This is a genomic window from Cupriavidus sp. FW216-B1, from assembly GCF_058789195.1.
In genome coordinates this window covers 210343-266017 of record NZ_JBYTEL010000007.1, presented here as the reverse complement: position 1 = coordinate 266017, position 55675 = coordinate 210343, and the positions used below count along the sequence as shown (strand labels likewise).

Sequence of the window (55675 nt, the reverse complement as noted above, 5' to 3'; positions counted from 1 at the left end):
GAACTTCGACCTGGCCCCGCTCAAGCCGACCGCCATCGACCTCGAAGGCGGCAAGCCGACCGTGCAGGGCGTGCACCTGATCTCCGAGGCGGAACGCCTGGCCTATGCCGACCGCGACAAGTACGTGGCCGACACCGACTTCGTGCCGCTGCCGGGCGGCACCTGGGACACCATGCTGAACAAGCCCTACCTGCAAAGCCGCGCCGCCCTGATCAGCCCGACGCTGAGCATGGGCGTGACCACGGCGGGCAATCTCGGCGCGGTGCCGCTGGGCGTGGACGCCAACCTCATCGAGCACGGCACCAACCAGTTCACCATCGTCGACGGCAAGGGCAACGTGCTGACCGCCACCACCACGGTGGAGTCGAGCATGGGGTCGTTCCACATGACCAACGGCTTCCTGCTGAACAATCAGTTGACCGACTTCTCGGCCAATCCGCTCGACGGCGGCGGCAACCCGATCGCCAACCGCGTGGCGCCGGGCAAGCGCCCGCGCAGCTCGATGGCGCCGACGCTGGTGTTCAGGAAGGCGGCCGACGGTTCCATCGGCGAGTTCTTCATGGCGACCGGCTCGCCGGGCGGCGGCACCATTCCGCAATACGTGGTGAAGACGCTGGTGGGCGTGCTGGACTGGGGCCTCGACGCGCAGCAGTCGTCCGGGCTGGTGGACTTCGGCGCCAGCAACAGCGCCACCACCACGGTCGGCGGCGAGCATCCCAACGTCAACACCGCCAACAGCGGCAACGACGACCCGCTGATCGCGGGCCTGCGGGCGCTCGGCCACACCGTCTCGACCGGTTCGCAGGCGAGCGGCATCAACTCCATCATCCGCACCCAGCTCAACGGCGCGGCGGTACTGATGGGCGGCACCGACCCGCGCCGCGAAGGCGTGGTGCTGGGCGACACCTTCAACCCGTAAGCGGGAGCGGCAAGCGGTGGAACGCCGGGCGTTCCACCGCGGCGCCGGGGCACGGCGACGCCCCGGCGCCGCACCATGCCCGCGCCATGTCTTCAGGACATCGACAGCCACTGCGCCAGCTGGCCGGCCAGCCAGCCGCAGCCGACGCACACCGCCAGCCATCCGCCCACGATGGCCGCGCAACTCTTCAGATCCATTTCCTCGCTCCGGTAAACCGGCCGCCAGCGCGGCGGCCCAGGGAATCTCCGCGGCGCCTAGTCGGCGCGGCTGGCCACGGCGCCGTCCGGCGCCGGCGGCGCGGCGGCCAGCGCCGGCGCCGCGTCCTCTTCCTCGTAGGCCGGCAGCGGGTCCGCGCCGTCGCGCAGCAGGTAGTGGCGGCGCTGCAGGTAGGCGTCGCGCACGAAGGTGTACTTGTCGAGCGCCGCCAGCGACAGCAGGTCGGTGGCGCCCAGCAGGTTGGCGCGCCCGTTGACGATGCCCGCGCCGGTCATCGCGTTGCGCCAGGCGGGATCGAGATAAGTGACCGGCGCCAGCCAGTGGTCGGCCAGCAGGCCCACGCCGTCGCGCGCGGTGCTGGGGCCGAACAGCGGCAGCACCACGTAGGGGCCGGCGGGCACGCCCCAGGTGCCGAGCGTCAGGCCGAAGTCCTGCGAGTGCTTCTGCAGCCCGGCCGGCGTGGCGATGTCGATCAGCCCGCCGATGCCGAGCACCGAATTGATGGCCACGCGCATCAGGCTCTCCGCGGCCTCCACGCCCTTGCCCTGCAGCAGGTTGTTGGCGAAGTTGCCGACGTCGGAGAGATTGCCGTAGACATTGCTGACCGCGGTGCGCACCGGGCTGGGCGTCACAGCCTCGTAGCCCTTGGCGACCGGCTCGGCCACGTATTTGTCGACCTGCTCGTTGACGGCGAAGACCGCGCGGTTGACGGACTCCAGCGGATCGGCCGGGCTGGCCACCGGGCTGCTCGCGCAGCCGGCCAGCGCCGCCGCCGCAAGCAGGGAGACGGCGTGCGGCGAGAACCGCCGGAAGGAGGGGAAGCTGGAGAACATGGGAACTCTTCGGGTCGGGTTGGAAAGCCGTCCCGCGCGGCGGCAGCGGTGAAACCGTCCGCGCGAGCGTCTTCCGTTTGTTCTTGAGCCGGTGCCGCGGCAACGGCGCGGCACCGGCGCGATGGCGCAGCCGGCCCCTCTGCGGGGGCCCTCGGCAGGCCGGTGACGCGATTATCGTTGTCGACGCGCCGCCGATAAATGGCGAAAGCAGGGATTCTTTATCTACGTATCGCCAACAATCGCCGCAATCACCGGCGGCGGCGTGGCGGGGGCCGGTGCGGTTGTCGCCGCCGGTTGTTGTCGCCGGTTGTCGTCACCCGTTGTTGTCGCCACGTGAAGAGTGTGTTCGCGCAAACCCCATTTATCCGCGCGCCGCGGCTTGCTATTGTTCGTCGCGGGACCCGGATACCTCCTCCCGGGGCCCTGGCGCCTGACACAGGCGCCCTGTTCTGTCTTTCAGGAAGCAGCCAGCTTGTTGTTCGCCTCCTCTCCGTGGCAACATTGCGGTTCTGCTTCGAGCGCAGCGTTTGCTGCGCTTTTTTTTGCGCGCGGGGTGCCGGGCCGAAGGTGGAGGCCCGGCCTGCGCCTATGCGTTCGGCCGCACCGCGGCGCCGCCGGCATCCGCGTCCCGCCGCGGCGGGCGCGACAGGAAACCGAACACCGCCACGGCGGACAGCACCGTGACCGCGGTCAGCACGTGCAGCAGCATGCGGAACGCCTCGCCGTAGCCGGCCACCAGCAACTGGCGGCTGACCTGCGGCAGCGCCTGCGCGGCATGGGCGAGGTCGCCGGTGGCCAGGCGCTGCGCCGCCTCGGCCAGCCTGCCGGCGGCGCCGGCGCCGGATTCGGCCAGCACCGCGCCCAGGCTGACGTTGGCGATGGCGGCCAGGATGGCGCCGACGATGGCCAGCGCGATGCCCTCGCCCGCCACGCGCGTGGTATTGAAGATGCCGGTCGCCATGCCGGCGCGCTCCTTCGGCACCACGCTCACCGCGAGTCCGTCCATCAGGCCCCACGGCATGCCCGCGCCGATGCCGATCAGCAGCATCGGCGGCACCACGGCAAAACCGGCGCTGCCGACCTCGACCAGGCTGAACCAGTGCAGGCCCGCCGCCGCGACCAGGAAGCCGATGCCGGACAGCACGCCGGCCGGGACCCAGCGCGTGAGCGACGCCACCACCACCGGCACCACCAGCATCGGCGCCGACAAGGCGATCATCAGGATGCCGGCGTCGATCTCGCTCAGCCCTTCGATGCCGATGAAGCGCAGCGGCAGCATCACCACCAGCACGATGTAGCTGTAGCAGGTGCCGATCGGCAGCATCTGCACGCCGACGAAGCGCGGGATGCGGAACAGGCTCAGGTCCAGCATCGGGCGCGCCACGCGCGACTCCACCGCGACGAAGACCGCCAGCATCAGCGCCGCGCCGGCCAGCGAGCCGGCCACCGCGGCGCTCGACCAGCCGCGCTCGGGCGCCGCGATCACGCCGAAGGTAAACAGCGCCAGCGTGGCGGTGAAGGCGATGGTGCCGGGCCAGTCCAGCCCCTGCGCGCCGGGGTCGCGGGTCTCGCGCATGCGCGGCAGGCCGAACAGCATGGCCGCCGCGCCGATGAGGCCGGTGGACAGGAACACCGAGCGCCAGCCGAAGACATCGATCAGCACGCCGGCCAGCAGCGGGCCGAACGCCAGGCCGATGCCGAAGCTGGTGCCCAGCATGCTGAACGCGCGCGTGCGGGCGTGGCCCTCGAACTCCTGCGCCAGCGCGGCCGAGCCGCCCGCCAGCGCGGCGGCGGCGGCGATGCCCTGCACCGCGCGCAGGATGTCGATCCACGCCACCGTCGGCGCCGCGGCCAGCGCGAACGAGGTCAGGATGAAGAAGCCGATGCCGATGCCGAACAGGCGCTTGCGCCCGTACACGTCGGCCAGCGCGCCGGCGGCCATCAGCAGGCTGCCGAAGGTCAGCATGAAGGCATTGGTGATCCACGTCAGCGACACGGCGCTGCCGCCGAGCTCGCGGCCGATGGCGGGCGTGGATACCGCGCCGCCGGAGAAACTCAGCGGCAGGACCACGGCGGCCAGGCATACCGCGAGCAGGATCAGTGGCTTGCCACGCTCGGGGGCGTGGGGGTCGGGTTGGGTCATGGAAAAGGCCGGTGATGGAAAGAAGAGGAAGAGAAGGGGCTGGCTGCCGGGATGCCGGGAAAGATGGATGACGGAACGCGGGCGTCGCGGCACCGGCGGTTTGCTCCCCTCTCCCATGCAATGGGAGAGGGGAGCAAACCGCGGGCAATCTCGGCCTTGTCAGCAGCGCGGCATGCTTCGTGGCGCGCTCAATTGCTCGCCACGCTGCCCGCCACCACGTCGCCCCAGCCACCGCCGAGCGCGCGGATCAGGTTGACCGTGGCGGCGGCCTGCACGCTTTGCAGTTGCACCGCGGCGCGCCGGGTCTGCAACGCGGTGCGCTCCGCGTCGATCACGTCGAGGAAGTTGATCGCGCCTTCGCGGTATTGCGTGCGCGAGATGTCGGCGGCTCGCGTGGCGGACTGCACGGCGTCGGCCTGCGTCTGCGTCTGGGCTTCCAGGATGCGCAGGTCGGACAGGCCGTCCTCCACCTCGCGGAAGGCGGTCAGCACCTGCTGGCGGTACTTGGCGACGTCTTCTTCATAGACCGCGCGCGCATTCGCCAGGCTGGCGCTGCGCCGGCCGCCGTCGAAAAGCGGGATGTTCAGCGCGGTGCCGGCCAGCGGCCCCAGCAGGAACGCGCGGCTGCTCCACTTGAACAGGTCGCCCAGCGTGGCCGACTCGAAGCCGCCGGTGCCGGTCAGCGTGAGCGACGGGAAGAAGGCCGCGCGGGCGATGCCGATGCGCGCATTGGCCGCGGCCATCGCGCGCTCGGCCGCCGCGATGTCCGGGCGGCGCTCCAGCAGCGACGACGGCAGCCCGGCCGGGATGCGCAGGCTGACCGCCTTGAGCGGCGCGGGCGGCATCGAGAACTCGGCCGGCGCCTTGCCCAGCAGCACGGCCAGACCGTGCTCCGAGGCCGCGCGCAGGCGCTGCACGCTCATCGCGTCGGCGCGCGCCGTGGCCAGCTCGGCGCGGGCGCGGGCCACGTCGAGCTCGCTGATGTCGCCTTCGTCGAAGCGGCTCTGCACCAGCTTGAGCGCCTGCTCGCGCAGGCTCACCGTGTTGGCGAACACCTCGGTCTCGGCGTCGAGCCCGCGCAGCGTGAAATAGGCCTGCGCCACGTCGGCCTGCAGCGCGAGCTGCACCGAGCGGAACAGCGCCTCGCCGCGCTGCGTGTCGGCGCGCGCGGCGTCCACCGAGGACGCCACGCGGCCGAACAGGTCGACCTCATAGGAGGCGCTGGCCTGCGCGCGCCACAGCGTCTGCTGCGGGATACTGGTGCCGTCCGGCTGCAGCTGCGACGCCGCCGAGAGCTTCTCGCGGGTCGGGCCGAAGCCCGCGTCCAGCGTGGGGAACAGCCCGGCGCGCGCGGCCTGGTTGAGCGCCCGCGCTTCCTTCAGGCGCGCGGCAGCGGCGGCCAGGTCCTGGTTGGCTTCGAGCGCCTGCCGTTCCAGCGCGTCGAGCTTGTCGTCGCCGAACACGGTCCACCATGCGCCGCGCGCCACCTCTTCCGACGGCCTGGCGGGCTGCCAGGTGCCGGCTTCGGCGGGCTTGAGCTGCGTCTGGGTCCAATCGGCCGAGGCTTCCTTGAACGCGGCCGTGGGCACCACCGGCTTTTCGTAGGTCGGGGCCAGCGAGCAGCCGGCCAGCACCAGCAGCGACGCCAGCAGCACCGAGCCCTTGGCGAGCCACCGGCTCGACGGCTTGAATGAAGATGTCTTCATGATGATCTCCCTGATCCTTACTCGGCTGAAGCCACGGGCACCGCCGGCGCGTGCCCGGCGTGCAGCGGTTGCGTGTGGGCGTGATGCTTGTCCACCAGCGGCCTGCCGCCGGCCATCTTGCGCAGCGCCACGTAGAACACCGGCGTGAGCATCAGCCCGAACAGCGTCACGCCGAGCATGCCGAAGAACACCGCGATGCCCATCGCCCGGCGCATTTCCGAACCCGCGCCGGTCGACGTCACCAGGGGAATCACGCCCATGATGAACGCGAACGAGGTCATCAGGATCGGGCGCAGGCGCAGGCGGCTGGCTTCGATCGCGGCCTGCACGATGGTGCGGCCCTGCATCTCCAGCTCGCGCGCGAACTCCACGATCAGGATCGCGTTCTTGGCCGACAGCCCGACCAGCACCATCAGGCCGATCTGCGTGAAGATGTTGTTGTCGCCCCTGGTCAGCCACACGCCCAGCAGCGCCGACAGGATGCTCATCGGCACGATCAGCAGGATGGCCAGCGGCAGCGTCAGGCTTTCGTACATCGCGGCCAGCACCAGGAACACCAGCAGCACGCTGATCGGGAACACCCACAGCGCGGCGTTGCCGGTCAGGATCTGCTGGTAGGTCAGGTCGGTCCATTCCAGCTTGATGCCGCGCGGCAGCACCTCGGCCGCGATGCGCTCGACCGCCGCCTTGGCCTGCCCCGACGAATAGCCGGGCGCGGGACCGCCGTTGATGTCGGCGGCGGTGAAGCCGTTGTAGCGCACCACCATTTCCGGGCCGTAGGTGGGCGTCACCTTGACCAGCGACGACAGCGGCACCATCTCGCCGGCGGCGTTGCGGGTCTTGAGCTGCAGCACGTCCGCCGCGGTGGCGCGGAACTGCTGGTCGGCCTGGGCGCGCACCTGGTAGACGCGGCCGAACTTGTTGAAGTCGTTCACGTACAGCGAGCCGAGGTAGATCTGCATGGTGTCGAACACGTCGGTGATCGACACGCCGAGCTGCTTGGCCTTGACCCGGTCCAGGTCCACGTCCAGCTGCGGCACGTTGATCTGGAAGCTGGTGAAGGCCGGGCCCAGCTCGGGCGCCCTGGCGGCGGCGGCCAGGAACTTCTGCGTGGCGTCGTTGAGCGCTTCGTAGCCGAGCGCGCCGCGGTCCTCGAGCTGGAACTTGAAGCCGCCCAGCGTGCCGAGGCCCTGCACCGGCGGCGGCGGGAAGGTGCCGATCTGCGCGCCCTTGATGTGCGCATACCTGGCGTTCAGCGCGGCGGCGATGTCCGCCGCGGATTCGCCCTTGCCGCGCTCCTTCGACGGCTTGAGCACCGGAAACACCAGCCCGCTGCTCGACGAGTTGGTCAGGCCATTGACCGACAGGCCCGGGAACTGCGGCAGGTGGACCACGCCGGGCTGCTTCAGGGCGATGTCGCCCATCTGGCGCACCACCGCGTCGGTGCGGTCGAGCGAGGCGCCCGGCGGCAGCTGCGCGATGCTGACCAGGTAGTCCTTGTCCTGCGCCGGGATGAAGCCGCCGGGCACGACCTTGCCCATCAGCACGGCGCCGCCGAGCAGCAGGCCGTAGACCACGAACATCATCATCTTGCGGTTGATGACGCCGCCCACGCCGCGGCCATACGATGCCGAGCCGCGCTGGAAGACCTTGTTGAAGGCGGCGAAGAACTTGCCGAATGCCGCGTCCATGATGCGCGTCAGGCGGTCCTTGGGCGCGTGGTGGTCCTTGAGCAGCAGCGCGGCCAGCGCCGGGCTCAGCGTCAGCGAGTTGAAGGCCGAGATCACCGTCGAGATGGCGATGGTCATGGCGAACTGCTGGTAGAACTGGCCGGTCAGGCCGCTCATGAAGGCCAGCGGCACGAACACCGCGATCAGCGTCAGCGCGATGGCGATGATGGGGCCGCTCACCTCCTGCATGGCCTTGTAGGTCGCGTCGCGCGGCGACAGCCCCTCGGCGATGTTGCGCTCGACGTTCTCCACCACCACGATGGCGTCGTCCACCACGATGCCGATCGCCAGCACCATGCCGAACAGCGACAGCGCGTTGATGGTGTAGCCGAAGGCCAGCATCAGCGAGAACGTGCCGACGATCGACACCGGCACCGCCAGCAGCGGGATCAGCGAGGCGCGCCAGGTCTGCAGGAACAGGATCACCACCAGCACCACCAGGGCGATGGCCTCGAACAGCGTGTGCACCACCGCGTCGATGCTCTCGCGCACGAAGCGGGTCGGGTCGTAGACGATCTCGGACCTGACGCCGTCGGGCATGTCCTTCTGCAGCTCGTCCATGATCTTGCGCACGTCGTCGGAGATCTGCAGCGAGTTGGCGCCGGGCTGCTGGAAGATGATGAGCTGCACCGCCTGCTGGTTGTCCATCAGCCCGCGCAGCGCGAACTCGGAGGCGGACAGCTCGACGCGCGCCACGTCCGACAGGCGCGTGACGGCGCCGTCGGCCGAGGTCTTGAGGATGATGTCGCGAAACTCTTCTTCCGTCTTCAGGCGGCCGCGCGCGTTGATGCTCAGCTGCGTCGGCACGCCCGCGTCCATCGGCGAGGCGCCGACGATGCCGGCGGCGACCTGCACGTTCTGCTCGCGGATGGCCTTGACCACGTCGGTGGCGGTCATGTTCTGGCGCGCCACCTTCTGCGGGTCCAGCCAGACCCGCATCGAGTAGTCGCCCGAGCCCCACATCACCACCTCGCCCACGCCGGGCACCTGCGCCAGGCGGTCCTTGACGTTGATCAGCGCGTAGTTGCGCAGGTAGGTCAGGTCATAGCGGCCGTTGGGCGAGGCGATGTTCACGCCCATCGTCAGCGTCGGCGAGGACTTGACCGTGGTCACGCCCAGGCGCTGCACGTCCTCGGGCAGGCGCGGCAGCGCCTGCGCCACGCGCGTCTGCACGAACTGCTGCGCCTTGTCCGGGTCGGTGCCCAGCTTGAACGTGACCGTGGTGGTCATCTTGCCGTCGCTGTTGGCCTGCGACTGCATGTACAGCATGCTTTCCACGCCGTTGATCTGCTCCTCGATCGGCGCGGCCACGGTTTCGGCGATCACCTTCGGGTTGGCGCCGGGATACTGCGCCCGCACCACCACCGACGGCGGCACCACCTCGGGATATTCGGCCGTGGGCAGCTTGGTCAGGGCGATCAGCCCCGCCAGCAGGATGACCATCGACAGCACGCCCGCGAAGATGGGGCGGTCGATGAAGAATTTGGAGATGTTCATGATGCGCTCTCGACGTAGGCCGACGGATCAGGCCGCCGGCCCGGTGGCGCGCGTGGCGTCGACCATCCTGACCGGATTGGCCTTGACGGGGTCGTTGGGGCGCACGCGCTGCACCCCGTTGACGACGATCTTCTCGTCGGGCTTCAGGCCCGAGGCCACCACGCGCAGGCCGTCGTGCATGGCGCCGAGCCGGATCTCGCGGTACTGCACGCGGCTGTCCTTGTCGACCACCAGCACGAACTTGCGGGCCTGGTCGGTGCCGACCGCGCCGTCGTCGATCATCACCGCCGGGTGCGGCTCGCCGCCGCCGACCCTGACGCGCGCATAGAGGCCCGGCACCAGCGAGCCGTCCTCGTTGTCGATGCGGGCGCGCACGCGGATGGTGCCGGACGAGGTGTCCAGGCGGTTGTCCACCGAGACCACGGTGCCGCGGCGCGAGTAGCCGCTCTCGTCGGCCAGGCCCAGCTCCACCGGCACGGCCTGCCTGCCGGTGTTGCGCATGTAGCGCAGGTAGGTCTGCTCGTCGACGTCGAAGGCGGCGTAGATCGGCGCCACCGAGACCAGCGTGGTCAGCAGCGGCGCGCTCGCGCCGGTGGAGACGATGTTGCCCACGGTCAGCTCGGCGCGCGACACGCGGCCCGCCACCGGCGCGGTGACTTCGGTGTACGACAGGTTGACGCGGGCGGCTTCGAGCGCGGCGCGCGCCGCCTTGAGCGTAGCGCCGGCCTCGCGCGCGGCGTTCTGCTTCTCGTCGTAGTCGCGCCGCGCGATGGCGTTGCTGCCGATCAGGCGGTCGGCGCGCGCCGCGTCGCTGCTGGCGTAGCTGGCGCGCGCCTCGGCGGCGGCCACCTGCGCGGCGGCGCGGTCGACCTCGGCCACGTAGGGGCGCGGGTCGATGGTGAAAAGCGCGTCGCCCTTCTTCACCAGCTGGCCGTCCCTGAAATACACGGCCACGATCTTGCCCGGCACCAGCGGGCGGATGTCCACCTTGTCGATGGCCTCGAGGCGGCCCGAGTAGTTTTGCCACTCGACGATCGAGTCGCTGACGACGGTGGCCACGTCGACCTCGGCGGCCGGCGCGGGCGCGTCCGCCTGGGCGGACGCGACGGGTTCGAAGCCCCGGGTGGCGGCCAGGCTGGCGACGCCGAGCGCGAACACCGTGCCCAGCGCGACGGACAGCCTCTTGCGGTTGGCGGTCATGGTTGAAACTCCTTTTCCTTTGGAATCGAGCGATCAGTTGGGTCCGAGCGGGTCCTGGCGAATCCGGCGCTGCCTGCGGGCATGCCCCCCAGGGCGGACCGATGGAACCCAGTATGGCTACCGCCAGCGGGCGGATAAAGATGGCTTTCTTGCGAACTTTGTATCCGTCAAGGAGACAATTTGCGCGTGCGAAGCCACGGTTTTCGTGCGTGTCGCCACCCCGGCGTCAGCCGACGCAGCCGGCGTCAGCGCGCGGCGGCCGGCGCCTCACGCCGCAGGGCCGCGGCGAGGGCCTCGATGTAGCCGTCCGCCAGCGCGCACTCGGACAGCGCGCGTTCGAGCGCGAGCACGTAGTCCGCGTTGGAGCCGAACGCCCCCGAGGCGGCGGCGATGATCGAGGCCACCGTGGCGACGCTAGCGTCCGGCTCGTACTGCGGCCGCGCGGGGTTGGCGACGAAGGCGATGGCGGCGGTGCCGGTGCCGTCGGCCAGCGTCAGCGGCGCCCAGGTCGGCAGGTAGGAGCCCGTGACCATCTCGCGGATCCACAGCACGCGCAGTTCTTCCTCGAGCGTGGCGGCGGCCAGCCGCAGGGCCATGCCGTGCGTGCTGCCGCCGGCTTCCAGCGCCAGCATGCGGCCCGGCACCTCGGGCGAGCCGCGCCCGGCGGTCATGCGCAGGCAGAAGCTGCGGCGCCAGCCGTGCAAGGTGGCGATCTCGCGCCGGTCGAAATCCAGCAGCGGGTTCCACATCAGCGAGCCATAGGCGAAGACCCAGACGTCCGCGCCGGCGGGCCGCGCCCGCATGGTTTCGGCCAGCGAGGCCTCGATCTGGTCCTGGGTCCAGGCGACCTCCCGCGGCAGGCCGAAGCTGCCGAGGTAAGCGCCGGAATTGATGGTTTCTCTGGTGAGCATGCGTTTTTCCTGTACTGCCGTACCATGCGCGCGCGCCGGCAATCCGGCCGCGAATTCGTGGCGAATCCGCAGCGAGCCCGCCGCGGGACAGGCAGGCGGGCCCGCCCGTTTCGCGGCGTCCGGCAGCGCGCAGGCAGGCATCGGCGAGGGCATTGTGGCTGTCCGCCCACGCTCGATAAACATGCTAGAGTGCGATTCTTTGTCTCCGGAGCGGAAACAATGTCCGAGCGCATCGATGCCTCCGTCGCCGACATAGAAGCGTTCGTCGCGGTCGCGCACAGCGGCAGCTTCACGCGCGCCGCCGAGGGTCTGGGAACCAGCAAGTCGAATGTCGGCAAGTCCGTGCAGCGGCTGGAGGCCACGCTTGGCACGCGCCTGTTCCAGCGCACCACGCGCGCGGTGCGGCTGACCGAGGACGGCGAGACCTACCTGATGGCCGCCGAGTCCGCGCTGGAGGGACTGCGCGAAGCCGGACAGGCGCTGGCGGCGCGCCGCGCCGAGCCGATCGGCAAGGTCCGCCTGGACCTGCCGGCGGGCTTCGGCCGGCTGCTGTTCCCGGCGCTGGCGGCACTGCGCCGGCACCATCCCAGGCTCACCTTCGAGCTGGCGCTCAACGACCGCATGTCAGACCCGGTGGCCGAAGGCTGGGACATCGTGGTGCGCATCGGCGAGCTGCCCGCCGACAGCGAGATGACGGTGCGCAAGCTATGCGACCTGCGCCAGGGCCTGTACGCCTCGCCCGACTACCTCGCGCGGCACGGCGAGATCCGCTCGGTGGCGGACCTGTCGGGGCACGATGCCATCGTCTTCCGCGGCCCGTCGGGCCGGCTGCGGCCGTGGCGCGTGGCGGACGGCGCGCACGTGCGCGAGATTTCCCCCAACCCGGTGCTGGCGCTGGCGGACGGCCAGGCACTGGTGGACGCCGCGATCAACGGCTTCGGCCTGACCCAGATCCACGACCGCGTGGCCCGGCCCCACGTCGACGCGGGCCGGCTGCGCCACGTGCTGCCGGACGCGGACGTGCCCGGCCCGCCCGTGCACGCGATGATCCCGCTCGGCCTGCGCATGCCGGCCAAGACGCGCGCGGTGCTCAACCATCTCGTGGACTACCTGCGGCAGCCGCAATAGGCCGCGCCGGCGCGCGGCGCTGCCGGTCGCGCCGGCGGCAATCAGGAAGCGGCCTGCGAATCCTGCGCGCGCCACTCCTTGCGCCGCTGCCGCATCAGGTCCAGCGCGCGGCGCGCGACCTTCCACCACGCGAACGGCCGCGGGTCGGCCAGCATGCTGAGCGCGCGCGCGTAGTCGAGCGTGAGCCCCGGCGTCCACGCCATCGTGACCGCGCGCTTGCGGATCTGCGCGGCCACCCACAGCTCGGGCGTGGCCAGGATGCGGAAGAAGCTCGCCCAGCCGGCGCGGCCGCCGCGCAAGCGGGCCGCGGCGCCTTCGAGCGCGGCCTCGAGCGCGTTCGACACCGTGCTGGAGCAGTTGCGGTGCGTGAGGTTGTAGGTGGTGTCGGCGCGGTAGCGCTCCCAGAACGCGCTCAGCTTGCCCGGGTCGTAGTTGCGGATGCGCACGCGCACCGTCGACGGGCACCAGGCGCGCGACTCGGTGGCGTAGTCAGGCTGGAACTCGCCCGGCACGTCGTTCTCTTGCGTGGCCCGCAGGATGCGGCCGAACTCGTCCGGCGAGCGGTCGATCTCCACGCCCGGATAGAGGCTGATGTAGATGCCCTCGGGCGACTCCAGCGCGGCGTGGCCGGTCGAGATGACGCCGTTCACGTCGACCGCCGCGATGTAGCGGCCGATGATCGGGTGGCGCAGCACCGGCGCCTTGGACGAGCCGGCCGGCGTCCAGACATGGACCGTCAGCGCGTGCTCCTCGTCGCCGGGCGGGCCGTCCCAGCCGGCCTCGGCGAACACCGGCCCGGCGCCGGGCTCGGCCCGGTCGGGCTCGACGGCGGGATGCCTGGCGCGGTTCAGCGCCGGGTTGCGCGCCAGCCGGCGCACGCGCGTGGCCAGCGTGACCAGGTTCAGCCCGCCGAAGAACAGGAACAGCCCGAGGCAGTACGGCAGCGTGCCGACGTAGTGGGTCGGGAACGGCTGGTAGAAGAAGATCGCCAGCAGGATCTCCGCGCAGCCCCACGAGAACGCGGCCTTCCAGCGCCGGTAGCGCACCACCCACGCCGAGATGCACTGGAGCAGGCCGTCGACCAGGAACAGCGTGCCGAAAATCATCGACAGCAGGAAGTTGCCGTGGTGATGGCCGGCCAGGATCAGGATCGCCGCGCCGACCACGGCGAAGCCCTTGACGTAGCGCAGCACGCGCTGGCCGCCCACGCCGGTCCACGCCACCGCCAGCGTGGCCAGCCCCTCGGCGAGGAACAGCCAGGCGAAGACATCGATCGGGAAATAGGCGGCGCCGTCGAGCGCGTCGATGAACACCACGATGCCCGCGATCAGCCACAGAATGCCGATCGCCAGGATCGCGCGGGCGCGCTTGCGCAGATAATCGACGCCAAGCAGCAGCAGCATCAGCCGGACCATGATTCCCCTTTTCTGTGTTTGTCGTTTTTCGTATCTGTCGCCGTCCCGGCGCCGTTGCCGTTGCCGTTGCCGTTGCCGCGCGCCGCGCAGCCTCGAAAATACCATCAATCGGCACGCCCGCGGCGCGGCCCGATTGGGCGGATATTCTGGATAATCCATCCAGGCCGGGACGGTTTATCCGCCGCCGCCGGGCGCTTAAGCTGGATGCCCTGTCAACCCATGAAGGAGACGTGCATGGCAGACCATTCCATCAAGGGCAAGGTCGCGCTGATCGCCGGCGGCGCCAAGAACCTCGGCGGCCTGATTGCCCGCGACCTCGCCGCGCAGGGCGCCAGGGCGGTGGCCATCCACTACAACAGCGCCGCCTCGAAGGCCGACGCCGACCAGACCGTGGCCGCCATCCGGGCCGCCGGCGCGCAGGCCGTGGCGCTGCAGGCCGACCTGACCACCGCCGCGGCCACGGGCAAGCTGTTCGCCGACGCCATTGCCGCCGTGGGCAGGCCGGACATCGCCATCAACACGGTCGGCAAGGTGCTCAAGAAACCGCTGGTGGAGATCACCGAGGCCGAGTACGACGAGATGGCGGCGGTCAACGCCAAGGCCGCCTTCCTGTTCCTGCAGGAAGCGGGCCGGCACCTCAACGACAACGGCAAGATCGTGACGCTGGTGACTTCGCTGCTGGGCGCGTTCACGCCATACTATGCTTCCTATGCCGGCACCAAGGCGCCGGTGGAGCATTTCACGCGCGCGGCGGCCAAGGAATTCGGCGCGCGCGGGATCTCGGTCACGGCGGTGGGGCCCGGCCCGATGGATACGCCGTTCTTCTATCCGGCCGAGGGCGAGGACGCGGTGGCCTACCACAAGACGGCCGCGGCGCTGTCGCCGTTCTCCAGGACCGGCCTGACCGACATCGCGGACGTGGTGCCGTTCATCCGCCATCTGGTCAGCGACGGCTGGTGGATCACCGGGCAGACCATCCTGATCAACGGCGGCTACACGACCAAGTAAGCCACCAAGTAAGCCGCCAGGCGGACGCACCCGCCGCCGGGCCGGCACGGCGGCGGTTGCAACAGATGGCAGGGAGAGGCAGTCGATGGCAGCGAGCCGGCCACATGGATAGATTCGACCAGTACCGCGTGTTCGCCCAGGTGGCGGAGATGGGCAGCTTCATCAAGGCCGCGCATGCGCTGGAGCTGCCGCGCGCGTCGGTATCCGCGGCGATCCAGCAACTGGAGGCGCAGGTCGGCGTGCGGCTGCTGCACCGGACCACGCGCCACGTGCGGCTGACCACCGACGGCGAGCAACTGCTCGAGCGCCTGCGCCCGCTGATGGCCGAGGTGGAGAGCATCGACCAGTTGTTCCACGCCGGCGGGCGGCAGTTGTCGGGCCGGCTCAGCATCGACGCGCCCAGCCGCATCGCCCGCCGCCTGATCGCGCCCGCGCTGCCCGGCCTGCTGCGCCGCCATCCCCGGCTGCAGCTGTCGCTGGGCTCGAGCGACCGCGCCATCGACCTGGCGCAGGAAGGCGTGGACTGCGCGGTGCGCTTCGGCACGCCGCACGACAGCAGCCTGGTGGTGCGGCCGCTCGGCCACGTCGCCCTGGTCAACTGCGCCAGCCCGGCCTACCTGCGCGAGCACGGCGAGCCCGCCCAGCCCGGCGACCTCGCGCACGGCCACTGGGCGGTGGGCTACGCCTCGCCGCGGACCGGGCGCGAACTGCCGTGGGAATACGCCGCGCGCGACGGCGCCACCCACACCATCGAGGTGCCCAGCCGCGTGATCGCGAACAACGTCGAGAGCTATATCGCCTGCTGCCTGGCCGGGCTGGGCCTGATCCAGATCCCGCGCTTCGACGTGCAGTACCTGCTCGACGCCGGCGAACTGGCCGAGGTCATGCCCGGCCACCGCGCCGCCGCCATGCCGGTGTCGCTGCTCTATCCGCACCGGCGCCAGCGCTCGCGGCGGCTGGACATGTTCGCGCAGTGGTTCGAGGAACTGATCCGCCCGCACCTGGACGACTGAATCGGGCGCCGCACGCGCCTATGCCGTCAGCGGCGCCTCGTATTCCTCGCGGAACTGATGCAGCGAACTCTCCACGACCGTCACGGCGCCGTCGATCAGGCCGCAGCGCCCGCTGCCCGGCAGGATGCTGCACAGGTTCTCCAGCGCCTCCAGGTCGGCATGCACGCCCCGGCCGGTATCGATCCGGTTGAGCAGCCGCATCAGCTGGAAGGTGCCGCCCTTGCATGGCGGGCACTGGCCGCACGAGCCCTGGGCGAAGAAGCTCACGTACTCGGCCACCTTGCGCACGATGCTGGTGCCTTCCGACACCACGATCATGGCGCCGGTGCCCAGCCGCGAGCGCCGCAGCCTGACCGAGTCGAAATCGAGCGCGACGTCGAGATCGCGTTTCGTCAGCAGCGTGTTCGAGGGGCCGCCGGTGAACACCGCCTTGAACTCCTTGCCCTGCAGCATGCCGCCGCCATGCTCGAACACGAGCGACTCGAGGCTCGTGCCCATCGGCAGCTCGTACAGGCCGGGGCGCAGCACGTCCCCCGAGAGCGAAAAGAGCTTGGTTCCCGCGGCATTGCCGACGCCGAGGTCCCGGTACCACTGCGCGCCGTGGCGCAGGATGCCGGGAACGTGCGCCAGCGTTTCCGCGTTGTTGACCACGGTCGGCGCGCCGCGCACGCCGTGCTCGGCCGGAAAGGGCGGCTTGCGGCGCGGGAACGGGAAGCCCCCCTCGACGCTGGCGATCACCGCGGTCTCCTCGCCCCCGATGTAGAGCCCCGAGCTGGGCACCACCTCGAGCGACACGGGCCCGCCCACCAGCCGCTCCAGTTCCGCGAAGCGGGGATGCCGCAGCCATTGCCCGACCGCCGCGCGCGTCGCCGCGAGGGATGCCGGCTGGTGCGGGTTGACGTACAGCACGACATGGTTGGCGCGGCACGCCGCGGCGGCGATGAGCGCGCCCTCGATGACCTGGTGCGGCGTGTGCTCCAGAAGGAAGCGGTCCTTGAACGTGCCCGGCTCGTCTTCGTTGCCGTTGCAGATGATGTACTTGTCGCCGTCCGGGGCGGCTGCGACCGGCGCCCACTTGCGATGCGTCGCGAAGCCGGCGCCGCCCATGCCGCGCAGGTCGGCCTGCCCGATCTCGCCGATGATGGCCGCCGGCTCGCGCAGCGCCCGCGCGAGCCCCTCCGCGCCGCCGACCGCGAGCCATGCGTCCAGGTCGGCGCCGACCCGGTTGTCTTCCTTCAGGAGAACCTGGTTCGGTTGTGTCATCGCGCTCCCCCCGCTCCGCTCACCGGACCCCGCGGACCACGCGGCCCCGCGCGCCGGAATGCAGCCCCGCATCGACGCGCAGGTCGAAATTCGCGTAGCCCGGAAACAGCATCGGCGCCTTGACGTGAAGCGGCAGCCCCGCGAGCGTCAGTTCGCGCTGCCAGGCATGCACGTGGCCGATGCCCGCGCGGCTGGCCATCGCGCCGTGCCACGACCCGGCCGCGCTGGCGCCCGCGCGCCGCCCCATGCTCAGGATGTCGAGCAGCGCGTTGCCCATCAGCCGGTTGCGCCCGTGGATGCCGCCCGCCACCTCGCCGACGCAGTACAGGCCACCCACGTTCGTGGCGCCGTCCTTGCCGACCGCCACGCCGCCGTTCTGGTAATGGAGCGTCGGATAGACCAGAAAGGGCTCCCTGGCCGCGTCCTGGCCGCACCGGCGCGCGAGGTGGCTCAGCGTGACGAGGCGCTCGGCCAGGATGCCGGGATGCGCCATTTCCAGCGTCGGCGTGTCGAGGAAGACGCCCACCTGCTGGCCGCGCACGATGCCGCGCCCCTGCGCGCACTCGCGCAGGATCGACGAGGCCACGACGTCGCGCGGCTTGAGCTCGTCGACGAAGCGCTCGCCCTCGCCGTTGATCAGCTTCGCCCCGGCGGAACGCGCCGCCTCCGAGATGAGCCCGCCGGCGAGATGCTCGGGGTAGGCGATGCCGGTGGGATGGTACTGGAACGAATCGAGTTCGCGCAGCCGCGCGCCCATGCGGTAGGCCAGCACCAGGCCATCGGCCGTGGCGCCGTAGTGGTTCGACGTCGGGAACACATTCAGGTGCAGGCGTCCCGCGCCGCCGGTGGCGACGATCACGGCGCGCGCGCGCACCAGCACGAAGGTGCGCCATTCGAGGTTGTAGATCACCGCGCCGGCGCAGTTGCCGCGCTCGTCGGACAGCAGCTCGACCGCCGGGCACCGGTTCCACACCTCGATGCCGGGGTCCAGGTCCACCGCCTCGCGCAGCACCCGCATCAGTTCGAGCCCGGTGTAGTCGCGGTAGGAGAGAATGCGCGCGGCCGACGCCCCGCCCGGCTTCTTGCGCAGCAGGTTGCCGATGGGCCGGTCGTCCTCCTGGTCGAACGTCATGCCGAGCCGGATCAGCCAGCGGATGACGTCGGGGCCGTCCATCACCATCTGCGCGACGAGTTCGGGATCGCCGCGGAAGTGGCCGGCGCGCAGCGTGTCCTCGAAATGCAGCTGGGGGCTGTCGTCCTCGCCGACGGCCGCCTGGATGCCGCCTTCGGCCATCACGGTATTGCTGTCGCCGAGGCGCAGCTTGGTGGCGAGGATGACGCGCGCGCCCTCTTTCGCCGCCGTGAGCGCCGCCGCGCATCCGCCGCCGCCGCCGCCGATCACCAGCACGTCGGTGGTCACGAGCTGGGCCCCCGCGATGTCCACGTCGTCGATCAGCGCGTTGGCCTGCAGCTGGCGCGCCAGATCCGGCTGGCATGGCTCTCCCCGGTTCACGCCGATGGCGAGCGGCACGCGCGCGTCCGGGCCGTGGTCGGGATGAAAGCCTTTCAGGAGGGCGTCGGTGGGGTCGTTGCCGGGATCGTCATCGGGCGCCGCATTGGAGCCGCCGGCACCGCGCACCGCCGGCGTCATGCCGGGCCGGTAGCGCTGGCGGGCCTCGTCATAGGGAATGCCTGCAAGCATGGTATTTGTTGGTCCGGTCAGCGTGGCGGGCGCGCGCCCGGCGCGTCGAAATCGATCCGCATCTCGCCGCTTTCGATCTGCTGCAGCCGGTGCATCAGGTTCGCCGGGCGCAGCCACAGTGCCGCAGTCATGCGCCGCACGAACAGGCCGAGGTGGTTGGGCCGGATCAGCTCGGGACAGGCCAGCGTGCAGAGATTGCACATGACGCATTCGTCGAAGACGCGGCCGGACTCCGCCAGCTTGCCCTCGACGGCGAGGTTCACCCCGCGCTGCACGTCGAGCCCCTTCGGGCACGCGCGGTCGCAGCCGCCGCAGTGGCGGCAATGCGCGGCTTCGGGGAAAGTCTCGCCGATCGATTGCAGCAGATGCCAGCTGTCGCCCGCTTCTTCGGGGCGATAGACGTGGCGCACCGGCGCGGTGAAATACTCGAGCGAGGCCACCTGCATGCCTTCCTCGATCAGGGTCTCGCAGGCAAGCGCGGTGTTGACCTCGCGCTCGCCGCCGCGCCGCACCAGCACGCGGCAGGAGCCGCACACGCCCTGGCCCATGCAGCCGACGCCCTCCACGAGCGTCTGCCCCGCGTGCAGGAACGCCTGCAGGATGGAGCAGTTCGGCGGGGCATCGATCTGGTGGCCTTCGATGGTCAGACGTACCATCCTTCGCACCTTGTCATTTTGTCTGGCGGCGCCGGCGCCACGCTGGCGCACTTGCCTAAAAGATCATATAAACCATAGCACATGGCGGTTATGGCAAAGAGGCAAGCAAGAGGGGAATCGCGATGGCGCCATTCCGGGGGGCCGCTGCCACACGCGCGGCACTGATTTTCACCATCCTCACCCGCGCCGCGGAGCGCCCTGTCCGGCACATATGGCATCATTCCATCATTTTCGTCGGCCTGATCGTCCACATGATGCCGAAAGCCACCCAGGAAAAACGCACCAGACCGGTGCCATTGCCGCGGGCATCGCGGCGCGATTTCTTATTCTTTCCGTCGAAAAGATTCACTTCCGCTTGCGAAGTCCATCGATCAGGATTGCCTGAGCCTCGAACGCGCGCCATGCCGCCGGCAGGCACGGTTCGCGTCGACCGGCACGGGGACTTCGGCCGTCTTCATTCACTGTGTATCCCTCGAGGAGTTCGAAGATGCTCGCCAGGATAGTCGCGCTGTATCGCTACTTCATGTCCGTGGTGCCCTTCCGGCTGACGCCGGCCATCATCACCACGGTCGTGCTCATCACGCTGCTGCTCATCCCCACGCCAGCCGGCCTGAACGACAACGCGTGGGACCTGGTGGCCATCTTCCTGACCACCATCGTCGCCATCATTCTCAAGGTGATGCCGATCGGCGTGATGGCGATGATGGCCATCGTGATCGTGTCGCTGGCGCAAGTGACCTCGAACTCGTCCAAGGGCGCCATCGCCGATGCCCTGAGCAGCTTCTCCAATCCGCTGATCTGGCTGATCGTCGTGGCCGTGCTGATCTCGCGCGGGCTGAAGAAGACCGGGCTCGGCAACCGCATCGGCCTGATGTTCATCGCGCTGCTGGGCAAGCGCACCATCGGCATCGGCTACGGGCTGGCGATCTGCGAGCTGGTGCTGGCGCCGTTCACGCCCAGCAACACCGCGCGCGGCGGTGGCATCGTGCACCCGATCATGCGCTCCATCGCCGGCGCCTTCGACTCCGATCCGGCCAAGGGAACCCAGGGCAAGGTCGGCACCTATCTCGCGCTGGTCAACTACCACGCCAACCCGATCACCTCGGCCATGTTCGTGACGGCGACCGCGCCCAACCCGCTGGTGGTCGACTACGTGGCCAGGGCCACCGGCCAGGCGCTGCACCTGACCTGGACCACCTGGGCGCTGTGCATGCTGGTGCCCGGCCTGCTGTGCCTGCTGCTGATGCCGCTCATCATCTTCGTGCTCAACCCGCCCGAGCTGAAGGCGACCCCCAACGCCATCGACTACGCCAAGGGCGAGCTCGCGCGCATGGGCCCGCTCAGCGGCAAGGAGCGGGTCATGATGGGCGTCTTCGCCGTGATGCTGTTCCTGTGGGCCAACGTGCCGGCGATGATCTTCGGCCCGGCCTTCACCCTCGACCCGACCGTGGTCGCCTTCCTCGGCCTGTTCACGCTGATCATCACCGGCACGATCGACTGGGACGACGTGCTCTCGGAAAAGAGCGCCTGGGACACCCTGATCTGGTTCGGCGCGCTGGTCATGCTCGCGGAGCAGCTCAACAAGCTCGGCGTGATCGCGTGGTTCTCGGCGGACATGCGCGACGCCATCGCCGCCAGCGGCATGGGCTGGCTCGCGGTGGCCTCGGTGCTGGTGCTGGTGTTCGTGTTTTCCCACTACCTGTTCGCCAGCACCACCGCGCACGTCAGCGCGATGATGCTGGCCTTCCTCACCGTGGGCGCGCACCTGATCCCGCCGCCCTACGTGCCGCCCTTCATGCTGATGATGACGGCCGGCTCGGCGATCATGATGACGCTGACCCACTACGCCACCGGCACCTCGCCGATCATCTTCGGCAGCGGCTACGTGACGATGGGACAGTGGTGGCGGGCCGGCGCGGTGATGTGCGTGTTCGAGCTGATCGTCTTCGCCGTGATCGGCGGCGTCTGGTGGAAGATCCTCGGATTCTGGTGATCCGGCCAGCGGCCGGCCGGCGGCCGCCTACAGCAGCCGCAGTTCGGCCAGCGCCAGCGCGAAGGCATCGTTGGGGCGCGGCTTGCGCGACATCTTGACCAGCGTGTAGCGCGCCAGCGGCGGCAGCCGCCGCCACGCCTCGGCCGGGGCCGGCGCGAGGCCGGCCCAGGCGTACTGCGCCAGCACGGCGGCGGGCAGCGCGTCGAGCGCGCGCCACGACGCATCGGGCGCGGCGTCGAGCACGGCCGGCGCGCGGCCGATGTGCTGCCGCATGGCGGCGTCGAGCAATGCCCCGAAGCCGCCACCGTCATCGTCACCGTCATCTCCACCACCATCCTCGTCCCGCGCGCTGTCCAGGCTCGCCGCCACCAGCTGCCGGCGCGCGGGCAGCGGCAGCGCCTGCCACTCCGACAGCGCGATGGTCACGCCCGCGCGGTCGAGCGCGAAGCGCACGCTCATGGGAATGTAGCGCCAGGACTGCATGGCTTCGGCATCGGCCGGAAAGCCGAAGCAGGTGACGCCGGGTTGCGGTGCCGTGGGCATGGTGGTGGTCTCCTGGAGGCGCGTCAGCCGGCCGCGCGCGGCGCGGCGGTACGGTGCAGCAGCACCGGGATGGATTTCGAGGTCGGCGTGTTGCAGAGGTCGGCCACGCTGTCCAGCGGCACCAGCGGGTTGGTCTCGGGATAATACGCGCCGATGCAGCCGCGCGGGATATCGTACTCGACCAGCAGGAAACCGTCGGCGCGGCGCTCGATGCCGTCGTCCCAGACCGTGGTCATGTCCACCCAGTCGCCGGCCGCGAAGCCGAGCAGCGCCAGGTCGTCGCGGTTGATGAAGACCACGCGGCGCTGGCCGAACACGCCGCGGTAGCGGTCGTCCAGCGCGTAGACGGTGGTGTTGTACTGGTCGTGCGAGCGCGTGGTCATCAGCGTCATCAGGCGCTCGCCGTGCTGCGCGCGCGCCCGCGCGATGGGGGTGTCGGCGCTGAGCGGGTTGACCAGGAACACCGCCTTGCCCGAGGGCGTGTGCCATTCGCGCTCGCGCGCGGCCACGCGCAGGTGGAAGCCGCCCGGGTGGGCGATGCGCGCGTTGTAGTCCTCGAAGCCGTCCACCACCGCCGCGATCTTGTCGCGGATGCGCGCGTAGTCCTCGGCGTACCACAGCCACGGCACCAGCGCGTCGCCGAGCGTGGCGCGCGCCATGCGCGCGACGATGGCGGTCTCGGACATCAGGTTGGGCGAGGCCGGGCGGTTCATGCCGTAGGAGACGTGCACCATCGCCACCGAGTCCTCCACGGTGACGCCCTGCGCCACGCCGTTCTGCATGTCGATCTCGGTGCGGCCCAGCGTGGGCAGGATCAGCGCGGCCTTGCCGTGCACCAGGTGGCTGCGGTTGAGCTTGGTGGCGATGTGCACGGTGAGGTCGCACGAGCGCAGCGCGTCCCAGGTGCGCGGCGTGTCCGGCGTGGCCGCGGCGAAGTTGCCGCCCAGCCCGACGAACACCTTGACCTTGCCGGCGAGCATGGCCGCGATGGTCTCCACCACGTCGTAGCCGTGATGGCGCGGCGGCGAGAACGCGAACACCTCGCCGAGCTTGTCGAGGAACGCCGCGGCCGGCTTTTCCTCGATGCCCACGGTGCGGTTGCCCTGCACGTTGGAGTGGCCGCGCACCGGGCACAGGCCCGCGCCCTCGCGGCCGATGTTCCCGCGCAGCATCATCAGGTTGGTGAGCATCTGGATGGTCTGCACTGAATGCTTGTGCTGGGTCAGGCCCATGCCCCAGGTGCAGATCACGCGCTGGCCGCGCGCGTAGATCAGCGCCAGGCCCTCGATGTCCTCGCGCGGCACGCCGGACTCGCGCTCGATCACGCCCCACGGCTCGGCGCGCAGGTCGGCCGCGAACGCCTCGAAGCCGGTGGTGTGGGCGGCGATGAAGCCGGTGTCGAGCACGCGCGGCCGGCCGGCGGCCACGGCCTCGTGGTCGAGCTCCACCACGCGCTTGGCCACGCCCTTGATGAGCGCGTAGTCGCCGCCGATGCGAGGCTGTACGAACACCGAGCAGATCTGCGTGCTCGACATGGTCAGCATTTCCATCGGGTGCTGCGGGCTGGTGAAGCGCTCCAGGCCGCGCTCGCGCAGCGGGTTGATCGAAACCAGGGTAGCGCCGCGCCTGGCGCATTCGCGCAGCTCGCCGAGCATGCGCGGATGGTTCGTCGCCGGGTTCTGGCCGAAGATCAGGATGGTGTCGGCATGCTCGAAATCGTCCAGCGTGACGGTGCCCTTGCCCACGCCCACGGTCAGCGGCATGCCGCGGCTGGTGGCCTCGTGGCACATGTTGGAGCAGTCGGGGAAATTGTTGGTGCCGTAGACGCGCGCGAACAGCTGGTACAGGAAGGCGGCTTCGTTGCTGGCCCGCCCGGAGGTGTAGAACGCGGCCCGGTCGGCGTCGGGCAGCGCGCGCAGGTGGCTGCCGATCAGCGCGAAGGCGTCGTCCCAGGCGATTGCCCGGTAGGTGTCGCTCGACGGGTCGTAGACCACCGGATCGGTCAGGCGGCCGTGCTGCTCCAGCTCGTAGTCGGTCTGCTTCATCAGCGCCTCGACCGTGTGGCGCGCCAGGAACGCCGGCGTCGCGCGCTTGGAGGTGGCCTCGGCGGCCACCGCCTTGACGCCGTTCTCGCAGAACTCGAAGGTCGAGGCGTGCTCGCGGTCGGGCCACGCGCAGCCCGGGCAGTCGAAGCCGTCCGGCTGGTTCTGGCGGAACAGCGTGCGGTAGTTGCCGCCGGCCACCCGCTCCTTGAGCAGGTTGATCGCCACGTACTTGAGCGCGCCCCAGCCGGCGGCGGGGTGCGTATAGGGTTCGATGCGTGCTTTCGGCTTGCTGCTCATGGCGAGGCTCCGGGTTTCCATACAGCGCGGTTGCGTCAGTGGCGGCAGGTTAGTCCGCGCGGCGGCGGGCGGCTTTCGCGGCGGCCCGCCGATGTCGGATTCGCACGGCACCGCGCGGACGGCGGGCGGCCACCACGCGGCCACCGTGCGAATCGGAAGAACGCGCGGGCGGCGCGAATACAGCCGCGGCGCGGCGCGCTACGCTGCGGCCCTGTTCCGTCGCACCCGCCATTCCACCGTCCCCAAGGCCCGCACCGTGATCGTCCGCCCCCCGCAGAACTGGTTTCGCATGCTGTTCGTCTGGAACGGCTCGGTGCTCCAGGACATCATTCCGCAGCTGGTCTTCATGGCGCTGGTGAGCGGGCTCGCAGTGGCCACCGGCGGGCGCGTGCTGGGCGAGAAGATCCCGCTCAATGCCGTTCCCTTCACCCTGTGCGGCGTGGCGCTGACCATCTTCCTGGCGTTCCGCAACAACGCCAGCTACGACCGCTACTGGGAAGCGCGCAAGCTGTGGGGCCACCTGTTCATCGCCTCGCGCACGCTGGCGTCGCAGGCGCTGTGCTACGCCGCGCCGGTGGACGGCGCGTTCGACGGCGCGGCCTTCGCGCGCGGCATCGTCGCCTTCGCCTGCGCGCTGAAGCACCAGTTGCGCGGCACCAGCCCCGCCGCCGACCTGTGGCGCCTGCTGCCCGCGCACGCGGCGGCGGCGCTGGCCGCCAAGCAGTACAAGCCGGTGGCGCAGCTCAACGCGCTGCGCGCGGCGCTGGCAGCCTCGCACCGGCGCCTGGGCATCACCGGCACCCAGCTGTGGATGCTGGACCGCCAGCTCGACCGCCTTGGCGAGGTGGTGGGCGGCTGCGAGCGTATCGCCTCCACGCCGATCCCGTTCGCCTACGGCGTGCTGCTCCATCGCACGGTGTACGCCTACTGCATGCTGCTGCCGTTCGGGCTGGTCGACTCCATCGGCATGGCCACGCCGCTGATCGCCATCTTCGTGTCGTACACGCTGATCGCGCTGGAGGCGATCGCCAGCGACATCGCCGAGCCGTTCGGGCTGGCGCCGAACAACCTCGCGCTGGACGCCATCACGAACGGCATCGAACGCTCGCTGCTGGAACTGTGCGAGCTCGAACTGCCGCCCGCGGCCACGCCCGTGCGCGCCTACCACCTGACCTGAGGAAGCCCGCCATGCCCGAGACGACCAACCCGCCCGCCGCGCGCCGCGGCCCCGGCGGCCAGAACGACGAAGGCGGCGAGCGCGCCGGCAGCATCGCCTGCGCGGTGGTGCGCCACGGCCCCGGCTTCTCCCGCCCCGGCCGCGACCGCGTGGCCGAGGAATTCCCGGTGGCGCTGGTCTTCAACGGCATCTCGCACGCGGTGATGATGACCACCCCGCGCGACCTCGAGGCGTTCGCGGTGGGCTTCGCGCTGACCGAGGGCATCGTCGGGGCCGCCTCGGACATCTTCGACATCGAGCTCGCCATGCATGAGAACGGCGCCGAGGTGCGGCTCCGCATCGCGCAGGAAGCCTTCCTGCTGCTCAAGCAGCGCCGCCGCAGCCTGGCCGGGCGCACCGGCTGCGGCGTGTGCGGGCTGGAAAGCCTGGCGCTGCTCGATCTCGCGCCGGCGCCGCTGGCGCCGGTGCCGGGCCGCGCCGAGATCCTGCCCGAGGCGGTCTGGCGCGCCGCGCGCGACCTGCCGGCGCGCCAGCCGCTGATGCGCGAGACCGGCGGCATCCACGCCGCGGCGTGGTGCGCGCCGGACGGCGGCGTGCTGCGCGTGATGGAAGACGTGGGCCGCCACAACGCGCTGGACAAGCTGATCGGCCAGCTCGCGCTGGCGCGCGCCGACCTGCGCCAGGGTTTCGTCTTCATGTCCAGCCGCGCCAGCTACGAACTCGTGCGCAAGGCCGCGCGCATGCAGATTCCGGCGCTGGCCACGATCTCGGCGCCGACCTCGCTGGCGATCGGCATCGCGCGGCAGGCCGGCATGCGGCTGCTGAGCTTCTGCCGGCGCGACAGCCTCTCCGAGTTCGCCGGCGAGGCGCTCGCGCACTGCTGAGCGCCCCCACGCAACGACCGGGGTGGCGGGCGGCGGCGCTCACGCCGCGCCGAACAGCTCCCTGCACAGCGCCGTGCCGCCCTCGGTCAGCCAGACCGTGCCGGTGGCGCCGTCCGGCTCCATGCGCATGACCAGCAGGTTTCCTTCCTCGAGATCCACCAGCGTGCGCCGCAGCTCGCTCATCGGCAGGCCGGCGCGCTTGCGCAGGCGCGCCAGCGACATGGCGCGGCCGTCGCCGGCCTGGCCGGCCTCCCAGCACACCGCGAGGATGCTCAGCAGCGCGGTGTGCGCCTGGGGGTCCCAGTCCGGGTCCGGGTTGGCGTGCGGGTCCTGGCCGGTCATGGCGTCTCCGTGTGCGTGCGGGGTCGGTGGTCGATGCGAAGGCCGGTTCAGCGGTCGGGCATGGCGGGCACCGGCGTCTCGCGGCTGCGCGCGAGCGCGCTCTGCGCCTCGCGGTTCAGCAGCGCGTAGCTGAGCCGGCTTTCCCACGCCAGCGTGGCCGCGCCGGTCACCAGACAGCATACGCCCGTGTCAGCAGCACAGGCGCCCGCCGCGCCGCAAGCTAAACCTAGGTATGAATCGCGCAAACCATCCGACGCCGCCCGCAACCGTTCGTAGGGCTGGTGGCCCGCCCGGCGCTGCGATACCTTGAATCCATCGCGGACCGACGTCCCGCCCCCATCCAGAACCCACATCGAGGTCCATCATGTTCCATGCCCCGCTCGCGTGCCACCCCGCCCCGGAAGACCTCGCGCCGGCGCCGTCCCGCTGCCCCATCGACCAGGAAAGCGCCTGGCGCTCGCCCGGCGGCGCGGCGCATGGCGTGGTGCCGGTGTCGCGCTGGACGCGCCGCGCCGGCGCGCCGTGCGCGGTGGCCCATCCCGGCAACGACGCGCACCACTGCATCGCCATGAGCCTGAAATGCACCTCGCTGACGTTCACGCACGCCAGCCGCGTGGTGGTGTCCGGCCGCGTGACCGCGGGCGTGGTGCAAGTCACCGCGCCGCGCGTGGCGGTGCGCGCCACCTTCGACGCGCCCAGCGACGTGCTCCACCTGTACGCCTCGCAGGCGGTGCTGGCCGAGTGCTACCAGGACCTGTTCGGCCACGCGCATGCCGGCGACATCGTGCTCGGCGATCCGCGCCTGGTGCAGGACGGCGCGCTCGAGCGGCTGGGGCAGGCGCTGGCGGTGGCGCAGACGCGGGACGGCGGCGCGGGCCGCATCTTCACCGACAGCGTGAGCCTGGCCATCGTCTCGCGGCTGGTGGCGCGCCACTTCCAGCAGGCCGCGCCCAGGGGACGCAACATGACCGCGCTGCCCGCGTGGCGCCTGCGCCGCGCCACCGACTATATCGACGCCCATCTGTCGGAAGCCATCGGCCTGGCCGACATCGCCGACAGCGCCGGCCTCACGCGCATGCATTTCGCCGCGCAGTTCCGCCTCGCCACCGGGCTGCGCCCGCACGAATACCTGCTGCGCCGGCGCATCGAGCGGGCCCAGGTGCTGCTCGGCGCCAGCGGCCAGACCATGCTCGACGTGGCGCTGGGCTGCGGCTTCCGCTCGCAGTCGCACTTCACCACGGTGTTCAAGCGCTTCGTGGGCGAGACGCCCTACAACTGGAAGGTCAAGAGCGGCCTCGAGCGCAAGGCCGCCTGATCCGCATGATGCGCATCATGAGCCGCCGCCGCGCGGCGCGCGCCAGGCCATCCCGAACCGGAGGTGTCGACATGCCAGCCGACAGCAACGTCATCGACCGCGGCGCCCCCGCCCCGCGCGCCGCCGATCCCTGGCAGCAGGCCCTGCGCCTGCTGTCGGCCCGCGCGGAGGGCCTCGCGCCGCCGTGCGCGAACGCCGCGCCGCGCGCGGCGCGCGGCTACTACGGCGCGCTGATCAGCGTGATCGACCGGCCCGGCCCCGGCACCGCCACGCTGGCCTGGCGCGACGCCACCCACTGCCGCTACGGCGACCAGGAATGGGACGCCGCCACCGCGCGCGCGGCCGGCGTGTGCGCCATGAGCGGGCAGGCCATCGCGCCGGGCGACGCCATCTACAAGCCGCGCCCGTGCCGCCCGCGCCCGCGCAATGCCGATGCCATGATCCTGGCAACCGTGCTCGATGCCGCCGCGCAGTGACAGCGGCGGCGGCGCGGCGCGTGCCGCCGGCCTGCTGCGCTGGCCGCTCGCGCTGCTGGCCACCGGCGTGGCCGGCGGCGTGGTCGGCCTCGCCGTGGCCACCCTGCTCCACTTCGTGCAGCACCTCGCCTACGGCTACGGCGCGCTGGCTTCCGAGAGCTTCCTGCAAGGCGTGACGCAATCCTCCCCGCCGCGGCGCGTGGCGGTGCTGTGCCTGTGCGGCATCGTCGCCGGCGCGGGCTGGCGGGCCGTGTACCGCTGGTGCCAGCCGCTGCGCGGCATCGCGCGCGCGGTGCGGGCCGAAGCCTGGCTGCCGCCGTTCGCCACCACCTGCCACGCGCTGCTGCAGGTCATCACCGTGGCGCTGGGCTCGCCGCTCGGCCGCGAGGTGGCGCCGCGCGAGCTGGCCGCGATGCTGGCCGGCGTGCTGGCGCGCCGCCTCGCCCTGCCCGCCGCGCACGCGCGCCTGCTGGTGGCGTGCGGCGCGGGCGCCGGCCTGGCGGCGGTGTACAACGTGCCGCTGGCCGGCGCGGTGTTCGTGCTCGAAGCGCTGCTCGCCACGGCGGGCTGGCGCGCGGTGCTGGCCGCGCTCACTACCTCGTGCCTGGCCGCGCTGGTGGCGCGCGCGGGGCTCGGCAATCATCCGCAATACCTGGTGCCGCACTATCCGGTGACGCCCGCGCTGCTGGCGTGGGCCGCGCTGGCCGGGCCGCTGCTGGGCGCGCTCGGCACCGTGTTCGCGCGCTGGACCGCGGCGGCGCGGCGGCGGGCCGCGGCCGGCTGGTGGCTGCCGCTGCTGTGCGTGCTCAACTTCGCCTGCATCGGGCTGGTCGCCACGCGCTTTCCCGCGCTGCTGGGCAACGGCAAGGGGCCGGCGCAGGTGGGCTTCGACGGCGCCTTCGGCGCCACGGCCGCGCTGGCCCTGCTGGGCCTGCGCGCGCTCTTCACGCTGACCAGCCTGCGCGCGGGCGCGCAGGGCGGCCTGCTCACGCCGGCGCTGGCCATCGGCGCGCTGCTCTCCATCGTGCTGGGCGAGGGCTGGTCCCTCGCCTGGCCCGGCACCGCGCCCGGCGCCTTCGCGCTGGTCGGCGGCGCGGCCTTCCTCGGCGCCACGATGCGCGCGCCGCTCACCGCTGCGGTGCTGATCGCCGAGTTCACGCGGCCCGGCGGCGCCTTGCTGCTGCCGGTGGCGCTGGGCGTGTGCGGCGCGTGGCTCGGCGCCGCCGGCATGCGCCGCCTGCGGGCGGCCGCGGCCTAGCCGCGCGCAGCTTCGCGCGCATCTCCGGCTAAACCAAAGGATAGGGCTGCGCTACCAATGCGCTAGCCCGGCGCACCTCGCGTACGAAGGCGCCGGCGCAACGCGGCTTCTATGCTTTCAGCAAGGAGCCGGCATCGTGCGGTTCCCCCTCGACGGCACACCTGCCGACACCACGCCTCGACCCACCGGAGAACCACCATGACCACCATGACCATCCTGACCCGACGCCTGCTCGCCACCGCCCTGCTAGCCGCCAGCGCGCTCGGCGCCACGCTTGCCCACGCCGCCGACCCGCGCGCCAGCGCGCAGGCCGGCGACAGCCACGGCTACCGCTTCAACGTCGACAGGCCGCGCGACGTCTATACCGACGGCGCGCGCAACGACAAGCGCGACGTCTACCTGGACGGCGCGCACGGCCGCAAGTACGACGCCTTCACCGAGCAACCGCCGCGGCCGTTCGCGGGCCTGCAACTGGCCGGCCGCGACCAGAGCGGCGTGTCGGCATCGCCCGCCGACGAGCAGAACTCGCACGCCTGAACACCGCGACGGCACCGGCGGCGCCCGCGATGCCGGGCGCCATCCACCGTCAATATGCATGCCGCACGAAACCGTGCCCAGGCGCATCGGCTCGCACCGATGACCGGCATGCCTTGCATGGAACGGGGAAGAAGAAGAAGAACCGGGACGGATCGTCGAATCCCGCGCGCCGGGATCCATGAGGGATGTTCACGTACTTCGATACCGCCGATGCCTCGGGCACCGGCACATCACAACGCCGCCGCGCGCGAAACGCGCGCGCCAGGCACAACCAAAGCAAAGCAGCCCGCCCCGGCTGTTCCGGGGCGGGCTGCTGCCGGCGTGGTCTGCATTCAGGCCCCGGCGTAGAACGGGTTGCGCGGCAGGTCGATGCGCGGCACCGTGTCCATCGACGCCTGCATCGGCATGCCGGCCGTCTGCGCGGCAGCCGGCGCGGTCCCTGCCTTGTCGTTGCTGGCCATCTGTTCCTGCGCGGCGACCTTAGCTTCGGCGGCCTGGATGTCGGCCGGATAGGCTGCGTTGTCGATGTGCGGATCGTAGCCGGCCTTCTCGAGGCGGATCAGGTCGGCGCGCACTTCGGCGCGGGTCACGGGGCCTTGCGCGCTCTGTGCGCTCTGCGCGAACGACACCACGGGAGCGGCCATGACGCAGGCGACGAGTACGGTCTGGATCAGCGATTTCATGATGATTACCTCTTTCGGTTGGGTGGCCCGCCGGAGTGCGGTGCCTTGGTTCTTGCGTCAGGATGTGAGCAAGTTGTGATCATTGTTGGTCAGACGTGGTGACTCGCGGCTGACCATCTGATTACAAGGTTGTCACGTTGGCGCTGCGCCGGTCTCGCCCCTCCCGCAAGCCGCTCTTTCCTCTCTTTCCGGGCCGCTCCTGCGCTTCCCGCGCAACATGACGGCTTGGTCATGCGCCAGTCAGCGCCCGGTAAGCCCGCCGCGCCACACTGCATCCATGACCCGGCGCCGCGCGGAACCGGCCCCGCGGCGCCCCGCCACCCCTTGCCTGGAGGCTTCGATATGGATCGTCGGACCCGCCCCGCGGCGCCCCTGTGCCTTCAGCCGGCGCGCGCTCAGGAACAGCACCGGCGTGGCGTGGCTCGCGCGCAGCGCCTTGAGCACCGACCAGCCGTCCATCGCCGGCAGCGTCACGTCCAGCACGATCACGTCGTAGGGATATTCCTGCGCCAGGAACAGGCCGTCGGCGCCGTCGGCGGCCACGTCCACCTGGCAGCCGGATTCCTGCATGCCCTTCTTGAGATAGGCGCCCGCCTTGGGCTCGTCCTCGATCACCAGTACGCGCGTGTGCTTGTCCTCCGCGGCATTGGCGGCGGCCGGGAGCGGCCGCCGCGTCAGCTTGAAGGTAGTGCACGCGCGGCGGCGCGGACAGCCCTACGGTCGGTTGCGCGGCGCGCCCGTCGGGGTGAGGCGGCTATACCGGGGTATGGGCGGCGCGCGGCGCCGTCACGACAGCGCGCCGGACGTCATGCCGAGCGCCTCGGCCTTGAGCACGAAGTCCGCCAGCGAGCGCGAGCCCATCTTCTTCATGGCCTGGCCGCGGTGGATCTTCACGGTGATCTCGCTCAGGCCCATCTCGCCGGCGATCTGCTTGTTCATCAGGCCGCGCACCACCAGCGCCATCACTTCGCGCTCGCGCGGCGTGAGGGTGTCGTAGCGCCGGCGCAGGTCGGCGCTGGACTGGTCGGCCGCGCGCCGCGCGGCGTCGCGCTCGAGCGCGCTGGTCACGGCGTCGAGCATGTCCTGGTCGCGGAACGGCTTGGCGAGGAAGTCGGTGGCGCCCGCCTTCATGGCCTTGACCGACATGGCGATGTCGCCGTGCGCGGTCATGAAGACGATCGGGATCGGGATGCGCCCGGCCGCGATCTGCTCCTGCACGGCCAGGCCGCTCTGGCCCTTGAGGCGCACGTCCAGGATCAGGCAGCTCGGCGCGTCGCCGAGCTCGTGCGCGAGGAATTCCTGCGCCGAGGCGAACGCCTCGACGCGCAGCCCCACCGAGCGCAGCAGCATGCCGACGGCGACGCGCATCGACTCGTCGTCGTCCACCACGTAGACGACCCCCGTACCCCCGCTTGCGCCGGGCTCATTGCTCATGGCTGGCTCCCTTGTTATTGCCTTCGGCCACGCCGGCGGCATCGCCGTCGTCCGGCTCGTGCAGGGGCAGCAGCACCAGCAGCAGCGCGCCGCCCTCCGGCGGCGACTCGGCCCAGATGCGCCCGCCGTGCGCCTCGATGATGGAGCGGCAGATCGACAGCCCCATGCCCATGCCGTCGGCCTTGGTGGTGAAGAAGGCGTTGAACAGGCGCCCGGCGTCCTCGGGCGCGATGCCCTTGCCGGAGTCGCGCACCTCGACCCGCACGTGCCGCTCGTCGGCCGCGCGCGTGGCGACCCGCAGGCAGCGCCGTCCGCCGACCGAATCCATCGCCTGCACCGCGTTCATCAGCAGGTTGATGAGCACCTGCTGGAGCTGGATGCGGTCGCCGCAGATCAGCGCGGGCGGCTCGCCCAGGCGCAGCTCGGCCTCCACGTGGTGGTCCTGCAGCTCGCGCCGCACCAGCGCCAGCGATTCGTCGACCAGCGCGTTGAGGTCCATCTCCGCGTAGCTGGGATCGCGCTTCTGCGCCATCGAGCGGATCTGGCGGATGATCTCGCTGGAGCGCCGGGCGTCGCGGATCATCTGCCGGATCGACTCGGTGGCCTCGCCGACCTCGGGCTGCGGGCGGTTGAGCCAGCGCAGCGCGGAGTCGCCGCAGGTGACGATGGCGGCGATCGGCTGCGTCACCTCGTGCGCGATCGACGCCGCCAGCTCGCCCAGCGTGGTGACGCGCATCACGTGCGCCAGCTCGGACAAGGTGCGCTGCAGCGCCTGCTGCGTCAGCGTGGTGTCGGTGACGTCCATGAGCGCGCCCACGTACTCGTAGCGGCCGGCCGCAGCCACGGTCCGCCGCGCCACCAGGTGCACGTGCTTGACGGTGCCGTCCGGCAGCAGCAGGCGGTGCGCCACGTCGATCTGCGGCATGCCGGCACGCGCCTGCTCGCGCGCGGCCTGCACCAGCGCGAGGTCTTCCGGATGAGTGCGCTCGATCACCCGCTCCGCGCTCGGCTGCACGTCCCGGCCGTAGCCGAAGATGGAGTAGGCCTCGTCCGACCACGTCATGGCGCCCTCGGGCAGCCGCATGGCGATGCTGCCGGTCTTGCTCAGCTGCTGCGCCTCGGCCAGGAAGGCCTCGCTCTGCGCCAGCGCCGCCTCGGCGCGCTGGCGCTCGGTGATGTCGTTGTTGGTGGCGATGATGGCGACCGGCTTGCCGGCGCCGTCGCGCCACAGGGCCCAGCGGCTGGAGATGACCACGCGCGCGCCGTCGCGGCGGACGCGCTCCAGCTCGCCGTCCCAGCGCCCGTTGCGCAGCAGCTCCTCGTGGATCCGCTCCGGCGGGATCGGGAAGCGCGTCTGCGTCAGGCTGTGCATGGGCTGCCCGATGGCCTGCGCGGCGGTCCAGCCGTACACCTCCTCGGCGCCGTGGTTCCAGAAGGTGATGATGTCGTTGAGGTCGTAGACGACGATGGCGTCGTGCGTCATGTCGAGCATCTGCACCTGCTCGCGCAGGCGCGCGTTGCTGGCCAGGTTGCGCACCGCCAGCAGCGAGGTGATGCCGATCGCCAGCAGGCTGAACACGCAGCGCGCCAGCGAGCCGCCGCCCATGTGCGCGCCCTTGGACAGCAGGAAGCCGATCACGGTGAGGACGGCGCAGACCACCGCCACCGTCAGCGTGGCGCGGCGCGAGCCGGTCAGCGCGACCAGCAGCACCACCACCACGTAGAGGACCGCGATGGCGATGTCCAGCGGCGTCAGCGCGTCGATCAGGAAGACCGCGACGGCCAGCAGCGCGGCCGCGCCCAGCAGGATGCGCGAGTCCGACAGCGCGGGGTCGCCCGCCCGGAACGACTCATTCATCGCGGGGCTGCCGGCGCGCGGCGGGCGCGAAGGGAATGGGGGCGGCGCATCTGGGGGGCGGCTCATTTCGGACAAACCGATTCGATGGCATGGTTCCTCGGCGCTTCGTTTTCTGCGGTGGCCGGCGGCGGCCCGGCGAACGCGGCACGCCGGGCATGGCGCGGAAAATTATACCGTTGCGCGGCCTTTGTCCCCGTGCCGGAAACGACGAACCCGGCGGCCAATCCAGCGGCAAACCCATCGACAAGTCCACCGGCGCCGCTCAACGGCCCGGCGCCGCGTCGCCGCGCGCGATCCGGTCCAGGCATTCCTGCACGGAGGCGCCGTCGACCGGCTTGCAGAGAAACGACAGCGCCCCGCTCTCCATCGCCTGCCGGCGGATCGCCTCGGTGCAGAACGCGGTGATGAAGATCACCGGAATGCGGCAGCCGGCCTCCACCAGCTTGCGCTGCATCTCCAGGCCGGTCATGCCCGGCATCTGGATGTCGGAGATCACCCCGGCCACCTCAGCGGCGCGGCCCGAATCGAGAAAGGCGTGGGCCGAAGCGAACAAAAGCACCTTCCAGCCCAGCGAGCGCACCAGGCTTGACGTGGCGAGGCGAACGGAATCGTCGTCGTCAACGATGGCGATTATCTGGTTGTTATGCAAAGCGACTACCTCGACCAAGCTGAGCAATGGGTCCGGCGCGCCAGCGGCGGCGGCGGTCCGGCTACCCTCGACTGCATGATACGGGCGGCGTTTTGCGCGCGGAATCATATATAGGTATATGCGCCGGCGCGCGGAAACTGGTGGCCGTGCCGTCCTGGCGTCACTTCCGGCGGGAGGCAGGAAAAGAGGGGGAGCGGCGGCGCGCGCCACGCCACCGCCTCGTGCTGCCTAGGAAGGCACCCACCAGCGGTGCAGCCAGCGCGCCAGCGTATCGAGCGCGAAGCCCAGCACGCCGATCACCAGCACGGTGGCGAGCAGCTCGGAGTAGGCCAGGCGGTCGCGCGTGTCGAGGATGAAGTAGCCCAGCCCGGCGTTGACGCCGAGCATTTCCGCCGGCACCAGCACGATCCAGACGATGCCGATCGACAGCCGCAGCCCGGTCAGCATGCTGCTGACCGCGCCGGGCAGCACCACGCGCGTGAGCATCTCGGCGCGCGTGGCGGCCAGGCTGCGCGCCAGCAGGATCCAGCGCGCGTCGAGCTGGCGCACGCCGGCGGCGGTGCTGAGCAGGATCGGCCAGACGCCGGCGAAGGCCAGCAGGAACACCACCGAGCGGTCGCCCACGCCGAGCGCCATCACCACCACGGGCATCCACGACAGCGGCGAGATCATGCGCAGGAACTGGAAGGCCGGCGAGACCGCGGCATCGACGGCGCGGGCGCCGCCGACCAGCAGGCCCAGCGGCACGCCCGCCAGCAGCGCAATGGCCAGCCCAAGCAGCACGCGCTTCAGGCTGGCGGCGACGTGCATGGGCAGGTCCGGCTGGCGCAGCAGCTCCGCCAGGCTGGCCAGCGTGGCCGCCGGCGTGAAGCGCGCCGCCAGGCCCTCGGCCCGCCCCGCCCCGGTGGCGAGCCACCACAGCAGCACCAGGACCGCCAGCCCGGCCAGGCCGCGCCACAGGTCGGCGTGGAACGTGCGCTTTGCGGCGCCCTTTGCCGTGCCCGTTCCCGCGCCCTTCGCCGGCGCGTCCGTGGTTGCGTTCGCGGGCGCGACGATGGCTCCGCCCGCCAGCCCATTCACCGATCCATTCACCGAACCATCCCCCGGCCCCCGCGCCGGCACGTTCTCCCGCTGCGTCACGCCGCGATCTCCTCCTGCCGCGTGAAGCCCTCGGGGAAGCCGAAGGCCTTGAGGCCGCCGGCGTCGGCCAGCGCGCGCCGCACGAAGCGGTCGTCGACCAGCTCGCGCGCCGCGCGCTGCGGGTCGAGCGTGGCGAGGAACGCGCTGTTGCCTTCGATCAGCGTGCCCTTCAGGCGCCGCACCAGTTCCTCGGTGTAGCTCGGATACGGATAGGGCTGGAAGTCGATGCGGTTGTCCTTCCAGTCGGGATGGTGGATGGCGCCGCTGGCGAGATAGCGGCCGTGGTCGCCGGCATCGGGGGCGAGCACCTTGCGCAGCGCGTCGAGCGTGTGCGGCGTGTAGCGGTTGGCGCCGTCCTTGGACAGCAGCGCCGCGGCCTCGGCGCGGTGGTCCTGGGTCCAGCGCTGCGCCCTGACCACGGCGTTGACCACCTTCTGCGACCACTCGGGGCGGCGGTCCAGGTCCTGCTGGTGCATGAACACCACGCAGCAGGCGTGGTTGCGCCAGACATCGCCGGTGAAGCGCAGCACCTTGCCGATCTTGAGCGTCTCGGCGGCGGCGTTGAACGGCTCGGCGACGATGTAGCCTTCGATCTGGCGCGAGGCCAGCGCCGGCGGCATGTCGGACGGCGCCATCACCGCCAGGTTGACCTCGTTCGGCGCCAGCGCGCCGGTCTTCTTCGTCACCGGCACCAGGCCGTCCTTCCTCAGCAGCGTCTGCAGCACCACGTTGTGGATGGAGTACCAGAACGGGATCGCCACGGTCTTGCCGCCGAGGTCGCGCACCGACGACACCTGCGGCGCCACCGTCAGCGCGGAGCCGCCGACGTGGTTCCACGCCACCACCCTGGCCGGCACCTGGCTGCCGAAGCGCGCCCACACCGTCATCGGCGACAGCAGGTGGACCACGTTGACCTGGCCGGAGATGAACGCCTCCACCAGCTGGGCCCAGCTGCGCAGCAGGGTCGGCTTCTCGGCCTTGATGCCTTCCTGCTCGAAATAGCCGTTGTTGTGCGCCACCAGCAGCGGCGTGGCGTCGGTGATGGGCAGGTAGCCGATGCGCACCGGCGCATCGGGCTCCGCGGCCGCGCGCGCGTTCAGGGCATTGAGCAGCGGCAGCGCCCCGCCGGCGGTAAACAGCGTGGCGAGCTTGAGCAGCTCACGCCGGGACATCGGTACCTGGCACATCGTTCACCTCGTCGGTTGGGTTCGTGATTGGTCAAACGGAAGCCGGCCGCAGCAGCCGGCGCAGGTGCAGCACGATCTCGATGCGCAGCGCGCCGAGCGCCTCGACCTGCGACCCGCGCGGGTGCGGCAGGCCGATGCGCCATTCGTGCGCGACCGAGGCCGGCGCGCCGGGCGGGCCGCCGAGCAGCACGATGCGGTCGGACAGCAGCAGCGCTTCGTCGATGTCGTGCGTGATCAGCAAGGTGGCGGGCCGGTAGGCGCGCACGATGCCGAGCAGCAGCGCCTGCATGTCGACGCGCGTGATTTCGTCGAGCGCGCCGAACGGCTCGTCGAGCAGCAGCGCCCGCGGCTGGCGCGCCAGGCAGCGGGCCAGCGCCACGCGCTGCGCCATGCCGCCGGACAACTGCGCCGGGAACAGGTGGCGCGCGTCCAGCAGGCCGACCGCCGCCAGCGTCTGCGTCACGCGCCCGGCGCGCTCGCCGCGGCCGATGGCGGGCTGGCGGCGAAAGCCCAGGCCAAACCCGACGTTGTGCTCCACCGACAGCCACGGCAGCAGGCAGGCGTCCTGGAACGCCACCGCGATGCGCGGATGCGGCGCGGCCAGCGTCTCGCCCAGCATGCGCACGCTGCCGCGGGTCGGCTGCTGCAGGCCGGCGAGCAGGCGCAGCAGGCTGGACTTGCCGGCGCCGCTGGGGCCGATCACGGAGACGATCTCGCCCGGCGCCAGGCGCAGGTCGAGCCGGTCCAGCACGGTGCGCGCGCCGCCGCCGGCGCCATACGCCAGCGCGACGCCCGCGGCTTCGAGCAGCGCGCCGCTCATGCCGCCTCGCGCGGCGCCTGCCCGGGCTGCGGGCGCGCCAGCTCGGCTTTCAGCTGCACCAGGCTGGGCGTGACCACCGGCAGGAAGGCCGCCTCGCGCCAGCGCCGCGCGAAGCCGTCGTTGCGCGAGCGCAGGTAGGCCGCGCCGCCGCGCGCCTGCAGCTCGAGCTGCATCGCGGCCAGCGCCAGCTCGACCAGGCGGATGCGGATGGCGAACAGCGCGCGCGGCGCGGCGAGGAAATCGTCGCGGTCCGCGCTGCCGTCCACGTTACCGTCCGCGTTGCCGTCCACCCCGCCGGCCAGCCGCGCGGCCAGCGCTTCCAGCTCGCCGGCCAGCGCGTCGAGCTCGTCGTCGAGCACCGAGCGGCCGGCGCCGCTGCGCCCGCGCGCCGCCGCCAGGGCGCGCCGCGCCAGCCCGATCGACAGGCCGCATTGCAGGCCGAGAAAGGCCGGGCGCACGCGCGGCAGGAAATGGTGCGCGTCCTCGTGCAGCAGCCAGCCGGCATCCAGCGCCACGGCGTCGAAGCGCAGCGTCGCGGTGTGGCTGCTGCGCAGGCCGATCAGGTCGAGGTCGTCGCCGCGCGCCACGCCGGCCAGCGGATACGGGATGGCGTAGACGCCGGCGCGGCCGGTGGCGAGGTCGTCGGCCGCCACCGCGACCGCGAAGCCGTCCGGGTTCAGGTTGGTGACCCACGGCAGCGCGCCGTCGATCTGCCAGCCGGTGTCGGTGGCGCGCGCGCTGACCTGCAGCACCTCGATGCCGCCGAGGAACTTCATGGCGTTGGACAGCCCGGTGGCGCCGGCCAGCGTGCCTTCCAGCAGCGGCCCCAGCCAGCGCCCGGCCAGCGCGCGGTTGGGCGTCTGCAGCAGGTATTCGATGAAGGTGCGCTGCCCCCACAGCACGAACGCGGCGGTCTGCGAATGCCCGGCCACCGCGGCGATGGCGGCGATGGCGTCCGAGGTCCTGCCGCCGTCGCCGCCGGCCGCACGCGGCACGCCGACGCGGAACAGGCCGGCCTGCGCCAGCCGCGCGAGCAGCGCGGCCGGATCGGCGGCGCCGCTGTCGAGCGCGTCGGCGTGGTCGTCAAGCCATTGCGCGAGGGTCGGGTCGAGCGTGGTCATCGGGCACTCCTGTGCTTGGCTTCGGTGGCGGGCCGCATCAGGCCGCGCCGCGCGTCCAGCGGTAGCTTTCCAGTTCGGGGTTGAGCGGCGTCTGCGACAGGTTGTTGCCGAAGTTGCACAGCGTGGCCAGGGCCACGCCGAGCACCACGTCGAGCGCCTGGGCCGCCTCGAAGCCGGCCGCCACGAAGGCGTCGAAATCGGCCTGCGGCACCGCGCCGCGGTCGCGAATCACCGCGCGGGTGAACGCCGCCAGCGCTTCGAGGCGGGCGTCCGGCACCGTGGTCTGGGCGCGCAGCGCGCCCACGGTGTCGGCGTCGAACTTCACCTTCTTGAGCGCGACCGCGGTGTGGCCGGCCACGCAGAAGCCGCAGCCGTGCGTGGCCGCCGCGGTGATCTGCACCACCTCGCGCTCGGCCAGCGTCAGCGAGCCGCGGCCGTTGATCTCCGACAGCGTCAGGTAGGCTTCCAGCGCGGCCGGCGCGTTGGACAGCGCGGCGATCAGGTTGGGCAGGTAGCCGTTGCTGGCGATGGCGCGCGCGACGAAGGGCCGGCTGGCCTCGGGGGCGGTGTCTGCGGTGTTGAGGGGAAAGCGGCTCATGGCGTCGGGGGAAAGGTGTTGGACACAGGCCGATTGTGCGATCCGCCGGTGCGCCCCGCCATGCGCGAGTGTCGCGATTTCCTGCTGTTTCGTCTGCGAATGCGCGCGCGGCTTATTCCAGCGCCGTCGCCGCGTGCGGCAGCGCCGACGGCGCGCCCTGCTGGCCCGACTGGCCCGGCTGGCCCTGCCGGCGCACCGCGCCCGGCTGCTCGCCGGTGGCCTTCTTGAACGCCCGCGCGAACGCGGCTTCGGAGCGGTAGCCCACCTGCTCGGCCACCTGCGCGACGCTGCAGCGGCTGGCCAGCAGCTGCGACGCGATCTTCATGCGCAGCAGCAGCAGGAACGCCGCCGGCGACTGCCCGCAGGTTTCCGTGAAGCGCTTGCAGAACGTGGCGCGCGACATGTGGACCAGCTCCGCCATCGACTCCAGCGTCCAGGGCCGCCCGGGATGCCGGATCAGCGCCAGCATCAGGCTGGAGAATTCCGCGCTGCGCAGCAGCGGCCACAGGCCGCGCGCCACGTCCTCGCGCGTGGCGAGATGCCGCACCACGTAGAACAGCAGCAGGTCGACCAGCCGCGCGATCAGCGGCGACGGCTCGGCGTCGCCGCGGCGCGCCTCGGCCAGGATCAGGTCGAACAGCGGGCGCGCGCCGGCCAGCGCCTGGTCCCGCGCGGGCAGCACGAGGTAGTCGGGAAACGGCGCCAGCAGGACTTCGCTCAGGCCGGGGCGGAAATCGAAGAAGCCGCAGGCCAGCCCGGTGCCGTCCGGCGCGGGCGGCTCGAGCGGCTGCATGGCCGCGGCCGGCGCGCAGGCCTGACCGTCGGCATGCGGGCCGAGATGGTGGGGCACGTCGCGCAGGAAGAACACCGCGTCGCCGGCCTGCAGCGGCACGCCGGGCTCGCCGGGCAGGTGCAGCCAGCATTCGCCGTGCAGCACGAGGTGGAAGCCCGCGCGCATGCGGCCGGCGACCGAGGCGCGCCAGCTGCCGCAATACTGCCCGATGTGAAAGAGGGTGGTCTCGAGTTCCAGGCTGCTCAGAACCCAGTGGACCAGGCGATCCGTGTGATGCATAGCGTGCGAGGACGAGCGCCGCACGGAAAGCGCGGCCCGACTGGTCACGATAGCCCACCAGCCGGGCACGGCTAAGGATTTTTTCCGCATGTGCATATGCGCATGCGGCGGGGCCGGCGATGCGCCGGCCCGGGCGCGGCGCACGCGGCTATTGCAGCAGCGCGTCCTCGAACGCCTGCTGCGACGGCGCGCCGAACAGCGCGTCGAAGCCGCGCGCGCCGCGCGCCGCCGGCTCGCCGCCGGCGTCGACGGGCGGCTCCATGCCGCCTTCCAGCAGCCGGCGCAGCGCGTCCAGCCCATCGGCCATCCCCTGCGCGGCGGCGCCGGGCAGCAGCGTGGTCAGGCTGACGCGGCGCACGCCGAGCTCGCGGATGCGCCGCAGCGGCAGGCTGGCCGACGACGGGCTCGGCGCCAGCCCGGTGCCGATGCTCAGCGTGACGGGAATCTCCAGCGCCCCGACCAGCCGCTCCACGTTCGACGCGGTGCGCGGCGCGATCGGCAGCAGCAGGTCCGCGCCGGCCGCCTCATACGCCCGCGCGCGCGCGATCACCTGCTCGGGCGGCTCGCAGGCGAAGGCGTCGGTGCGGGCGATGATGAGGAAATCCGGGTCCCGCCGCGCGGCCCGCGCCGCGCGGATCTTGCCCACCATCTCCGCCACCGGCACCACTTCCTTGGCCGCGCCGGCGCCCCAGCGCCGCGGCACCACCTGGTCTTCGAGGTTGAGCCCGGCGGCGCCGGCTTCCTCGAACAGCTCCACCGCGTAGTGGACGCCGCGCGCGTTGCCGAAGCCGGCGTCGCCGTCCGCGGTGATCGGGATGGCCGAAGCCCGGACCAGCCGGCGGCAGTGCTCGACGGTCTCGGTCAGCGTCAGCAGGCCGATGTCCGGCACGCCCAGCAGCGCGTACGAGAGCATCGCGCCGCTGATGCAGGCGCTGCGGTAGCCGGTCTGCTCGACCAGCCGCAGGCTGAAGACGTCGTGCACGGCCGGCGCGACGACGAAGGCTTCCTCGCGCAGCAGCGTGCGCAGCGCGGCCCTGGCCGCGGCCGGCGTGGGGCGCGGCGTGGGAGGCGTTGAGGTGTTGGTTTCCATGCGAGTCTGCGCGCGCGCCGTCATGACGGCATGCACGCGGCCATGCGTCCGCGCGCCAGCAGCAGCGCGGCGCGGCGCCGCGCGCTTTCGGTCTCGTGCGGCAGCGCGCCGTCGTCCTCGCGCAGCGCGCCGGCATCGCGCACGGCCAGCGCCGCGCGCGCGGCGTCCAGCTCGCGCGCGGTGGGCGCGTAGGCCGCGTTCACCACCGCGACCTGCTCCGCGTTGACGCAGGTGGCGGCCTGGAAGCCGAACGCCCGCGAGCGCCGCACCATCGCCGCGAACTCGTCCGCGTTGCGGTAGTCGACCACGCTGGCGAGATAACCGAGCGGCACGATGCCGGCCGCGACCGCGGCGAAGATCATCTGCTGCTTGGGCAGGCGCAAGGTGTCCTCGGACGACACCATCGCGCATTCGCGGGCAACGTCCTCGCCGCCCAGCCCGATCGCCACCAGGCGGCGGCTGGCGCGGCAGATCTCCTCCATGCGGCCGATGGCCGCGGCGGTCTCCACCAGCGCGATCAGCCGGACGCCGCCGGCGGCCAGCCCGCGGCGGCGCTCCCACGCGCCGACCAGCTCGTCGACCAGCATCAGGTGCTGCGCGCCCATCGCCTTGGTCATCATGATGGCGTCGGCGCCGGCGGCGACCGCGTGCTCGATGTCGGCGGCGGCCAGGTCCATGCGCCGGTTGATGCGCACCGCCACGCCCATGCCGGCGGCGCGGTATGCGGCGGCGGCGCGCGGCAGCGCCTGCCGGGCCTGCGCCTTGTGCGGATAGGGCACGAAGTCCTCGAGGTCCAGGATGGCGGCATGCGCGCCGCTGCGCAGCGCGTCCTCGAGCCGCCGCGCGTCGTGCGCGGGAACGTACAGCAGCGATAGCCAGGGCAGCGGCGTGGCGTCTTGGGTCATGGGTTCGGTCAGTCGGCGGTGATGTGCTGCGAGACCACGATCTTCTGGCGCAGCTTGTATTCGCGGTGGATCAGGTCGGTGAACTGCTCGGCGGTGGTGGACTGCGGCAGCGCGCCGTTGCGCTGCAGGACCGCGACCAGCTCCGGGCTGCGCAGCGCGCCCGCGCTGGCGTCGCCCAGCACCTTCCGGACCGCGGGCGGCAGGCCGGCGGGGCCGGCCAGGCCGAACCACGCCATGTTGTTCATCTCCGGCAGGCCGGCCTCGGCGTAGGTCGGCACGTCCGGCAGCTCCGGAATCCGCTTCGCCGACGCCACCGCCAGCGCGCGCAGCTTGCCGGACTTGATGAAGGCCAGCGAGGACGACACGTTGTCGAACTGCGCGGCGACCTGCCCCGCCACCGTGTCGGCCAGCGCCGGGCCGGAGCCGCGGTAAGGCACGTGCGCGATCTCGGTGCGGGTCAGGCGCTTGAACAGCTCGCCGTCGAGATGGGCGATGCTGCCCACGCCCGAGGTCGCATACGAATACTTGCCCGGGTTCGCCTTGAGCAGCGCGATGAATTCCTGCAGCGTGCGGGCCGGGATGTTCGGGTTGACCGTCACCACGTTGGGCACGAAGGCGATCAGCGAGACCGGCGTGAAGTCGGCCATCGGGTCGTAGGCCGGCTTGCGCGAGGTCAGCGGCGCCGTGGCCAGCGTGCTCACGGTGGCGATGCCGAGCGTGTAGCCGTCCGCCTCGGCGCGCGCCACCGCGGCCGCGCCGATCATGCCGCCGGCGCCGGCGCGGTTGTCGACCACCACCGGCTGCCCCAGGCGCTTGCCCAGCTCCAGCGCGAAGGCGCGGCCGACGATGTCGGTGGTGCCGCCGGCGGCGTAGGGCACGATCAGGTGGATCGGCCTGGACGGATAGGCCTCGGCTGCCGGCGCCGTGCCGGACCAGGCCGCGGCGGCGATCAGGAGCAGGCCGGCGGCGCGGCGAAACGGTGCGCGGCGAAACGGTGCGTGGCGAAGCGGAGTCGGCTTGGACATGGAGGACATGGCGGGCGCGTTGGCGAGAGGGGTCGGCATGGTGACCGTGGAGGAAAAGGAAAAGGCGGCGGCCGCGGCCAGCCGCGGCGCGATGTCGCGCGGGCCGGCCATCGTCATTCCTTCGGCATGCTGGCCGCGAGCTTGCGCATGACCGCCTGGCGGCCCGCGATGTCCCTGGCCCAGGCGTCGCCGTCGAGATAGGCCAGCACCGGCGCGTCGTTGCCGGCCTGGCGCAGGTAGTCGGGGTCCTTGAGCGTGGCCTGGATGGCCTGCCGCAGCCGCGCCACCAGCGCCGCCGGCACGCCGGCGGGCACGGCGATGCCGCGCTCGGCCGGCATCACGTCGTCGATGCCCTGCTCGCGCGCGGTGGGCACGTTCGGCACCGAGGCCGCGCGCCGCTCGCCCATCTGCGCGAGGATCTTCAGCGGCACGGCTTCCTTGCCCACGTCCTGCATCTCGCCGGTGGTCACGGCGGCGAAGTCGATATGGCCGCCGAACAGCGCGGTCTTGGACTGCGAGGTGCCGTTGAAGGGGATGTCGTTGAGCTTCACGCCGCCGGCGTTCTGCAGTTGCAGCAGCGCGAGGTGGCCGTTGGTGCCCACGCCGTTGTGGCCGAACGAGAGCGAGCCGGGGCGCTGCCTGAGCGCCGCCACCACCTCGCCCAGCGTGTTGTACGGGCTGTCCTTGCGCGCCACCAGGATGGTGGGGTCGCTCAGCACGCGCGCCACCAGCCGCAGCGCGGCGGGATCGAACTGGGTCTTGCGGTACAGCGGCACGAACGCCATCGCCGGCAGGTTCACCACGCCGATGGTGTAGCCGTCGGCCGGCGCGCGCATCAGCCCGATGTTGGCGATCTCGCCGGCCGCGCCCTGCTTGTTCTGCACCACCAGCGTGGCGTGGCCGCCCAGGTGCTTCTGGATGAACGGCGCCATCGTGCGCGCCATCGTGTCGGTGCCGCCGCCGGCGGCGAAGCCGACCAGCACCTGGATCGGCTTGTCGTCGGGCCATTGCGCCAGCGCGCCGGCGGCGGCGCTGGCCAGCAGACAAAAGCACAAGGCGCGCAGGCCGCGTTTGCTCATGATTCTTCACCGGGGCGTAGTTGGACAATGCGACAAAGATACGCAGCCCCCTCTGATGAAGAAAGCGACAAATATTCAATCCGTCACGTGAAGAAAAGGAATATGATCCGTCCCCATCGATCCGGGGGCCGCCGATGACGCTCAAGCAATTGGAAGCATTTTTCTGGGCCGCGAAGCTCAACAGCTTCGCGGTGGCGGCCAGGCGCCTGCATGTGACGCAGTCGACCCTGTCCAAGCGCATCGCCGAGCTGGAAAGCGACCTCGGCAAGCCGCTGTTCGACCGCACCGGCCAGCGCGCCGTGCTCACCGACGCCGGCGAGCAGCTGGTGGCGCACGCCACGCAGATGCTGGACATCGAGAGCCGCATCCGCGCCGATCTCGACGTGGCGGCGTCGCTGCGCGGCACCACCCGCTTCGGCATCAGCGAGCTGGTGGCCTCGACGTGGTTCCCGCGCTTCGTGGCGCGCGTGCGCCACCTGCATCCCAACCTCGCGCTGGAGCCGCAGGTGGACCTGACGCGCAACCTCGAGCGGCGCCTGGAGCGCGGCGAGCTGGACTTCGCCATCGTGCCGGGCCCGGTGCCGTCGACGGCGCTGTCGTCCGACCTGCTCGGCGAGCTGGAATACCGCTGGATGGCCGCGCCGCAGCGCCTCGCCGCCGGCACCCGGCTCACGCCCGCGCACTTCGCCGACAACCCGGTCATCATGCTCAGCGCCGAGGCCGGCCTGTCGCGCGCGCTGGAGAACTGGGCGGACAGCCAGCAGATCGTGATCTCGCGCGCGGTGGTGTGCAACAGCCTGTCGGCGGTGATCGCGCTGGTGATCGCCGGCGTGGGCATCAGCCTGTTCCCGCGCGCCTACGTCGCGCCGCTGATCCGCGCGGGCAAGCTGGCCGAGCTGTCGAGCACGCCCACGCCGCACAACCTGCGCTACTGCTTCCACTGGCGCAGCGGCGACGCGCGCTCGCTGGTGTCCACGCTGCGCGCGATCGCCGGCGAGGAGGCCGACTTCGCGGCGGCGTCGGCGCTGTGGCCGCTCATCGGCTAGCCCCTCCCCCGGGCCGCGCTGGCGTTCAGCGTGCGCTTATTTGCGTCCACTCACCTGCGCCAGTGCCTGCCTGACCGCCGCGACCGCGCGCGCCACGTCGTCGCCGGTGGTGCGCCAGTTGCAGACCGAGACCCGCATGCAGCGCTGGCCGCGCCACGTGGTGCCGCCGAAGTAGGCCTCGCCGCCGCCGGCGATGGCGGCGATCACCGCGTCGGTGTGGCGCTCGTGGTCGGCGGCGCGCGCGCCGGCGCCCGGCGCCGGGAAGCGCACCAGCCCCTGGTTGACCTCGGAGCGCCACACCACCTCGGCGCCGTCGAGCGCGCCGATGCCATCCACCAGCGCGCCGGCCAGCGCGCTGGTGCGCTCCAGCAGTTCGGCCACGCCCTGCCGGCCCAGCTGGCGCAGCGCCGCGTAGGTGGCCACGGCGCGGCCGCGACGCGACCACTCGGGGTTCCAGTCGAGCGCGTCGCGCGCGCCGTCCACCTGCAGCAGATAACTCTCGCGGTGCGACATCGCGGCGAAGTGCGCGGCCGGGTCGGCCACGAAGGCGTAGCCGCAGTCATACGGCACGTTGAGCCACTTGTGGCCGTCGGCCACCCAGGAATCCGCCGTGCCGGCCGCCGCCACCAGGTGGCGCAGACGCGGGCTGGCCGCCGCCCACAGGCCGAACGCGCCGTCCACGTGCACCCAGGCGCCGCGCGCGCGCGCCAGCGGCACCAGCGCGGCGAAGTCGTCGTAGGCGCCGGTGTTGAGATCGCCGGCCTGCAGCACCACGATGGCCGGCACGCCGGGCTCGCTGTCCAGCGCGAACTGCAGCGTGGCGGGCGCCAGCCGGCCGCGCGCGTCGGTCGGCAGGCTCACCAGCGCGCGGCGGCCCAGGCCCAGCAGCCGCAGCGCGCGCTGCAGCGAGCCGTGGTGCTGGTCGCTGGTCAGCACGCGCACGCGCGGCGCGCCCCACAGGCCGTCTTCCTCCACGTTCCAGCCGGCGCGCGCCAGCAGCGCGTGCCGCGCCGCGGCCAGCGCCACCGTGTGCGCCGTCTGCGAGCCCGTGACCAGCGCGAAGCTGGCCGCCGCCGGCAGTTGCAGCAGGTCCTTGAGCCAGGCGCCGCAGGTTTCCTCGATCACCGCCTCGGCCGGGCTGCAGGCGTGGATGGCGGCGTTCTGGTCCCACACCGAGGTCAGCCAGTCGGCCGCCAGCGCCGCCGGCAGGCTGCCGCCGATCACCCAGGCGAAGAAGCGGCCGCTGGCGCTGCGCATGAGGCCGTCGCCGGTGTTCTCGACCAGCTCGCCGATCACGCGCGCGGGATCGAGCGAGCCTTCCTGCAGCGCGGCGGCAAAGCGCGCGCGCAGCGTCTGCAGCGAGGCCGTGGCGGCCACGGGGCCGTCGGCCAGGCTGGCCAGGTAGTCGCGGGCGTGCGCCAGCGTCTGTTCGAGCAGGGGGATTTCGGTGGACTGGCCGGGGTCGTGCATCGTGTCTGCCTGCGTGCTGGGTGGTGTTGAGCGAAATGATCCTGCGCGCAAGACTAGCGGGCCGATGCGCGCCGCGCTATCGACATTTCGCGGCGCTTCGTTTAGTTTTCCTCAACATGAAGACATCGCTCCCACCCCTGAACGCCCTGCTCGCGTTCGACGCCGCCGCCCGCTGCCTGAACCTGGGCGCCGCCGCCGACCTGCTGTGCGTGACCAAGGGCGCGGTCAGCCTGCAGCTCAAGCGGCTGGAACAGAGCCTGGGCGTGGCGCTGTTCGCGCGCTCGCCGCGCGGCCTGGCGCTGACGCCGGCCGGCGAGGCCTATTTCCAGGCCGTGAGCGGCGCGCTCGGGCTGATCGGGCAGGCCACCGCGGCGGCGCGCACGGCCGCCGCGCCCCGGCTCGCCATCAGTTGCACGCCAGGTTTCGCCGCGCAGTGGCTGGTGCCGCGGCTGGGCGCGTTCGAGGCGCGCCACCCGCAGGTCGACCTGCGCATCAAGGCCTCCAACCAGGTGGCCGACTTCGCCCGCGACGGCATCGCCTTCGCGGTGCGCCACGGCCGCGGCCGCTATCCCGGCCTGCGCGCGCACAAGCTGTTCGACGACGACCTGAGCGTGGTGTCGGCCCCGGCGCTGCTGCGCGGGCGCCGCGCGAAACCGGCGCGGCGCGACGTGGCGGCGCAGGTGCTGCTGCACGACGAGCACCGCGGCGACTGGTCGCTGTGGCTGGCCGATGCCGGCCTGCCCCCCGCGCTGGCGCGCAAGGGGCCGGTCTTCACCGACTCCAACGGCGTGATGGAAGCCGCACGCGCCGGCCACGGCGTGGCGCTGGTGCCGCGCGCGCTGGCGCAGCCGGACCTGGCCGCGCGCCGCCTGGTGGACTGGTTCGGCGCCGCCGCGCCGAGCGGGCTGGCCTATTACCTGGTGTATCCCGAGGCCACGCTGCACGGCGCCGGCGCGCCGGCCTTGCGCGACTGGCTGCTGGAGCAGGCCGGGCAGCCGGCGGCCGCCGTCATTCGAGACGGATGTTCGCCTTCTGGATGACGTCGCGCATCAGCGCGTCGTCGCGGCCGATCTGGGCCTTGAACGCGGCCGGGTCCTGGTAGTCCGCCTTCATGCTCATCTTGCCGAGCTGGTCCTTGTCGAGCCCGGCCACGATCTCGCGCGACAGCGCGCCGAGCCGGTCCACCACGGCCTGCGGCGTGCCCCTGGGCACGAACAGCCCGTACCAGTTGGGCACGTCGATGTCGGTGCCGAGCTCCTTCAGGGTCGGCACCGAGGGCAGGTCCGGGTTGCGCAGCGCCACCATGCTGGCCACGGCCTGCACCTGCCCGGCCTTGACCTGCGGCACCAGCACGCTGTCGTAGGCGATGTCGATGCGCCCGGAGACCACCTCGGAGATCAGGTCGGCCGAGCCCTTGTAGGGCACGTGCACGGTGTTCATGCCGAGCTTCTGGTTCATCAGTTCGCCCATCAGGTGGGTCATGGTGGCCGGCCCGGCCGAGCCGAAGGTGTACTTGCCCGGGTGCCGCTTCACCTCAGCCACCACCTCGGCCAGCGTGTGGCCGGGAAAGTCCTTGCGCGTGACCATCACCGGGATCCACGAGGTGATCTTGGCCACCGGGATGAAGTCCTTCTGCGCGTCGTAGGGCGTGGCGCGCAGGTGCGGCGTCACCACGAACACGGCGGTCGGCGCCATGAACAGCACGCTGCCATCGCCGGGGCTGCGCGCGGCGGCCTGCGCGCCGATCATGGCGCCGCCGCCGGGCTTGTTCTCGATGATGACCGGCTGGCCGAGCTTCTTGGCCAGCGCGTCGCCGTACAGGCGCGCGATGTTGTCGGCGTTGCCGCCGGCCGGATAGGGCACGATGATGCGCACGGTCTTGTCCTGCGCGCGCGCGGGCGCGGCGGCAAGCACGGGCAGCGCGAGGCCGAGCAGCGCGGCGGCGAGCTGGCGGAGGGAACGGCGGCGGTTCATGAGGTGTCTCCTGCGTTGGCGCTCTGGACGGCGCTCGGCGGTACTCGGTGGGGCTGCACGCGGCGCTAGCGCCCCTGGAAGCTGGGCGGGCGCTTCTCGCGGAACGCCTGCTGCCCCTCCCTGGCGTCCTCGGACAGGCGCATGGCGTCGAGCTGCTGCAGCGTGCGCGCATACGACTCGGCCGGGCTGGCCGGCAGCAGCTCGTGCACGAAGCGCTTGATCGCGCGCACCACCAGCGGCGCGTGGCCGGCGATCTCGTGCGCCATCTCCAGCGCCACGCCGAGCTGCTGCCCGGCGGGCACCACCTGGTTGACGAGGCCGACCTCGTAGGCGCGCGCGGCGTCGATGGTGCGCCCGAGCAGCATGATCTCCATCGCCACCTTCTGCGGGATGCGCGCGGCGATGCCGGTGATGAAGCCCTGCGTGAAGCCGAGCTTCGCCTCCGGATACATGAACCTGGTGTTGTCGGCCGCCACGGCAAGGTCGCACATGCCCAGCAGCGTGATGCCGCCGCCGATGCACCAGCCCGCCGCGGCGGCGATGATGGGCTTGTCGGTGGCGATGCCGGCGCCCGGCGTGCAGCGCCAGAACTCGGGGATGTCGTTCAGGTCCGCGCCGGCGGTGAAGGCCTCGTTGCCGGCGCCGGTGACGATGGCCACGCGCTGCGCCGAGCGGTCGAACTCGGCGAACGCGCGCTGCAGGTCCAGCGCCGTGGCCTGCGAGATGACGTTGCGCTTGGCCGCGTTGTCGATGGTGAAGACGGTGACCGGGCCATGCTCTTCGATTTTCAGGCAACTCATTGTGGTTCCTCCCCGAACCGCGCGCGGGCATCGACGGCGACGCAGCCGTCTGCGCCTAGCCTGAGCGGATTCACTTCGATCTCGAAATCGCGCTCGCCCATCTGCGCGGCGAGCGCACCGAAACGCACCAGCACGTCGACGGCGGCCTCCAGGTCCACCGGCGCCGCGCCGCGGTAGCCGGCGAACAGCGGCGCCAGCCTGAGCGAGGCCAGCGCCGCGCGCGCCGCCGCGGCGCCGACCGGCGCCGGCAGCAGCACCACATCGCGCAGCAGCTCCACCAGCACGCCGCCGCTGCCCACCACCACCATCGGCCCGAACTGCGGGTCGCGGCGCGCGCCCACCAGCAGTTCCACCTCGCCGCCGGCCATGCGCTGCAGGAACCAGCCCTCGATGCGCGCATCGGGCCGCGCGGCGGCGATGCGCGCCGCCATCGCGCCAACCGCGTCGGCCACCTCCTGCGCGCTGCGCAGGTTCAGCGCCACGCCGCCCACCTCCGACTTGTGCACGATGTCCGGCGAGACCACCTTGAGCGCGAGCGGAAAGCCCACCGACGGCGCGGCCTGCCGCGCCGCCTCGGCGTGCGCCACCACCGTGCCGGCGTTGACCGGGATGCCGGCCAGCGCGAGCAGCGCCTTGGCCGCCGCCTCGTCGAGCACGGCGGCGCCGGCCGGCAGGCTCACGGCCAGCCGCGGCCCGCCGTGCGCGGCGGCCGGCGCCGGCTGCCACGCCGACCACGCGGCCCACGCGCGCACCGCCTCCACCGCCTCGCCGAGCCCATCCGTGAACGGCTGGCCGGCCTGCGCCAGCACCGCGCGCGCGCCGTCGGCCAGCCGCGCGGGCTGCATCACGTGGATGACCGGCTTGCCGGCCTCGTCGGCGGCGCGCGCGATCCCGGCGGCCATGCCGGCCAGGTCGGGCGCGGTGGTGATGACCGCCAGGCACAGGTCGGCGCGCGGGTCGGCCATCGCCAGGCGCGTGCTCTGGTAGGCGAAGTCGGGTACCTCGGCCACCTTGGCGCCGAACAGGTCGACCGGGTTGTCGGCCTGGCCCGGCACGTAGAGCGTGGCCAGCCGCGCGCGCGTGTCGGCGTCGAAGCGCGTCATCGGCAATTGCGCGGCGGCCAGCTTGTCGGCACCAAGCGCGGCGCTGCCGCCGGAGGTGGACAGCAGCACCGTGTCGCGCACGCGGTGGCCCGGGTGGCGCGCCATCGCCGCGGCCAGCAGCAGCATGGCGAACACGTCGTCGAGCAGCACCACGTTCTCGGCGCGGCACACCGCCTCCAGCGCGGCGAAGTCGCCGGCCAGGCTGGCCGTGTGCGAGAACGCCGCCTGCCGGCCGGCGGCGGTGCGCCCGGCCTTGACCACCAGCCACGGCTTGCCGGCGGCGCGGGCGCGCGCGGCCAGCGCGCGGAAGTGCGCCGGCGACTTGATGCCTTCGATGTAGGCGCAGATCACCGCGGTGTCGGGGTCGTCGATCAGGAACTCGATGAAATCGCACAGTTCCAGGTCGGCCTGGTTGCCGACCGACACGCAATGGGTGAAGCCCACGCCCATCGCCACCGCGCGGTCGAACAGCGTGCCCATCAGCGCGCCGCTCTGCGTGACGAAGCCGATCGGGCTGCGCGGCAGCCGCTCGATCTCCAGCGCCGGCGACGAGCACAGCACCAGCTGGTTGCGCGGGCTGATGACGCCGAGGCAGTTGGGGCCGATCAGCCGCATGCCGGCCGCGCGCGCGATGGCCACGATCTCCTCTTCCAGCGCGCGCCCGGCGGCGTCCGCGTCGGAAAAGCGCGCCGTGATGACGATGGCGCAGCGCACGCCGCGCGCGGCGCACTCGGCCACGCGCGCCTTCACCTGCGGCTGCGGCACCGCCATGATGGCCATGTCGGGCACGTCCGGCGTATCGGCCACCGAGGCGTAGGCGCGCAGGCCGAACAGCGTGTCGCGGTTGGGGTTGATCGGATACAGCGTGCCGCCGAAGCGATGCCGCAGCAGCATCGCCAGCACGCGCCCGCCGAACTTGCCCTGGTCCTCCGACGCGCCGATCACCGCGACCGAGCGCGGCCTGAGCAAATCGGCCACCGGCAGCGGCGTTCTGGTCTCCTCCGGGGCGCGCATCTCAGGCCGCCATCTCGGCTTGCGCGGCCGCGCTGACCGGGCCGGTGTACTCGCCGCGCGCGGGGTAGTTGCGCGTGATGGCGAAATCCACCGAGGTCAGCAGCTCGGCGAACTGCGGCCGCGCGAACGGCATGGTCTGCACCGCGCCGTAGTACAGCGTCTGGTCGGGCCGCACCAGGAACACGCCGGGCTCGGAGAACATCGGCGGCTCGTCGATGCCGATCGAGGTCTTGCCGTGGCCCTCGGTCACGTACAGGCCCCACTGGCGCGCCACCGCCAGCGGCAGGCCGTAGCCCATGCGCAGCGCCGGCATGCCGATCTTGTCGGCCATCTTGCGCGCGCGCGGCGCGGCGTCCGAGCTGATCGCCACCACGGACACGCCGCGGGCATCGAACTCGGGCAGCAGCCGGCCCAGCTCCATCAGGTATTTGGCGCACACCGGGCAGTGGTAGCCGCGGTAGAACACCACGAGGGAAAACTGCGCCGGCGACTCGTGCTGCAACACGTAGTCGCCGTGGTCGAGCGTGGGGACGGCGAGGGCCGGGACGGCCTGGCGGGGAATCAGCATGCGGAGCACTCCGTTCTGGGGCATGGGCGGGGCCGGCGCGCGCTGTCCTGCGCGCCGGAGCGGGTCGAAGCGAGGTTGGGATTCATGCTGCAGTGCACGCGGGCAAGGGTGTGGCGGGTAGCGCCACGGCGCGTGTTGCAGGCTTGAGCGGCATCGGTCATCCAGGTCTCCCTGTCGATGAAGCTACAGTAGGTGTTTCCCAAATACGGCACAACAGTTCCGTATTTGAGAACGGGCGGGGAGACGAAGAGAGGTGGCGCGAGGTAACGTGAGATGGCGCGAGGTGGCGCGAGATGGCGCGCAACCGCGCAAGCGGGAACCGGAAGCCGCGCGGAAAAAGCGGGCAGCCGCGCTCAGTGCGCCCGCAGCGCGTCGACGATGCTCAGGCGCGCGGCGCGCAGCGCCGGGAGGAAGCCGCCGAACAGGCCCATCGCCACCGCGAACGCGAGCGTCTTCGCCACCACGGACGGCGTGAGGATGAAGCGGAACGACAGGTCGGCGAAGGTCTGGAAGTTGGTGGTGGAGAACGACGCGAACTGCATCAGCGCCGCGCAGGCGAGGCCGGCGACGCCGCCGGCCAGCCCCAGCAGCATGGCCTCGATGAGAAACGCGCCGAGCACGTTGCTGCGCTTGAAGCCGAGCGCGCGCAGCGTGCCGATCTCGGCGACGCGGTTGGCCACCGAGGCGTACATGGTGATCATGGCGCCGATCATCGCCGCGACCGAGAAGATCACCGACAGCGTGAAGCCCAGGATGTTGATGAACGCGGACAGCGCCTTCGACTGGTCGCTGTAGAACACCTGCTCGCGCTTGGCCTCGCTGGCCAGGCGCGGGTCGACGTCGATGTCGGCGCGGAAGCCGTCGAGCCGGCCAGCCTGCGCCAGGCGGAACACCATCGCCGAATAGCTGGTGCGCCGGAACGACTGCATGAGCTGGTCGACGTCGCCCCAGATCTCGGAGTCGAAGCCGCTGCCGCCGGCGTCGAAATGCCCCACCACGGTCCAGTCGCGCTGGGCGAAGCGCAGGTGCTCGCCGATCTGCACGCCGTCGAATCCTTTGGCGATGCTGCTGCCGACCACGATCTCGGACGAGCCGGGCCGGAACAGGCGCCCGGCCACCAGCCGGACCTGCGGGCGCAGCGCCAGGCCCGCCGGCGAGACCCCGCGGATCACCACGTTGGAGGGCCGCGCCGAGCTGGCCTTGGTCAGCGAGATCAGCACCACCGCCTCCTTGGACACCCACGGGCGCCCGTCGACGCCCGTCGCCACGGCCGGGTGCATCTCCATGATGCTGGCCTGCTCGCGCGAGATCGCGCTCTGTATCTCGGTCTCGGCGCCCTTGCGGATCACCACCACGTTGTCCTGCTCGCCGGTCGTCACCAGGGTCTGCTTGAGGCCGGCGTCGAGCATCAGCATGGTGGCGAACACGAACACCACCAGCGCCAGCCCGCCGGCCGTGAGCGCCGTGGTCAGGCGGCGTGCCCACAGGTTGCGCGCGATGTAGGAGAGCGGAATCGCCACGTCGGTCCCTTGCGCCTAGCCGATGGCCCGCAGGCCCTCGACGATGCGCACGCGCGCGGCCTGCACGGCCGGCACGATGCCGGCCGCCAGCCCCACCACGAGCGCGCAGGCCGCCTGCAGTTGCGCGGTCTCGCGCGACACGCTGAAGACCGGGAACACGCCGCCCACGGACTGCTTGAACAGGGTCGCCATCGGCGGCGTGGCGAGCATGCCGAGCGCGCCGCCGGCCACGGCGATGGCGACCGACTCGCCGAACACCAGCAGCGCCAGGAAGCCCGGCCCGAAGCCGAGCGCCTTGAGCGTGGCGTACTCCACCGTGCGCTCGCGCGCGCTCATCGCCATCGAGTTGGCCATCACCGCCATGATGATGACGATCACCACGTAGGACACCACGCGGATCGCCGCGATGATCTGGTTGGACATGGCCACGAAGCCGAGCTGGAAGGCCTGCTCGGTCTCGGTCAGGGTCTCGGCCAGGGAGTTCCTGAACACGCCGTCCACCGCGCGCGCGACCGCCGCGCCGTTGTCGGGGCTGGCCACGCCGACCACGTAGACGCCCACCTGGTCGGCCTGCCGCGGCGTGCGCTTGCGCACGGTCTCGTTGAGGTATTCCCAGTGGAACACCATCTGGCGCGTGATGGTGCTTTCGTCGCGCCCGTCGAGGATGCCGCGCACGACGAAGTCCCAGGTGCCGGGGTAGATGGTGCCCTTGAGCGGGACCACGTCGCCCACCTTGAAACCGAACTGGTCGGCGAGCTGGCGCCCGACCAGCGCGCCGCGGCGGTCGCGCTGGTAGTCGGCGCGCTGCTGCGCCGGCAGGATGAACTCGGGATAAAGGTCGAGATAGTTGTCGGAGACGGCGAACTGCGCGAAGAAGTTCTTGGGGTCGCGGTAGATGCCGCCGAACCAGTTGGAGCGCGCCACCAGCGTGACGCCGTCGACGCCGCGGATGCGGTTCTCGTAGCTCAGCGGCAGCGGGAACACCAGCGAGATGGCGTTGCGCGTCACCAGCCGCGCGCTCGACGCCGCCGAGGCGCCCGCGTACCACGCGTCCACCACGGTGCGCAGCAGCCCGAACGCCAGCACCGCCACCACCAGCCCGGCGACGGTCAGCGTGGTGCGCAGCTTGTGGCGCAGCGCGTTCCTCACGATCAGCTTCAGCGCGAACATGGCATCCGTCCGCGGCGCCGCTCAGCCGGCACTGGCATGGATCAGCTCCCCTTTCTCCAGGTGCACCAGCGACTTCGCCGCGGCGGCCGCGTGCGCGTCGTGCGTGACCATGACGATGGTCTTGCCGAGCTCCGCGTTGAGC

Annotated in this window: 50 protein-coding genes and 1 pseudogene (2 of these 51 running past the window's edge); 13 read left to right on the top strand and 38 right to left on the bottom strand. The window is 71.7% G+C overall.

Going from position 1 to position 55675, the window contains the following annotated elements; all coding sequences use genetic code 11:
- Window positions 1-919 carry the end of a gamma-glutamyltransferase family protein gene (locus AC3WXD_RS17695; protein WP_492324311.1) on the top strand. 1091 nt of this gene lie to the left of the window's left edge, so the window shows 919 of its 2010 coding nt (coding positions 1092-2010); its start codon lies off the left edge, out of view; it ends in the stop codon at window positions 917-919.
- Between the two features lie 254 nt (window positions 920-1173).
- On the opposite strand, the gene AC3WXD_RS17690 is transcribed toward AC3WXD_RS17695, so the two are convergent.
- The 6 genes from AC3WXD_RS17690 to AC3WXD_RS17665 all read right to left on the bottom strand — a co-directional run bounded on the left by AC3WXD_RS17690 (window position 1174) and on the right by AC3WXD_RS17665 (window position 11155).
- Entirely contained in the window at window positions 1174-1968 is a 795-nt protein-coding gene (locus tag AC3WXD_RS17690; protein ID WP_059412453.1) for an MlaA family lipoprotein, read from the bottom strand.
- A 586-nt stretch (window positions 1969-2554) separates the two neighbouring features.
- The gene (locus AC3WXD_RS17685) at window positions 2555-4111 is read right to left on the bottom strand and encodes an MFS transporter (protein WP_492324310.1); all 1557 of its coding nucleotides are present in this window, start codon (window positions 4109-4111) and stop codon (window positions 2555-2557) included.
- 188 nt (window positions 4112-4299) lie between these two features.
- A complete protein-coding gene (locus AC3WXD_RS17680; protein ID WP_492324309.1) occupies window positions 4300-5817 on the bottom strand; it encodes an efflux transporter outer membrane subunit in 1518 nt (505 codons plus the stop codon).
- Window positions 5818-5834: 17 nt separating this feature from the next.
- Window positions 5835-9044 (bottom strand): efflux RND transporter permease subunit, encoded by a 3210-nt coding sequence (locus AC3WXD_RS17675; RefSeq protein WP_492324308.1) that lies wholly within the window; start codon window positions 9042-9044, stop codon window positions 5835-5837.
- A 27-nt stretch (window positions 9045-9071) separates the two neighbouring features.
- The gene (locus tag AC3WXD_RS17670; protein ID WP_492324307.1) at window positions 9072-10244 is read right to left on the bottom strand and encodes an efflux RND transporter periplasmic adaptor subunit; all 1173 of its coding nucleotides are present in this window, start codon (window positions 10242-10244) and stop codon (window positions 9072-9074) included.
- A 245-nt stretch (window positions 10245-10489) separates the two neighbouring features.
- The gene (locus AC3WXD_RS17665; protein ID WP_492324306.1) at window positions 10490-11155 is read right to left on the bottom strand and encodes a gamma-glutamylcyclotransferase; all 666 of its coding nucleotides are present in this window, start codon (window positions 11153-11155) and stop codon (window positions 10490-10492) included.
- 219 nt (window positions 11156-11374) lie between these two features.
- Between AC3WXD_RS17665 and AC3WXD_RS17660 the strand changes: the two genes are divergently transcribed.
- The gene (locus tag AC3WXD_RS17660) at window positions 11375-12283 is read left to right on the top strand and encodes a LysR family transcriptional regulator (protein WP_020202351.1); all 909 of its coding nucleotides are present in this window, start codon (window positions 11375-11377) and stop codon (window positions 12281-12283) included.
- A gap of 41 nt (window positions 12284-12324) precedes the next feature.
- Here the strand turns inward: AC3WXD_RS17660 and AC3WXD_RS17655 are convergent, their stop codons facing one another.
- Entirely contained in the window at window positions 12325-13698 is a 1374-nt protein-coding gene (locus tag AC3WXD_RS17655) for an HdeD family acid-resistance protein (RefSeq protein ID WP_492324305.1), read from the bottom strand.
- Between the two features lie 234 nt (window positions 13699-13932).
- On the opposite strand from AC3WXD_RS17655, the gene AC3WXD_RS17650 reads away from it, so the two are divergent.
- Window positions 13933-14706: an SDR family oxidoreductase gene (locus AC3WXD_RS17650; protein ID WP_454733677.1), complete on the top strand. Its 774-nt coding sequence runs from the start codon at window positions 13933-13935 to the stop codon at window positions 14704-14706.
- A 104-nt stretch (window positions 14707-14810) separates the two neighbouring features.
- Window positions 14811-15719: a LysR family transcriptional regulator gene (locus AC3WXD_RS17645; protein ID WP_454733678.1), complete on the top strand. Its 909-nt coding sequence runs from the start codon at window positions 14811-14813 to the stop codon at window positions 15717-15719.
- An 18-nt stretch (window positions 15720-15737) separates the two neighbouring features.
- Here the strand turns inward: AC3WXD_RS17645 and AC3WXD_RS17640 are convergent, their stop codons facing one another.
- The 4 genes from AC3WXD_RS17640 to AC3WXD_RS17625 form a co-directional block, all read right to left on the bottom strand.
- Window positions 15738-16982, bottom strand: coding sequence for a complex I 51 kDa subunit family protein (locus AC3WXD_RS17640; RefSeq protein WP_020202355.1), 1245 nt, complete (start codon window positions 16980-16982; stop codon window positions 15738-15740).
- 19 nt (window positions 16983-17001) lie between these two features.
- Entirely contained in the window at window positions 17002-18684 is a 1683-nt protein-coding gene (locus tag AC3WXD_RS17635; RefSeq protein ID WP_492324304.1) for an FAD-binding protein, read from the bottom strand.
- A gap of 17 nt (window positions 18685-18701) precedes the next feature.
- The gene (locus AC3WXD_RS17630) at window positions 18702-19340 is read right to left on the bottom strand and encodes a 2Fe-2S iron-sulfur cluster-binding protein (protein WP_020202357.1); all 639 of its coding nucleotides are present in this window, start codon (window positions 19338-19340) and stop codon (window positions 18702-18704) included.
- Window positions 19341-19557: 217 nt separating this feature from the next.
- Complete coding sequence (locus AC3WXD_RS17625) at window positions 19558-19689, bottom strand: hypothetical protein (RefSeq protein WP_255359638.1); 132 nt, start codon at window positions 19687-19689, stop codon at window positions 19558-19560.
- Between the two features lie 138 nt (window positions 19690-19827).
- On the opposite strand from AC3WXD_RS17625, the gene AC3WXD_RS17620 reads away from it, so the two are divergent.
- Window positions 19828-21333: a DASS family sodium-coupled anion symporter gene (locus AC3WXD_RS17620; RefSeq protein ID WP_020202358.1), complete on the top strand. Its 1506-nt coding sequence runs from the start codon at window positions 19828-19830 to the stop codon at window positions 21331-21333.
- A 27-nt stretch (window positions 21334-21360) separates the two neighbouring features.
- Here the strand turns inward: AC3WXD_RS17620 and AC3WXD_RS17615 are convergent, their stop codons facing one another.
- Together AC3WXD_RS17615 and AC3WXD_RS17610 are read right to left on the bottom strand one after the other, a co-directional pair.
- Window positions 21361-21876, bottom strand: coding sequence for a nitrate reductase associated protein (locus tag AC3WXD_RS17615; protein ID WP_020202359.1), 516 nt, complete (start codon window positions 21874-21876; stop codon window positions 21361-21363).
- 23 nt (window positions 21877-21899) lie between these two features.
- Window positions 21900-24218 carry an FdhF/YdeP family oxidoreductase gene (locus tag AC3WXD_RS17610; protein WP_492324303.1) on the bottom strand — a complete coding sequence of 773 codons (2319 nt, stop codon included), beginning with the start codon at window positions 24216-24218 and terminating at the stop codon, window positions 21900-21902.
- 256 nt (window positions 24219-24474) lie between these two features.
- Here AC3WXD_RS17610 and AC3WXD_RS17605 point away from each other — a divergent pair, with 256 nt between their 5' ends.
- A complete protein-coding gene (locus AC3WXD_RS17605) occupies window positions 24475-25395 on the top strand; it encodes a bestrophin family protein (RefSeq protein ID WP_029043455.1) in 921 nt (306 codons plus the stop codon).
- 11 nt (window positions 25396-25406) lie between these two features.
- A complete protein-coding gene (fdhD, locus tag AC3WXD_RS17600; protein ID WP_454733682.1) occupies window positions 25407-26279 on the top strand; it encodes a formate dehydrogenase accessory sulfurtransferase FdhD in 873 nt (290 codons plus the stop codon).
- Between the two features lie 39 nt (window positions 26280-26318).
- Here fdhD and AC3WXD_RS17595 read toward each other — a convergent pair whose 3' ends face one another.
- Window positions 26319-26621, bottom strand: a complete 303-nt coding sequence (locus tag AC3WXD_RS17595) for an ArsR family transcriptional regulator (protein WP_492324302.1) — start codon at window positions 26619-26621, stop codon at window positions 26319-26321.
- A 47-nt stretch (window positions 26622-26668) separates the two neighbouring features.
- Window positions 26669-26791 (bottom strand): hypothetical protein, encoded by a 123-nt coding sequence (locus AC3WXD_RS17590; protein ID WP_492324301.1) that lies wholly within the window; start codon window positions 26789-26791, stop codon window positions 26669-26671.
- Between the two features lie 194 nt (window positions 26792-26985).
- On the opposite strand from AC3WXD_RS17590, the gene AC3WXD_RS17585 reads away from it, so the two are divergent.
- The 4 genes from AC3WXD_RS17585 (at window position 26986) to AC3WXD_RS17570 (ending at window position 30207) form a co-directional block, all read left to right on the top strand.
- Window positions 26986-27936, top strand: a complete 951-nt coding sequence (locus tag AC3WXD_RS17585; RefSeq protein WP_059412441.1) for a helix-turn-helix domain-containing protein — start codon at window positions 26986-26988, stop codon at window positions 27934-27936.
- Between the two features lie 71 nt (window positions 27937-28007).
- The gene (locus AC3WXD_RS17580) at window positions 28008-28412 is read left to right on the top strand and encodes a DUF3331 domain-containing protein (RefSeq protein ID WP_454733684.1); all 405 of its coding nucleotides are present in this window, start codon (window positions 28008-28010) and stop codon (window positions 28410-28412) included.
- Window positions 28396-29670 (top strand): chloride channel protein, encoded by a 1275-nt coding sequence (locus AC3WXD_RS17575; RefSeq protein WP_492324300.1) that lies wholly within the window; start codon window positions 28396-28398, stop codon window positions 29668-29670. The genes AC3WXD_RS17580 and AC3WXD_RS17575 overlap by 17 nt, the downstream gene beginning before the upstream one ends.
- Window positions 29671-29868: 198 nt before the next feature.
- Window positions 29869-30207 (top strand): hypothetical protein, encoded by a 339-nt coding sequence (locus tag AC3WXD_RS17570; RefSeq protein WP_492324299.1) that lies wholly within the window; start codon window positions 29869-29871, stop codon window positions 30205-30207.
- 332 nt (window positions 30208-30539) lie between these two features.
- Here AC3WXD_RS17570 and AC3WXD_RS17565 read toward each other — a convergent pair whose 3' ends face one another.
- From AC3WXD_RS17565 to AC3WXD_RS17495, 15 genes and pseudogenes are all read right to left on the bottom strand, one after another.
- Window positions 30540-30890 (bottom strand): DUF4148 domain-containing protein, encoded by a 351-nt coding sequence (locus AC3WXD_RS17565; RefSeq protein ID WP_492324298.1) that lies wholly within the window; start codon window positions 30888-30890, stop codon window positions 30540-30542.
- 387 nt (window positions 30891-31277) lie between these two features.
- Window positions 31278-31505: pseudogene (locus tag AC3WXD_RS17560) on the bottom strand (response regulator); the annotation flags it as partial.
- A 171-nt stretch (window positions 31506-31676) separates the two neighbouring features.
- Window positions 31677-32324 (bottom strand): response regulator transcription factor, encoded by a 648-nt coding sequence (locus AC3WXD_RS17555; protein WP_029043456.1) that lies wholly within the window; start codon window positions 32322-32324, stop codon window positions 31677-31679.
- Window positions 32314-34182 carry a PAS domain-containing sensor histidine kinase gene (locus AC3WXD_RS17550; RefSeq protein WP_492324297.1) on the bottom strand — a complete coding sequence of 623 codons (1869 nt, stop codon included), beginning with the start codon at window positions 34180-34182 and terminating at the stop codon, window positions 32314-32316. The genes AC3WXD_RS17555 and AC3WXD_RS17550 overlap by 11 nt, the downstream gene beginning before the upstream one ends.
- Window positions 34183-34444: 262 nt before the next feature.
- On the bottom strand, window positions 34445-34831 hold the full coding sequence (locus AC3WXD_RS17545; protein ID WP_020202373.1) for a response regulator transcription factor: 387 nt from the start codon (window positions 34829-34831) through the stop codon (window positions 34445-34447).
- A 228-nt stretch (window positions 34832-35059) separates the two neighbouring features.
- On the bottom strand, window positions 35060-35971 hold the full coding sequence (locus AC3WXD_RS17540) for an ABC transporter permease (RefSeq protein WP_492324296.1): 912 nt from the start codon (window positions 35969-35971) through the stop codon (window positions 35060-35062).
- Window positions 35968-37158 (bottom strand): ABC transporter substrate-binding protein, encoded by a 1191-nt coding sequence (locus AC3WXD_RS17535; RefSeq protein WP_029043458.1) that lies wholly within the window; start codon window positions 37156-37158, stop codon window positions 35968-35970. Before AC3WXD_RS17535 ends, AC3WXD_RS17540 begins: the two co-directional genes overlap by 4 nt.
- Before the next feature lie 31 nt (window positions 37159-37189).
- On the bottom strand, window positions 37190-37978 hold the full coding sequence (locus AC3WXD_RS17530) for an ABC transporter ATP-binding protein (RefSeq protein WP_492324295.1): 789 nt from the start codon (window positions 37976-37978) through the stop codon (window positions 37190-37192).
- The gene (locus AC3WXD_RS17525) at window positions 37975-39099 is read right to left on the bottom strand and encodes an acyl-CoA dehydrogenase family protein (RefSeq protein ID WP_492324294.1); all 1125 of its coding nucleotides are present in this window, start codon (window positions 39097-39099) and stop codon (window positions 37975-37977) included. The genes AC3WXD_RS17530 and AC3WXD_RS17525 overlap by 4 nt, the downstream gene beginning before the upstream one ends.
- 37 nt (window positions 39100-39136) lie before the next feature.
- On the bottom strand, window positions 39137-39697 hold the full coding sequence (locus tag AC3WXD_RS17520) for a carboxymuconolactone decarboxylase family protein (protein ID WP_454733693.1): 561 nt from the start codon (window positions 39695-39697) through the stop codon (window positions 39137-39139).
- 112 nt (window positions 39698-39809) lie between these two features.
- Window positions 39810-40769 carry an AraC family transcriptional regulator gene (locus AC3WXD_RS17515; RefSeq protein WP_492324293.1) on the bottom strand — a complete coding sequence of 320 codons (960 nt, stop codon included), beginning with the start codon at window positions 40767-40769 and terminating at the stop codon, window positions 39810-39812.
- Between the two features lie 148 nt (window positions 40770-40917).
- Window positions 40918-41859: an isocitrate lyase/PEP mutase family protein gene (locus tag AC3WXD_RS17510; protein ID WP_492324292.1), complete on the bottom strand. Its 942-nt coding sequence runs from the start codon at window positions 41857-41859 to the stop codon at window positions 40918-40920.
- A gap of 20 nt (window positions 41860-41879) precedes the next feature.
- Window positions 41880-42764: an HpcH/HpaI aldolase/citrate lyase family protein gene (locus AC3WXD_RS17505; RefSeq protein WP_492324291.1), complete on the bottom strand. Its 885-nt coding sequence runs from the start codon at window positions 42762-42764 to the stop codon at window positions 41880-41882.
- Between the two features lie 8 nt (window positions 42765-42772).
- Entirely contained in the window at window positions 42773-43900 is a 1128-nt protein-coding gene (locus tag AC3WXD_RS17500; protein WP_492324290.1) for a Bug family tripartite tricarboxylate transporter substrate binding protein, read from the bottom strand.
- 2 nt (window positions 43901-43902) lie between these two features.
- The gene (locus AC3WXD_RS17495; RefSeq protein ID WP_492324289.1) at window positions 43903-44868 is read right to left on the bottom strand and encodes a tripartite tricarboxylate transporter substrate binding protein; all 966 of its coding nucleotides are present in this window, start codon (window positions 44866-44868) and stop codon (window positions 43903-43905) included.
- A gap of 134 nt (window positions 44869-45002) precedes the next feature.
- On the opposite strand from AC3WXD_RS17495, the gene AC3WXD_RS17490 reads away from it, so the two are divergent.
- Window positions 45003-45914, top strand: coding sequence for a LysR family transcriptional regulator (locus AC3WXD_RS17490; RefSeq protein ID WP_020202384.1), 912 nt, complete (start codon window positions 45003-45005; stop codon window positions 45912-45914).
- Between the two features lie 36 nt (window positions 45915-45950).
- Here AC3WXD_RS17490 and AC3WXD_RS17485 read toward each other — a convergent pair whose 3' ends face one another.
- On the bottom strand, window positions 45951-47384 hold the full coding sequence (locus AC3WXD_RS17485; RefSeq protein WP_492324288.1) for a pyridoxal phosphate-dependent decarboxylase family protein: 1434 nt from the start codon (window positions 47382-47384) through the stop codon (window positions 45951-45953).
- Window positions 47385-47500: 116 nt separating this feature from the next.
- Here AC3WXD_RS17485 and gcvA point away from each other — a divergent pair, with 116 nt between their 5' ends.
- Window positions 47501-48424 carry a transcriptional regulator GcvA gene (gene gcvA / locus AC3WXD_RS17480; protein WP_492324287.1) on the top strand — a complete coding sequence of 308 codons (924 nt, stop codon included), beginning with the start codon at window positions 47501-47503 and terminating at the stop codon, window positions 48422-48424.
- Here the strand turns inward: gcvA and AC3WXD_RS17475 are convergent.
- From AC3WXD_RS17475 to AC3WXD_RS17445, 7 genes are all read right to left on the bottom strand, one after another.
- On the bottom strand, window positions 48393-49358 hold the full coding sequence (locus AC3WXD_RS17475; protein ID WP_492324286.1) for a Bug family tripartite tricarboxylate transporter substrate binding protein: 966 nt from the start codon (window positions 49356-49358) through the stop codon (window positions 48393-48395). The genes gcvA and AC3WXD_RS17475 overlap by 32 nt on opposite strands.
- 65 nt (window positions 49359-49423) lie before the next feature.
- Window positions 49424-50158: an enoyl-CoA hydratase/isomerase family protein gene (locus tag AC3WXD_RS17470; protein WP_492324285.1), complete on the bottom strand. Its 735-nt coding sequence runs from the start codon at window positions 50156-50158 to the stop codon at window positions 49424-49426.
- Window positions 50155-52275 carry an acetate--CoA ligase family protein gene (locus tag AC3WXD_RS17465; RefSeq protein ID WP_492324284.1) on the bottom strand — a complete coding sequence of 707 codons (2121 nt, stop codon included), beginning with the start codon at window positions 52273-52275 and terminating at the stop codon, window positions 50155-50157. The genes AC3WXD_RS17470 and AC3WXD_RS17465 overlap by 4 nt, the downstream gene beginning before the upstream one ends.
- Window position 52276: 1 nt before the next feature.
- The gene (locus AC3WXD_RS17460) at window positions 52277-52843 is read right to left on the bottom strand and encodes a peroxiredoxin-like family protein (RefSeq protein WP_020202391.1); all 567 of its coding nucleotides are present in this window, start codon (window positions 52841-52843) and stop codon (window positions 52277-52279) included.
- Between the two features lie 353 nt (window positions 52844-53196).
- Complete coding sequence (locus AC3WXD_RS17455; protein WP_492324283.1) at window positions 53197-54363, bottom strand: ABC transporter permease; 1167 nt, start codon at window positions 54361-54363, stop codon at window positions 53197-53199.
- Window positions 54364-54378: 15 nt separating this feature from the next.
- Window positions 54379-55533, bottom strand: coding sequence for an ABC transporter permease (locus AC3WXD_RS17450; RefSeq protein ID WP_020202393.1), 1155 nt, complete (start codon window positions 55531-55533; stop codon window positions 54379-54381).
- A 21-nt stretch (window positions 55534-55554) separates the two neighbouring features.
- On the bottom strand, window positions 55555-55675 hold the final stretch of the coding sequence (locus AC3WXD_RS17445; protein WP_492324282.1) for an ABC transporter ATP-binding protein. It continues 587 nt past the right edge of the window; only the last 121 of its 708 coding nucleotides appear in the window; its start codon lies off the right edge, out of view; it ends in the stop codon at window positions 55555-55557.

What these genes read in the sequence shown, in the direction of transcription:
- AC3WXD_RS17630 (WP_020202357.1), bottom strand. Translation starts at nt 19,340, where the DNA reads ATGGTACGTCTGACCATCGAAGGCCACCAGATCGATGCCCCGCCGAAC.
- fdhD (WP_454733682.1), top strand. Translation starts at nt 25,407, where the DNA reads ATGCCCGAGACGACCAACCCGCCCGCCGCGCGCCGCGGCCCCGGCGGC.
- AC3WXD_RS17555 (WP_029043456.1), bottom strand. Translation starts at nt 32,324, where the DNA reads ATGAGCAATGAGCCCGGCGCAAGCGGGGGTACGGGGGTCGTCTACGTG.
- AC3WXD_RS17485 (WP_492324288.1), bottom strand. Translation starts at nt 47,384, where the DNA reads ATGCACGACCCCGGCCAGTCCACCGAAATCCCCCTGCTCGAACAGACG.
- AC3WXD_RS17685 (WP_492324310.1), bottom strand. Translation starts at nt 4,111, where the DNA reads ATGACCCAACCCGACCCCCACGCCCCCGAGCGTGGCAAGCCACTGATC.
- AC3WXD_RS17470 (WP_492324285.1), bottom strand. Translation starts at nt 50,158, where the DNA reads ATGAGTTGCCTGAAAATCGAAGAGCATGGCCCGGTCACCGTCTTCACC.
- AC3WXD_RS17515 (WP_492324293.1), bottom strand. Translation starts at nt 40,769, where the DNA reads ATGCATCACACGGATCGCCTGGTCCACTGGGTTCTGAGCAGCCTGGAA.
- AC3WXD_RS17580 (WP_454733684.1), top strand. Translation starts at nt 28,008, where the DNA reads ATGCCAGCCGACAGCAACGTCATCGACCGCGGCGCCCCCGCCCCGCGC.
- AC3WXD_RS17490 (WP_020202384.1), top strand. Translation starts at nt 45,003, where the DNA reads ATGACGCTCAAGCAATTGGAAGCATTTTTCTGGGCCGCGAAGCTCAAC.
- AC3WXD_RS17615 (WP_020202359.1), bottom strand. Translation starts at nt 21,876, where the DNA reads ATGCCCACGGCACCGCAACCCGGCGTCACCTGCTTCGGCTTTCCGGCC.
- AC3WXD_RS17690 (WP_059412453.1), bottom strand. Translation starts at nt 1,968, where the DNA reads ATGTTCTCCAGCTTCCCCTCCTTCCGGCGGTTCTCGCCGCACGCCGTC.
- AC3WXD_RS17670 (WP_492324307.1), bottom strand. Translation starts at nt 10,244, where the DNA reads ATGACCGCCAACCGCAAGAGGCTGTCCGTCGCGCTGGGCACGGTGTTC.
- AC3WXD_RS17595 (WP_492324302.1), bottom strand. Translation starts at nt 26,621, where the DNA reads ATGACCGGCCAGGACCCGCACGCCAACCCGGACCCGGACTGGGACCCC.
- AC3WXD_RS17510 (WP_492324292.1), bottom strand. Translation starts at nt 41,859, where the DNA reads ATGGAAACCAACACCTCAACGCCTCCCACGCCGCGCCCCACGCCGGCC.
- AC3WXD_RS17460 (WP_020202391.1), bottom strand. Translation starts at nt 52,843, where the DNA reads ATGCTGATTCCCCGCCAGGCCGTCCCGGCCCTCGCCGTCCCCACGCTC.
- AC3WXD_RS17465 (WP_492324284.1), bottom strand. Translation starts at nt 52,275, where the DNA reads ATGCGCGCCCCGGAGGAGACCAGAACGCCGCTGCCGGTGGCCGATTTG.
- AC3WXD_RS17610 (WP_492324303.1), bottom strand. Translation starts at nt 24,218, where the DNA reads ATGAGCAGCAAGCCGAAAGCACGCATCGAACCCTATACGCACCCCGCC.
- AC3WXD_RS17505 (WP_492324291.1), bottom strand. Translation starts at nt 42,764, where the DNA reads ATGACCCAAGACGCCACGCCGCTGCCCTGGCTATCGCTGCTGTACGTT.
- AC3WXD_RS17620 (WP_020202358.1), top strand. Translation starts at nt 19,828, where the DNA reads ATGCTCGCCAGGATAGTCGCGCTGTATCGCTACTTCATGTCCGTGGTG.
- AC3WXD_RS17655 (WP_492324305.1), bottom strand. Translation starts at nt 13,698, where the DNA reads ATGGTCCGGCTGATGCTGCTGCTGCTTGGCGTCGATTATCTGCGCAAG.
- AC3WXD_RS17495 (WP_492324289.1), bottom strand. Translation starts at nt 44,868, where the DNA reads ATGAGCAAACGCGGCCTGCGCGCCTTGTGCTTTTGTCTGCTGGCCAGC.
- AC3WXD_RS17525 (WP_492324294.1), bottom strand. Translation starts at nt 39,099, where the DNA reads ATGACCACGCTCGACCCGACCCTCGCGCAATGGCTTGACGACCACGCC.
- gcvA (WP_492324287.1), top strand. Translation starts at nt 47,501, where the DNA reads ATGAAGACATCGCTCCCACCCCTGAACGCCCTGCTCGCGTTCGACGCC.
- AC3WXD_RS17665 (WP_492324306.1), bottom strand. Translation starts at nt 11,155, where the DNA reads ATGCTCACCAGAGAAACCATCAATTCCGGCGCTTACCTCGGCAGCTTC.
- AC3WXD_RS17645 (WP_454733678.1), top strand. Translation starts at nt 14,811, where the DNA reads ATGGATAGATTCGACCAGTACCGCGTGTTCGCCCAGGTGGCGGAGATG.
- AC3WXD_RS17675 (WP_492324308.1), bottom strand. Translation starts at nt 9,044, where the DNA reads ATGAACATCTCCAAATTCTTCATCGACCGCCCCATCTTCGCGGGCGTG.
- AC3WXD_RS17450 (WP_020202393.1), bottom strand. Translation starts at nt 55,533, where the DNA reads ATGTTCGCGCTGAAGCTGATCGTGAGGAACGCGCTGCGCCACAAGCTG.
- AC3WXD_RS17550 (WP_492324297.1), bottom strand. Translation starts at nt 34,182, where the DNA reads ATGAATGAGTCGTTCCGGGCGGGCGACCCCGCGCTGTCGGACTCGCGC.
- AC3WXD_RS17640 (WP_020202355.1), bottom strand. Translation starts at nt 16,982, where the DNA reads ATGACACAACCGAACCAGGTTCTCCTGAAGGAAGACAACCGGGTCGGC.
- AC3WXD_RS17475 (WP_492324286.1), bottom strand. Translation starts at nt 49,358, where the DNA reads ATGAACCGCCGCCGTTCCCTCCGCCAGCTCGCCGCCGCGCTGCTCGGC.
- AC3WXD_RS17585 (WP_059412441.1), top strand. Translation starts at nt 26,986, where the DNA reads ATGTTCCATGCCCCGCTCGCGTGCCACCCCGCCCCGGAAGACCTCGCG.
- AC3WXD_RS17535 (WP_029043458.1), bottom strand. Translation starts at nt 37,158, where the DNA reads ATGTGCCAGGTACCGATGTCCCGGCGTGAGCTGCTCAAGCTCGCCACG.
- AC3WXD_RS17660 (WP_020202351.1), top strand. Translation starts at nt 11,375, where the DNA reads ATGTCCGAGCGCATCGATGCCTCCGTCGCCGACATAGAAGCGTTCGTC.
- AC3WXD_RS17565 (WP_492324298.1), bottom strand. Translation starts at nt 30,890, where the DNA reads ATGAAATCGCTGATCCAGACCGTACTCGTCGCCTGCGTCATGGCCGCT.
- AC3WXD_RS17530 (WP_492324295.1), bottom strand. Translation starts at nt 37,978, where the DNA reads ATGAGCGGCGCGCTGCTCGAAGCCGCGGGCGTCGCGCTGGCGTATGGC.
- AC3WXD_RS17575 (WP_492324300.1), top strand. Translation starts at nt 28,396, where the DNA reads ATGCCGCCGCGCAGTGACAGCGGCGGCGGCGCGGCGCGTGCCGCCGGC.
- AC3WXD_RS17500 (WP_492324290.1), bottom strand. Translation starts at nt 43,900, where the DNA reads ATGGCCGGCCCGCGCGACATCGCGCCGCGGCTGGCCGCGGCCGCCGCC.
- AC3WXD_RS17570 (WP_492324299.1), top strand. Translation starts at nt 29,869, where the DNA reads ATGACCACCATGACCATCCTGACCCGACGCCTGCTCGCCACCGCCCTG.
- AC3WXD_RS17680 (WP_492324309.1), bottom strand. Translation starts at nt 5,817, where the DNA reads ATGAAGACATCTTCATTCAAGCCGTCGAGCCGGTGGCTCGCCAAGGGC.
- AC3WXD_RS17650 (WP_454733677.1), top strand. Translation starts at nt 13,933, where the DNA reads ATGGCAGACCATTCCATCAAGGGCAAGGTCGCGCTGATCGCCGGCGGC.
- AC3WXD_RS17635 (WP_492324304.1), bottom strand. Translation starts at nt 18,684, where the DNA reads ATGCTTGCAGGCATTCCCTATGACGAGGCCCGCCAGCGCTACCGGCCC.
- AC3WXD_RS17520 (WP_454733693.1), bottom strand. Translation starts at nt 39,697, where the DNA reads ATGAGCCGCTTTCCCCTCAACACCGCAGACACCGCCCCCGAGGCCAGC.